The sequence below is a fragment of the Paractinoplanes polyasparticus genome, assembly GCF_019710575.1.
In the GTDB taxonomy this organism is placed as follows: domain Bacteria; phylum Actinomycetota; class Actinomycetes; order Mycobacteriales; family Micromonosporaceae; genus Actinoplanes; species Actinoplanes polyasparticus.
Map to the genome: position 1 here is coordinate 1 of NZ_JAHWFK010000067.1, position 54859 is coordinate 54859.

The following is a 54859-nucleotide window of genomic DNA, read 5'->3' on the forward strand; positions in this document are numbered from 1 at the left end:
CCAGCTGAGGATTAGCCGGAATGAGCTGGTTGAACGGGCTCGTCGAAGAGTAGAGACGACCACCAATACGCGGATCCAATTTGGCGTCCGTGCGTTTCGGGGAGTCAGTCGGCGCCTGGCACGTGACGACCGTCAGTGCGGCGAACGAGGCAATGAGCAGCGCGGCGAAGATCCGGCCCGGTGCGGATCGCATGAATGTGGACTGCATCAGGTTGCCCGGCCACCGGCCGACCGAGGACCGGGGCCGTGAGGTCGCGGCTGTCCGTCCGTTTCCTGGTGGATCTGTTCGACTGTCTCGACTGGCTCGCGGTCGTGTGGTGACAGCCGCCCGCCGGGCGGCTTTCAACGGCTCCGGCTCCTCGATATTCAAGGTGAATCCCTACAGGCGACGGGGGCGTAGCGCGCCCGGAGAGAGTGTCTTCTGATCTGGAAACAGAGAGTTTCGAAAGTCCTGATCACCCTTTGCCGGAACGGAGCCTAGTTCATCATGATTCGGTTGTCCTACTCGCCTCTGCCCTTCCCCACGAAGGATTCGGGTGCGTCCGAACTTTCGCTCGATCGCGGGAAACGAAGACTGTCGCCGTGGACGTCCCGGGTGCGGCCGCTCGAGGTTGGCATAGTGGGCAGCCGCCGGAAATGCATATCACCGGCGTGCCTTCCCATTACTTCTCGAATGAAGGATCGCTGTGAAGAATTTACTGAAGCTCGCCGTCCTGGCGGGCGCTGTGACGTCGGCAATCGGTTTCGCTGCGGGCCCCGCCGCCGCGGCGCCGGTGCCTGACGGTCCCGATAAAAATGTGACGAACGTCCGGCACACGAGTCACGACACCAACCGGAACACCACTAACAACCGGAACAGGAGTCATGACACCAACCGCAACGTCACGTACGACCAGCACACCAGCCACGACACCAATCGGAGCGTGAGAAACGACCTCGGCCCGAGCCAGACCATCACGTACGACCGGCACACCAGCCACGACACACACTTCACCACGAACTACAACACCACAAACGACTACGGCACCCACGTGCTCCCCGACATCAACCTGGGCAACCTGCCAGTCGTGGGCTCCCTGCTGAACTGAGACCGCCCTGCTGGACGTCAGGCGGCTCCGCCCGGCCGCAGTCACGTGGCCGCGCCGCGCCGGCGCACACGGCAACCGCCGAGGTCCTTCCGCTCCCGATCGGTAGCGACCTCGACACCAGATGATCGTCCTGGCCCGCTCGGGTGAATTCCCGGGCGGCGCCCGGCGCGGCCAAGCGCTGAAAGCAAAGGCGACTGCACCCGGGGAAATGATGAAGCGGCGAGGTTCACGTCTTCCGTGAACGCCCGCCGCCATCGAAGGGTGGAGCTGAGGGGACTCGAACCCCTGACCCCCACACTGCCAGCGTGATGGAAGCTGTCTGGGTAGTCCGTCGTGTTGGCTGCCGTGCAGGTCGGGGGCACTCCCGGCGCTGGGTCCGTCGGTGTCGTCCGTGCCGTTCTGGGTGTTCGGTGAGACGTACGTGAGATCAGGCGGGGCGGCCGGCGGCGTCGAGGAACCGATCTACCGCGGGCTGGCCGGCGTGCGGCAACAGGAGGCCGCGGAGCCGACGGACGCGCTGTGCCGAACGGTCCGATCCGGCGCCGGCCGAGATCTCGGCGGTCTGCAACGCGGCCGCGGCGGCCTGGTCGACCTCGTGTCCCTGCAGCAGCGCCTCGGCGAGCCACGACAGGTAGAGCGCCCGCTCGCGCGGGCTGTCGCTGGCGTACGCCCGGATCGCGTGGTCGAGGGCGGGGACCGCGCGCAGCGGCAGTTCCAGCTGCGTCCAGACGCGGCCGCGCATGACCTCGATCTCCTCGGGGTTCAGCCAGTAGACCCAGGCTGGCTCGGCGTCCGGCCGGCTGTCGATGAAGGCGTCGTCGACCGCGTCGAGGGTGCGTGCCGCAGCGTCGGCCGACCCGGCTCGGGCCTGTGCCCACGCCAGCCGCTCGAGGAACAGCGCTCGGGCGCCGGCGGTGGCCGCACCGTTGGCTCCGCTGACCGCGGTACGGGCGAGCAGCTCGGCCTCACGCGGGTCACCAACGTTGGCGATCTGGTAGGCCAGGCTCGACAGGTTGCTGGCGGCGCCGGACGGGTCACCGGCGGCATGCGCGGCCCGGGCCCCGGCGAGGTAGAGCCGCTGGGCCTCGGCGTGCCGGCCGGCGTCGGACGCTGTCCACCCTGCGATCTGGCAGAGCTCGGCGACGCCGCCCAGCAGGCGGCGGCCGACGTCCTCGGTGTAGGCGGCCTCGCGCAGCAGCCGGGCGGTGGCAGCCAGCTCGGCGCCGACGGTGGCCGCGGTGTCGAGGCCGCCGACGTGGTCGTCGATGAGCCGGATCTGGTGGACGCGATCAGCCAGCTGGTCGACCAGGTCGTGACCGATGCGCCGGCCGGCGGCCAGCTGGAAATCCTGGGGCGGCGCGGTGACCAGCCAGGCGTGCGCGAGAGACACCGCGTTGTCCGCCGTGGCCGCGTTGCCGGTGAGCCGGGCCGCCAGATCCTCGGCATCACCGCGTCGCCAGCCGCTCTCGGGGAGCGTGGCGATCGTCGGCGGGCTGCCCTCGGCACTGGCTAGGGCACCGAGCTGCACCAGGCAGCCATCAGCGCCCAGCGCGTTGTCGAGGGCCTGGACGACGTCGGGCGCGGGGATCCGGCGGCCTTGCTCGTAGTCCCAAACGGTCTTGCGGCTGTAGTTGATCAACCTGCCCAGCTCGGCCAGCGAGAGCCCCCGCTCGCCACGTAGCCGCTGGATGGCGGCCGACAGCTGTTCCCTGGCCACGCTCGCCTCCCTTGCAGACAGTGGGCGCGCAGTGCAGGCGGTCGATGTCTGGTGCGCCTACAGGCGCTGGGCGAAGGCTCGGATCAAGGACGTCGACACCCTCCGAGGAGGGGCCATGAAGACCTCAGTCCGAATCCACGCCGGCCGCTCGGCAGATGCGCCGGACCGTTTCGCGCGTGTAGCCGGTCGTCTTCACGATCTCGCTCTGCCGCATGCCGGAGCGGGCCGCCTTGACGATCTCGTCGGCGAGCACGTCGCGGGCAGCGTCCATCGCTGTCTTGGCGGCGGTGTACGCCTCGGCGGCCTTCTCCAGCTCAGTCACCCGCGCAGTGTCGCACAAAGCGGTTGGCCTAATCCAGATGCCTACCCGGTTGACATCGCCTCACCGGTAGGCCACAGTGGTTGGCATAAGGCGCTGTTACACCAGCGACCGATGAACAAGAGGCGGGCCCGGCAGGAGTTGCACCTCCTGTTGCTCCGGGCCCTTGATCGCCCCAGGAGGCGACCCATGAGCATCATGCCCAATCAGCAGCGCACAGGCGACAACCTGCTCGACACGACACACTGCCCGGAGTGGTGCCTGGTGCACTGCCCCGGTGACGACGACGCCATCCTGCACCTGAGCGACGACTTCCTCGTCGAGGTGGACGGGCACGGCGAGCGCTCCGAGGTGCACCTGTCGATCGAGCAGCTGTCCCGCCCCGAGACCGGCCTGGAGAAGCCGGCCATCCGCATCCAGGGCGCGGCCGACGCCCCGATGGCGCCGGGTTCGGCGCTTGAGCTGGCCGCGCAGATCACGTACCTCGCGCACCGGGCGATGTTCCGGTGACCGCGCCGACGATCGACCGGGTCGCCTTCGACTGCCCGGCGTGGTGCACGGCCAACCACGAGAACCCGATGATGCAGCGCGAGGAGCTCGAGGACGGCATCCGCGAGCACGGCTTCTGCGTCGGCCAGGTGGCCGAGGCCAGCGTGTGGGTCAACCGCTCCGACGTCCTGACCGGCGTCCGGCCCGGCCGCGTGACGGTCTGGGCCGAGAGCGAGGGCCCGCTGAACACCGAGGAGTCCATCAAGTACGCCCAGCTGATCGCCGCCGCGACGGCCATTGCCGAGGAGGCTCAGCCGTGAAGGCCAACGAGGTCATCAGCCGCAACCCGTGCGTCGTCGAGGTCGACGCGGAGACGCTGCGGGTCGGCAAGCAGATCAACACCACCGACGGCTGGCAGACGATCCGCGGTCTGGTCATCTTCCGTGAGTGCGACCAGGTCAGCGTTTTCACCGACGAGCGCGACCCTGACGACGTCGAGGAGGCCTGGCGCTTCCGCTTCGGCGACCGCGTCCAGACCCGGCTGACGCCCACCGCTGAGGAGGAGTACCAGCAGCGGCGCCTGGCCCGCTTCGAGGCCAGCCGTCATCGCCGGTTGGCCATGGCCGCGGCAGAGTGCCCGGCCTGGTGCGTCGAGCACTACGACTGCGCTGACGACGACGTGAAGCGCAACCACACCAGTGAGCCCGTCACCGTCATCGGTGCCGACGCGACCACGGACGCGCCGGTCGAGTTCGAGTTCTGGATCGAGCGGCGTGACAGCCGATACACCGGTGGTGCCGAGACGGTCGGGGTGTTGCACACCCGCATCGTCAAGGAGGACATCGAGCTGACGCCGGACGCCATGCTCCTGCTGTCGGCTCGGCTGTCGAGCCTTGCCCACCGCGCCCAGCTGGCCGGGGGTGCCAAGCGATGACCGTCTCGACGGTAGTGACCGTGCCGATGACCGCGGGCGGCCTGGGCGAGCACATGGAGGCGACCGTCCAGGTCGAGCCGGAAGGCGTGTGGCTGTCGCTGGGGCGCCCGGGCGGCAACGAGGCCGGCGCTCCGATGACGCCGGCCGAGGCGCTGCAGCTGTCCCGCGAGTTGGCCGAAGCGGCGCACCAGGCGGGTGCCTCGTGACCGAGCCGAGCGACCGCAGCAGCCTATCGGGCGAGTACGCCGCGCTCCTTCGCACCGGCGGTGAAGAGGTAGTGCAGGTGTCGCGCATCTACCTCACAGCGCTGACGCTGATCCGCCAGTTGGTGCGTCTGGACCTGCTCCGCCCAGAGGAACGCGTCGTCGAGATCGCGCTGGTTCTGGCCGGCCTGGAACGCGTCCTGGAAGAGCAGGAACGGCGCACCGGCTGACGCACCCGATGGCCCTTCTGGACCCCTTCTCAGAGTGCGACGCAGGTGCGCCGATGTTGCGCCACGTTGACGGTTCAGAAGGGCCCTCTAGCTGCTGAGACACGCGCGTCGGGTGCGCCACGTTTACGCCACTCGGTGCGTCACACGACCGCTTCTGAAGTGTTAACCAAGATCCGAAAGGTGACGCACATGGACGTCACTCTGTCCGACAACTTGTCCGTCAACGGAAGGCCCCCTTCCATCGACGGCGGTACCCCTTCTGAACCGTCAACGGACGACAACTTCGAGCCGGGCGAGACGCACTACGTCGTGGCACGACCGGCGCACCTGGTGCCGCAGGGCTGGTCCCTGCGGATGCGCGAGAAGTTCGGAGACTGACATGGGCGCCACAGCACGCATCCTGACCCTGTCCCCGGTCGTCGATGACCGCGAGTACCTGGCGTGCCGCGAGGGCTGCATGGGCCACGAGGACACCCCGACCGGCCGGCGCCACGTCGGTATGCGGGCGTCGCTGTCCGCCAAGACGCAGACCGGCATGCTGGCCGACGTCGACCTGCGCGCCGAGGTGCACGACGACGGCTACGGCAGCGAGCGCGAGGTGTTCGTGCTCACGGTGGCAGGCGGCCAGGCGGTCGAGCTCGAGCAGAGCACGATGCACTGGCTGCTCCGCCAGTGGGACACCGCCTTCTGGTCCATGCCGCCGCGGCAGAGCCTGACGTACGGCCGGGCCGAGGCGGACTTCGGCCCGCCGCCGGAGGGCTGGAAGCCCCGGTCGTCGACGACGAGTACGCCTTCCTCATGGCCGGCGGCCGACAGAACCGGGGAGGCCGGGCGTAGGCGTAGGGACCGACGAAGGTAGACCAGCGGCGTTCAGGGCCTTGTGGCACGGGTCCTGAGCGCCGCTTCCCTACGCCCTACAAAGCGCTGCGACCAGCCCTTCCGCGTAGGGAAGCGGCGTAGGGAGATCCCTACGTGTAGGCGTCACCGGGTGTAGCAGTTGGAGCTGTTGGCGGTGCCCCGCGAGGGGGCTGGTGGGTCTTAAGGGATTCCGACCTCCAACAGCTCCAACGCCTCCATTTGGAGCTGTTGGAGGGTCACGCGGTGTAGCAGTTGGAGCTGTCGCGGCACCGATTCGTGTCGCGGATCCGCGACATGGCCCGCGACACGGAACCACCTGGGAGAACGCCACGATGTCGCGTGTGGCGGCTGGCCTTGATGAGGCCCTGAACAGGCGTGTCCCCGGGGTCAGGGACATCGGCGCCGGCCGCGACATGGGTTGGGAGCGGGGACCCTCGTTGGGAGCGGATCCGCTCCACGTGCCGCTCCCAGGTTGACCTGCGGCAGAACTGGTTGGGAGCGGGGAGCGGGTGGGCAGAAACGGCAGTCCTCCCGCGAAATGGCAGGCGTGTCGTCAACCGCAGGCGCCGGCTGGACGGCGGGGTTCCGTACCTGGGCCGCGAGCGCGTCCCGCATGGGTTGCAAGAGCGGCCACAGATAATCCTTCTGCGCCTGGCTGAGGGGCGGCGCTTCGTCGACGATGTGCTGGATGTGAGCGCGGACTTCGGGCGAAAGCTTGCCGTTGATCATGGTCGGCTCAACGATCGCCCCCTTGGCGCGGCCAGTGATCTTTGGCGCGGTTCCGCGCCAAAGGGGTGCGCCATGTCCCCAACACCGGTGACATTGCTGCTCAGCGCGTCATCAAGGCCGTCGGAGACATCGGCATGGCGCATGGCGCGGCTTGGTGCGGCCGCCCTTGTTTGGTGCGGCTCCGCACCACGGCCCGCACCAAGAAGCCACCTGCGCCAACGGTCGATTTGGTGCGTGGTGCGGGGTCGCGGCAGAGGTCGCGGACGGCCTCCTGGTCGCGGATCCGCGACCACCCCGCGACCGCACCAAGACCAGGGGAAACCACGATCAGGTCGCGGGTCGCGGCGGTATAGCGTAGCGGCGCCTGAGACCCCAAAACGGCCCCAGGAGGGTGTCTTGGCCCGCTGAGCTGGGGAAGTTGGGTAGCAAAGCCACGTAGCAAGCTTGCTACTCGTAGCGCGGCCCGTGCTACAAGATTTAGTTGGTTTCGTTGCGCGGCCGACGGCCCTCAAACCGGCCCTGAAGGCGGTTTCGGCCCTCGGCCGTGATCACGCGCAACACGAAACATCGGCCTCCGACCAGGGCGGATCCTGTTGCGCCTCGTGTTGCGCCGGCGCAACCAGTTGCGGCGGCCGCGCAACCACGAAACAGGGCTAACGGCTTACGGCAGATCGCCGTAAGGCTTACGGCTGCGTTAGCCCTGCCGCTAGCCGATTGAGCTGCCCGAACGGCCCAGGCTAACGGGGTAACGGCACGCAGCGCCGATGACCCGTAAGTGCCCCAGGAGCCGGTTTTCGAGGTACGCGAGCCGTAAGCGTTACCCGTTACTTCGGCACCGATTCGGGGACTGACCAGCAGGTCGTCGGGTAACGCGGCTGGTAACACGATCGTTACCGGTAACGGCGGCCGCGTTACCCGAGTGGGCCGGCGCCAGCAGTGGCCGGAGCCTCTCGCGCTGATAGTCGGTGAGCGGAGGCGCGGCGTCGGCGATGCGCTGGGCGTACGCGTCGAGATCCGTCTCGCGGTCAGTGTTGATCATGCCTATCTGAACGATCAACCTCGGTAGCGGTAGCGGCGCGCACGTGTCCCCAGCCCCGCCCAGGGGCCGTTTCACGGTTTCAAGGGCCGAACCGCGATCTTGCGCTACTTTCGGCGTTTCCTCAGCTCAACCCAGTAACAGGGAAGTAGCAACAAGATCGTCCAGCCGCTACCCCTGCTACCTCAAGCCGCGTTTCCTGCGGCGCGACGACGTCGGTGCCGTCGGTGATTCGGGCCTGCACGGAGTCGTCATCTTCCGGGAGGGCGAGCCGGACGCCAGTGGCGGTGTCGGTCCCAACGTTGCGAAGCCGGTAGCTCGATCCGATGAACTCAGCGATCCAGGCAACCGGAGGGGGCGGCTGAGGGACAGTCCGCTCCGTGGCGATCGTTTGGCGCCGCGAATAGAGCACAGCGACTGTCGGGACGATGACGGCCAGTCCGGCCATCGCTAGGGCGGCCAGCGCAATGTGGTCCGTTGTGGTCACGGTCGGCACCGTAGACGCAGCCACCCAACGGGTGACGCCAGGCAGTCGTCACCCGAACCTCGGCTTGCGCCGTCGGCTGGGCACGACATCACAAGCCATCAGTTGTGCCCGTCACCCGACTCCGGTAATCCGCGAGAGGTCAGAAACCGGACACTCGGCGGCACGGGTGCCCCAATTTCGCTGTGAGCGCCAAGCGGGACAACCTGAGGGACAACCTGAGGGACAGTTTTGGTGTTATAAATCTGGTACCCCTCTAGATACACCCACCAGGAGCGCCCGCATGAGCCCCGTTACCGCTGCTCAGGACCGCGAGTACCTCGCCAGCCACCCGTGGATTACCTTCATGGTCAACCTACAGAAGTTGACCCACAAGACCTGGCTGTTACTGGGTGAAGCTGAATCTAAGAGTCACCACGTGGCTGGTGTTCCGCTGCGCCCCGAAGTCGCGCGCCGACTCCACGCCATCTATCTGAGCAAGGGGATCCACGGGACAACGAGCATCGAGGGCAACACGCTCTCTGAGGAGGAGGTGCTACAACGCGTCGCCGGCGAACTCGAGCTGCCCCCCTCCCGGGCCTACCTCGGCATTGAAGTAGACAACATCATTGCCGCGTGCAACCGAATCGTTGAAGACCTCGCCCACCACCGACCGATGGAACTCACGCCCGAACGCATCGCAAGCTTCAACAAGCAAGTCCTTGCGAACCTGGACCTCGAGGACGGTGTTGTACCCGGCCAGGTCCGCACCCACAGCGTTGTGGTCCTCAACTATCGGGGAGCACCGGCCGGGGACTGCGACTACCTCCTCCAGCGGATGTGCGACTGGCTGAACGAACTCGACACCGTCGCCGTCGACGACGAAGAGATGACCTTCACTGTCGCGGTCTTAAAAGCGATCCTGGCGCACCTCTACATCGCGTGGATCCACCCCTTTGGCGATGGCAATGGCCGCACCGCGCGCCTGATTGAGTTCCAACTTCTCATCCAAGCTGGAGTGCCTCTGCCCGCCGCCCACCTGCTCTCCGACTTCTACAACAAGACTCGCGAGGCGTATTACCGCGCTCTCTCCAGAACAAGCCGGCCGCCCTACCCTGTCGAAGGTTTCATCCACTACGCCATGCAAGGTTTCGTCGACGAATTGCGTGAGCAGCTACAGGTCATCCGTGAGGAACAAATGCGTGTGACCTGGGAGAACTTCGTTCACCAGTCCTTCCCCAAGGACTCACCAGCCCGCCATCGCCAACGATGCGTAGTCCTGGATCTAGGCACTCGACGAGACCCAGTTGCGCCAACCAGGCTTCCTGAAGTCTCGCCCCGCCTTGCGCGCCTTTACGCAGACAAGGGCACCAAAACACTTACTCGCGACATCAACGAGCTGGTCAAGATGCAACTGGTTCGCCGAGTTCCCGGCGGGATCGTTGCCAACTTCGACCTCATTCGCGCGTTCTTACCGATGAGGGCAGAGTGACTCGCCGGACCGACATGGCTGCGCTTTGACGATCAAGTACACGAGAACGGCCCTCTCAGCTGGACGGAGAGGGCCGTTCTCGTGTCGCCTAAGGGGCGGGGGTAGCTCCGCGCTCAGCCACCCCTTGCGTACAAGCTGACCGCTCGGCCCGCCGCATAGTTCCCGGCGCCGACGGTCCGGGCCATCTCTCTGCTGATGCCGGTGACAAGAGCCTCGATGTCGGCCGGGTGCAGGCGCACCGGTCCGGAGTTGACCCCGCCCGAGCCCACGCCGGGAGTGACCGTCTCAGGCCCCTTCTCGCCGAAGCTGTAGCTGCTGCCCGAGCGCAGACCGACGCCGGCAACCGGTTCGCCGATCACGCCTCCGTTGGCCATGGCGATGTGGTCGTGCGCGTTGCCGCCGGCGAAGCTGTGCTGTCGCCAAACCCGGCCGGTGTAGGTGTGCCGCTTGCCGTTGTGGATGTTGTACTGCTGGTAGGGGCTGATCAGCTCTTTGGTCCGCGCCTTGTACCGCTCGTTCCACAGCCGGGCCAGCTCCTCCGACGGCTCGAAGTCAACCGCCCGGCGACGGGAGTGGTACGAGACATTGCCGGAGAGCGTGCGGGCGCCGGGCCGGTCTTTCGACAGCACCCGGATGCCGGGCACCAGGGCGCGCGCCGCACGAACGATGGCGTCACTGACGCTGTTGCCGTCGGCCGAGAAGCTGGTCTGGACCTTGCTGGCGACCTCGGCCTTGGACGGGATGCGGGTGCCAGCCAACGTCGCCTCGAACGGCCACCGGCGCGAGGTGTCCACCGGCGCGACCAGGCCACCGCCGGCGTAACCGGGGAGTTGACCGGTGGCGTTCATCTGCTCGAGGACACCGGGGTGCTTGCGGCGGATCTCGCTCGTCGCCTCGCTGCGAAGCACGAACTCCTTGCGGTGCACGACGCCCGCGGGCTCGTACTTGCCGCCCTCGCCGGTGTAGCCGCCCTTGTCGTACCACTTGCCGTCGGGGCCTTTCACCGGACCTTGGAAGCCGGGCGGCAGGCCCTTCTCCTTGGCGATCTCCCGAGACACCTGGCCGACGGTCTTACCGGTGGCCAGCGACCGCTGGTAGAGGTAGAGGCCGCCGAGCAGGTCCGCGACTCGGTTGACGCCGGCCACGACCAGGTCGGTCTGCTTCTTCTTCGGGATCTGCCCGTAGGTGTCGATCAGCCGCTGCGTCTGGACCCGGTTCAAGCCGAGCCGGCGGGCCTCTTCCCTGATGGCCGCGATGCGGCCTTGGTGCTTCCTGGTCGCTTCGGCGATCGACTTGCCCGTGTTGATCTCAGCGAAGTACAGGTCGCGGGTGGACCCAAGCACGGCCTGCAGCGCGTCGCGGTTCGAGCGGCCTTTGCCGGTGTGAATGTCGAGCTGGCGGCCGTTCTGCCTGACGCTGCCCGACAGACCGTCCCAGCTGGCTTGGAACACCTCATTGGCTTCGGACGCGGAGATCTGGGCGCCGTACAGGTTGTCGGTGGCCTTCCGGAGCCCGTCGACCAGCATCGACGCCCGGCCGGCGCCGGTGCCCATCTCGTCGAGGGTCCGCTTGTATTTGTCCTGCGCCGCGGACGCCAGCTCCTGGGCCTCCTTGACCCGGCCCTCGGTGGCGACCAGGTTGCCGTTGGCGAAGCTCAGCCCCATCGTCGAGGCGCGCGTCTTGTCGAGCTCGGCCCGGTAGCGGCCGGACGCGTCGATCGCGGAGATCTGGGTCTCGGCCATGCCGGCCTGCTTGAGCCGGGCGAAGTCCGCGGCGTCGGCCGTGCCGAGGGTGGCCTTGCGGTAGGCCTCAGCCTCCGCGCTGCCGGCCTTGAAGCCGTCCGCGGTCAGGTCGAGCTGGATGCCCCACTCCGCCAGCTTGGTGCCCTGGTTGTTGATGTTCTCGATCCAGGAGCGGCCCCTGTCGATCACCGTATCGAGCTGGCCGGTGTAGCCCTTCAGGGCGGCGCCGGCGTGAATGATGCCGCCGGTGACGGTGATGAAATTAGCGATCCCGACCGTCAGGTCGTCGATCGCGGAGGCACCCTCGTCGGCGTCTTCAGCGAGGGTCTCGAAGACGCCGCCGGTCGCGGTGCCGATCCGGTCGAAGGCGTTGCCGAAGGCGTAGACCACCGGCTCGGCCTGCGAGACGGCCTCGGCGAAGCCGGACACGAACCCGCGAGCGCCTCGCAGCACGCCGCCGACGAAGTCCTCGGTGTACCGCGACGCGGAGAAGATCTTGTCGAGGTCGGGGCCGAGCGAGAGGTAGCCCGCGCGGATCTGCTCGATGCCGCCGAGCGCCACGGGGACGAACGCTGCGGACCGCTGCCCCAGGTCGCCGAGGATGCCCTCGCCGAGCTCCTGCGCGGCACCCTTCACCGCGGGGTCTCGGGCGGCCAGGATCAGACCGCCGGCGATACCACCGATACCGGCCGCGCCGACCACGGCGCCGGCAATGGCAGAGGCGACCAGGGGGGCAGCCGCGAGCGCGAGAGTCCCACCCACCGCGGCGCCAGCCGGGCTGATCGGGGCCGAGGCGAGCAGCGGGCCGAGGCGGGCGGCGAACCGCGCGACAAAGCCTGTGGCGGCTTCAGCACCACCACCCACGCCGACATCGCCAAGCTGCCGCTTGAAGCGGTTGAGCTCGCCCAGCGCCCTCTGCGTCTGAACCTTGATCTCGACGGTCTCAGCGCTGGCGCCCAGCTGCTTCAGGCGCGCCTCGGTCGCCTCGATCGCAGCCAGGGCCTGCCGCGGGTTGGCCTTGACGTCGACCGGGTCGAGGTCGAGCCGCTTGAGCGCCCGGTTGAGCTGACCACCGAACTGCTTGCCGGCCTTGCCGCCCGGGTCCTGCCTCTTGACCTCCGCGACGACCTTGGCGTCGAAGCCGTCGAGGCTGGGCTCAACCGCGATATAGCCGCGACGGAGGACGCTGCCGCCACTCGTCATGATCTGATCCCTTCAACCTGGGTGATGCCGGGGTGCAGCAGCGCGACGGCGCAGGCCGTGTCATCGGCGCGAAAGGGTTCGCCTCTTCGACCTTCGCTCCCGGTCCGAGCGCCATGGCTCGCCCAGCCGGGTGACGTTGACGCCTGTGCACTGCTTCCGGTCTCGGAACCCCCACGGGCTGAGACCGGTAGCGCGAGAACCGGGTCAGGCAGCGTCGGTGGGGAGTCCACCCATGCGCCGGACGCGGGCGTCCACGCGTTCCTGAAGCGGTTTCTCACCGAACCGCTTCCGGGCCTCAGCGAGCGCAGCCTCCCGCCCTGTGGGTGGCTCTGGTGTCGAAGTGTCATGGCCGCAGGTGGGGCACTTAGGCACGGGATGCTCCGATCTCGGTGGGGTGCACGATCTGATTCGGCCGGCCAGCCAGACGCTCCTCTTCGGTATGCATCTGCTCGACGACGGTGCGCGCGGTCTGTTCGAGGGTCGGCACCCACGGGCGGGCGTCACTGGTCGCCAGCCAGCGCAGGTTCGTCGCGGTCGCGGTGATCTCCAACGGCTTGTGGTCGTTGTGCTCCCACGGCGGCGCGTCCCAGCGGTGGCCCCGCATCGAGTGCCGCCAGTCCGGCCACACGTCGTCGACGTTGGAGACCACGCCGCCGATCTGGAGCAGCCGGAGCAGCGGCATGCGCAGGTGCACACCAGGCACTTCGACTTCCTGGTTTCCGCTGCCGACAACCGTCGTGGACAGGGCCAGTTGGGCTGCGCGGATCTGTTTGTACGTAGGCACCGCATCGGCAGCGTCCAGGGCGCCGGCGCGCACGGTGGCGAGCAGGGTCGCGAGCCGGTCGTTGAGGTCGGTCAGGCCGGTATTACCGCGGTCACGGTGGCGGCCGCCGTCGAGTCCGCGCAGTCGCAGCGCAACAGCCGCCCATACGGCGGGGGCGTTCTCGTCGGTCAGCCCGCGGGGCAGGGTCTGCCTCTGTGCCAGGGCCATCGCCATGGAGTCAGCCAGCGCGGAATCGGTCAGCCGGCGTAGTGCCTGGCTGAGGGTGTCGGTGGGCATGGCGGGTCTCCTCGGGGTCAGGCGGCGAGGCCGGCCAGTTTGCGGATGCGGTCGCGCTGTTCACGGTCGTGGTCCTCGGCGTGCACCTTCAGTGCTGCACGGCGCCGGTCCACCTCGGCGCGGACGCTGGCCTGCGTGTTCCGGGCGTTCTCCCGCTCAGCCTCAGCCGTGGCCAGCTCGGCGACGGCTAGCCGCAGCGCCTCGGCGGCTGCGTCGCGCGTTTTGACGGCGGCCTCGGCCTTGCGATCGGCGCGGGCCTTGACGGCGCCGGAACTGGTGAGCTGGTGCTCGGCTGCGGCCAGCTGAAGTTCCATCAGCCGGGTGCGGGCCTGCGCGAGCTGACCGGGGAGCGTCACCTCGGCGTCGATGCGGAGCTCCATGACGGCCTGGAGATCCTGGGCGTCGACCGCGGCCTCCAGCCGGCTCCGGGCGTTCCCAGAAGCGGCCTCCAGTTCGGCGACGGCCCGCTCCGCGGCCAGGAGGTCTTCCTGCTGGTCGAAGGGGTTCAGAAGGCCGAACAGGGCGTTCTTCAGCTGCTGGAGGTTCGTCGCGGTGATTGCTTCGGCGTACTGCCGGTCGGCTCTGCCCGTGGTCAGCGCCTGCCAGAAGCGACTGACAACTGCCGTGACCGAATCGATCACTACTGCGATTGCTTCGTCCGTGGCGGTCCCCCGGACCGCGGCGACGAGGGCGTCCGCCGGGCCGACCAGGTCGACCGGACTCCCGGTCGCCGTGTACTGGCGCAGGGCAGCAAGCAGGGCATCCGCGCAGGTCTCAGCGGTGGCGGTAGGTGGCGGTGCCTCAGTCATCAGATCCCTCCGTTGCTACGGGCGGCGCGGTACAACTCGGCCGCCTCGGGTTCGACCAGCCATACGCCGCCGGCGGTCTGCCGGCCGTCGAGGCGGCCCTCGGTTATGGCGAGCCGGACTGCTCGCGGAGTGATCCCAAGTAGTCCGGCAACCTCGGTGGCGGTCAGCGAGGACGATGCCTGACCAGCCGATTCGGTGTCCCGCTCGCTTCCTAGATCGGAAGCCAGACCGCGGTGCCGTTTCCACGCCTCGGCGGCCAGCAGGATGGCCTCGAGTACCGCGTCGACCTCGGGGTCCATGCCGCGCAGGGCGTGTCGGACGTTGCGCAGGCCCTTCTGGGCGAGGACCGCGGCGACGCGGGCCGGCACGACCACGGCCGGGCCGTCGAGGCCGTACACGTAGCTGGAAGACGGCCTGGGTGGAACCGTCACTCAGACACCGCCCTCATGTACGGGTTCAAGAAACGCCGGGTGACGGAAGGTGATCTTCGAACCCTGGGAAACCCGTACGCAGGAAAGTTGCCCTCCCCGGCGGTACTGCTCGTCAGGGGCCCCTTGGGGGTTACTCCCCCACCCCTGGTGACGATCAGTAAGCATCGAGCCCAGCTTGGTTGCATCCGTAGGAAGACCTGACTCGATCAGTCACGCACAGCCAACTGGATCAGGTTGTCCGGCAGCCGGAAGATGGTGGCGACAGTCGTAGCGTTGATCAGGTTCTTGGCGTCGAGGGCGTCGTCGGCCCAGGTCCAGAGCATGACCAGAGTGCGGATGCCACTCTCGGCCCAGTGCTCGATGACGAGGGCGAACGGCCCCTCACCGGAGACCTCGGCTGCCTCGTCCCAGACGCAGCCGGCCAGCGCGGCATAGGTCTGGTGCCGTGCCGGGCAGTGGGCCTCATGGCGAGGCAGGGCCAGCGCCGCGAGCATGGCCGGGGTCAACACGGACGGCCCAAGGTCGCGGGCAGGCAGTCGTCGCAGGCGCCGTACTGAACGGTGAGCGGTCCGATCTGGAGCATGCCCGGCGTGATGCCGTCGTCGGCGGTGCGGGCGCACACGCGGCCGCAGGCGTCGCAGGTGTGGGCGGCCTCGCTGTCCGGCGCCAGGCTGAACAGGTGCAAGCAGAAGCCGCAGACGGTCAGGTCCGGCCGCCACAGGGCTGCGAAGATCGGTTGCGGGTGGCCCGGGTGCAGGTTGTGCCTGCAAGTTTCACCACCGCCGGAGATCCAGGACACGAACGCCTGGATGATGCCCAGACGCAGCCAGCCGGGCAGCTCGCCGGGCGTGACCAGGCGCGAGGCCTCGTCACTGATGAGCTGGCCGGCCTGCTGCAGGAGGTCGGTGGCCTCGCTGATGGCGGCGTCGGCCTGGTCGCGGAAGCCGACCGGCGCAGTCTCGCGGGCACGCTCACAGACGGCGGCGAAGCGGGGGTCGAGCATCGCGCGCTCGAGGAGTAAGGCGGCCTGCTGGTTCGAGGTGGTCATGCGCTCGCTCCCTCGTGCTGCCGTAGTTCGAGCTCGCCTGCGCAGCTGCCGCACACGCCGAACAGGAGCAGCATCGGGCCGATCGGCAGGGCGCCGCCGACCAGGCCGCCCCGTGCGTAGACGGAGCAGCGGTCGCACGTGTTGTCGTCGACCGGGCCGAACCGCGGGCGATCGGCGAAACAGTCGCGGCAGCTGACCAGCAGCGGCCGGCCCGCCTGGCCCATCTGGGTGTACATCGGGCCGAAGCCGCGGCCCGGGCCGACATGTGGGCAGAGCCGTGCTCGACCGCTGACCAGCTGACCGAGCACCGTGACGCCGAGCGAGACGAACCACGGGTCTCGGGCGGCGACCTGGTGGCCGTGGGTGTGGGCAGCCAGGCGGCGCACGGTGTGCTGCTGGTCGGCGACGGCGACGCGCAGTTGCACGGCCTCGTCGAAGGTCAGGGCGGCGGTCATGGTGTGGCAGTCCTTCCGGTCTGGCAGGGCTGGCAGGTGGGCCCGTGGCCACCGCGGCCGCGGGCGTGGTGGCGGGTGCCGCATCGGTCGCACGGCACCCAGGTGGCATCGGCGAAGGTCTGCGAGCACCGGGGGCAGTAGTTCGGGCCGGGCGCCGGTGGCATCGGCAGCGCGGGAGCCTCAGGTCGCGGTGATTGCTGAGCGCGCTGCGGGGTTAGCGGGGTTTGCGGGGTCTGATCCGGCGGGCCCCACACGGGGTTTTCACTAACGGGTGACTCAACTTCTCGCGCGTAGGTCAGGGAATCAGACCCCGCAAACCCCGCTAACCCCGCAGCGGACTCGATTCGCCAGAGCCGGACCTTGTCGCGATTCGACCCCGCGGCCCGCACAGCCAAGCTCCCCGCCCATCGCCCGTCGCGGTTCATGAGCCAGCGCCCCAGCGTCTTCGCGATGCCACCGATACCCTGCGGTGAGCGCGCCGCCTTGTCCGCGAGCTCGGTTGGTAGGGCGTCGAGCGGGATGGGCTTATGTGCGATGCCGGCCCCCGCGTAGACGTTGTGGCCTGGGTCGACGTCGGCCAGGACCTCTTTCACCGTCCACACCTGATTCCCACGAACCTTGTGCACGGCGGTGAGGAAGTGCTCCCAGTCGTCGTCGTCGCTACCGACGACGATCTGAGTGGAGTCGTGGTCGAAGCCACCCTCGATGCCGGCCGTGGTGATGATGCCTTCGACGGTCTGTGTCCAGCGGGCGTATCCGTCGCTGCTGCGCTCCGACCCTCGCCGCATCCCCGCGACTACCCAGGCCTGCACGATGGTCAGCAGGGCGTGCAGCAGGTCTGCACGGTGCGCGGTGGCCCAGACCTCGGGGTCGCCGATCGCGAAGCCGGTGCGCAACTCAGGACGTGGCACGCCGGGGTCGATGGTGACCGTGATGGTCCGCCGTGGGATGTCTCCGCCGAGCGAGAGGTTGTTGCCGGTGACGACCCACAGCCGGTCGTTGGGCACGCCGATCCACTCGTTGCCGCCGAGCAGTCGGTCGCCCCACGAGTCGTTGGTGAGCAGGCCGGCGAACTTCGACGACCGCAGCACGCCGGAGACGTTGTCGATGACGACGACCGGGCCGGTGGTCATCTCGAGGATGGCGGTGATCTGCTTACCGAGCTCGGCCTCGTCGTCGGGGAACTCGGCCCGGAACACGCCGCCGTGAACGATCCGCGCGACGTTGGCGAGCTTGGTCTTCCCGGAGCCGCGCTGGTGGGCGCCGATCGCGATCAGCTTGTACGGCGGCGGCACGATGGCGCGTAGCAGCGGTGTGATGAGCGCGCCGATGTAGTTCGCCCGGCTGGATGCGCTGGTGAACGGGAAGCCGGACAGCAGCAGGTCGATCCGGGCGACCGCCGCCTGGATCTGCTCCGGTGTCGGGTGTTCGGGCACGGCGGGGATGGTCAGTTTGGGGTCAGGCAGGTAGAGCAGCCGGGTCACCGGGTCGTAGCCGGGGGTGCGGATCAGGCTGCCGTCGGGCCGGAAGGCCGGGGTGTGGATGACGCCGCGCAGGCGACGCAGCTGGGGCAGCTCGTCGAGTACGGCGCTGACGCGCTTGGCCGATGCGGCTGGGAACATGGCCGGTATGTAGAACTTGACCTTGTCCTTGCCGCTGCCGCTCGATGCTTCCTTGACGCAGTCGAAGGCGATCTGGACGCGTGCGGCGACATACTCCGAGTGCGCGCGCTGGACCTGCGCCGGGCCGTCGTCACCGTCTTCAACGGCGCCGCGCAGCGGTACGTACCCCTCCTCGCCCTCGCGCGGGGTGTGGACCAGGTCGGCCCCGCGCAGGAACATGCCGGCGAGCAGGCCCCGGCCGAGGTTGACACGCAACCACTCGAACATGACCGCGGGGTTGCCGACGTCGAGTGACGGTCGCGGTGCGATGACCGCAGGGGGCTGACCGGTGGCCGGCTCGACGGGCTCGGTGAACCAGGCCGGCGGCGGTGTCGCCAGCGGCCAGGCCGACCCAGGCGGCGGCGTGCCGTACCCGCGAGCGGCCAGGTCGCGAGCGGCGGCACTGTGGTCGCCGCCGTGGTTCAGCAGGGCCCATGCCCCGAACTTGGAGTAGGTCTCGCCTGTATCGAGCACGGACTGAAACTCCGTGCTGCTCGTGAGGACCTTCAACCGGTCGGTGCCGCCGTGGTTGGTTGTGGCGCTGTGGCCGTCCCGCATGTCCTTGCCGGGGCGGGTCCAGTAGGTGACGCCGTCCTCCTGGTGGCGCTCTTGCCAACCTTCGGGTTCGAGGATCTCGGCCCAGCTGGTGTGGGCGGCGAAGTCGTCCCCCGGGCTCAGTTGGCCACCGATGGTCGCTGCACGCGGTTGCGGCGCTGTGACCGCGGTCTGCTTGGCCGGCGGCGGCAGCTGGTCGAGGACGCGCACGAGGTCGTGCAACTGCCTCTGCTCGGCCGTGGTGACGGTAGGCACAACGCCGGGCGCACCGATGGCCAGCCGCCAGGGCTGCCCAGTCGGGTGGGTGGGCCCGCCGGACGGCGCGACGACGACGTAGCCACCCTCGCCCCGGGTCTCCGCGAGCACTCGGATGACGGTGCGGCCCTTGGCCACCAGGTCTGGCTCGTTGCCGGTCAGCTCGTCGGTCCGGGCGGGGCGGCTGGCCAGCTTGGTGTTGCCGGGCACCGGGCCGCCGGTGATGCGGTAGAGGATGTGCACGCCGCCGGACGGGGTCATCTCCACGTAGGCGCCCGGGTCGACGGTGATGCGTCGCCACAGTTCGTCGAGGCCTCGCTCGGCGGCGGCTGCGGCGACCTTCTGCAGTGCGCCTTCCTGCATGGCCCGGCCCTCGGCCTCGAGCATTTCGAGGCCACCGGAGACGGCACCACAGACCAGGCCGATGCCGTGGTGTTGTCCGCTGGCCAGGGCCTCGCGGGGGAATTGCTCGCGCTGGTAGCGCTTCCAGTCGCCGAGGGGCCGTTTGGTCCCGTCGCCGGCGGCTGGGAGAACACAGAAGCCGGCGTCGTGCCACGCCAGGGCGGCGTCGCGGACGACGTCGACGTGGGTCGGTGTGATGGTCAAGGGTTGCTCCTCCATGCCCTGCCTGCCCCCAAGCAGGTGCGTGCGGCCCTCGCGGTTGGGCCGGGTGAATGAGTCAGAGGTGTCGAGCACGACTCACCACGGGCAGCGGCAGGAGGTGACGGCGGTAGGCACTGCGGCCCCGGCGGCGTTACCCTGACCCTGCTGGTACGTGGCGGTAGCGAGGCGGTCTCTGTGGCGGGGGCCGCTTTCGTGCGTCTGGAGCACCTCAGGCCACCTGCGGCCGATCGCTCGTGGCCTCGTCGATGACGGCGAGGATCGAGCTGGTGGTGACGCGGATCCGGCGGCCGACGCTGAGCGCCTTGGCCGGGAACTCCTTCGCCTTGATCAGGTCGTATGCGTGCGCCCGGCTGATGCCGAGCGCCGCCGCAGCGTCTTCGACGCTGACGGTGGCCGGCCAGCGGCGCACCTCTTCGAGAGTCGGTCCGATCGGCGTGGTCATGGCGGTCATCGCCCCTCCGTACCTTCCAGGGATCGCGTTATACCTCTGTTAGGGAAACAGCGGCAGCTTGAGGGGACCATACAGACCTCGTGGACACCTGGCAAGTTCGGGGATAGGGTTTCCCTCTCAGAGGAACGTTGGGGGCATTAATGGCGGCGAGCGCGCCGGGTGAAGTGCTGGGTCGGCAGGTCAGGCGGTGGCGTGAAGAGCGGAAGCTTTCAGCCCAGGCGCTGGCGAACCGCTTGCACGAGATGGGTTCGAAGCTTGATCGTCGGTCGATCTTCAAGATCGAGACCGAGAACCGCAGCGTGAGCGTCGACGAGTGGCTGCAGCTGGCTCACGCGCTGGCCGTCCCGCCGCCACTGCTACTGGTCGACCTCGATTCCGGTGATGACGTCGCGATCGCGCCGAACATCGCTCTGCACCCGTGGATCGTCTGGCGTTGGATCGGTGGCGAGCATGCTTCGCCCGTGCCGTCGGAGCGTGGTGGCGCCCTGGTCTCCCGGGTCGAGGAGTTCGGCCGGGCCCGGCTGGCTGTGCAGCTCTACCAGCAGGAGGAGGCGTCTTCGAACGCGGTGAGTCGCGCGGCCGCGGACATCCGCGCGGCCGAGTACACCGGTGACGAGGAGCGGCTGCGGGTCGCCAAGTCCGACCGCGTCGACAACCTCCGGATCCTCGCGCAGGCCCTCGACGCGATGCTCGAGAACGGCATGACACCGCCGGGTAAGCCGCCCGCTGTGATCGAGGCGATCAGGTCCCTCGATCTCTCGAAGTACCCGGATCGGCTCGTCGTCTGGACGGGGCCGGCCGACGAGGAGACCGAGGCCCCGTCCGACGTCATGCGACCGGTCACGCCGGAGGACGCCGCGGAGTTCAACGCTGCGGCTGCCCGCCGACGCAAGCGCACAGGCGGCAACCCGAGCTGACGCGGTAGACGCACAAGGCGTCCGTGGATCTCTTCTCACCACATTGAGGCTGTGATGCGGTGGCCTTCACCAGCGGTGATGTGCCACCGTCTCACGCAAATCTCACAGCTCTGGGAGAGGAAGACCGATGCCACGAGGCTCCGATCCGATCAAGAGAGTGGTGCTGCCGTCCGGCGCGGTGCGCTACCGGTTCACCGTCGACGTCGGCCAGAAGGTGAAGACCGAGAACGGCCGTCCCGTGCTCAAGGACGGCAAGCCGGTCATGGTGCGCGACCAGCGGACGCACTCGTTCGAAAGGCGCAAGGACGCCGTCGAGAAGCGCTCGGCGCTGCTGGCCGACCGGGCCCGCGGCACCTTGGTGGCCGCGTCCAAGGTCACCGTGTCGCAGCACCTCGAGGACTGGCTGGCCGGCAAGCGCGATCTCAAGAAACGCACCTTCGGCAACTACCGCGATGCGCTCAAGCCGGTGCACGAGGAATTGGGCCAGATCGAGTTGCAGAAGCTCAGCAAGGCCAGCGTCGACCAGCTGGTGACTCGGATGCTGGCCAGCGGCCGGCGAGTCAACCGCAAGGGAACACCGCTCGCGCCGTCGACGGTGATCCTGATGCTGACCGTGCTCAGCATGGCGCTCGACGACGCGATGGCGCAGGGCTTGGTACTGCGCAACGTCGCTCGGCTGGTCGAGCGGCCTAAGGCGACGCAGCACGAGATGAAGACCTGGACGGCCGAGCAGGCGGCGACCTTCCTCGGCGCCATCGCGAGCGAGCGCCTGGCGGTCGGCTGGGGCATGGCGATGTACGGCATGCGCCGCGGCGAGGTGCTCGGCCTGCGATGGTGCGACGTCGACCTGGTCGGCAAGTCGCTGGCCATCCGCAAGACGCGCAGTCCGCTCGACGGCGTCGTGATCGAGGACGATCCGAAGACCGAGCGCAGCAAGCGGACGTTGCCGCTCGACGACGATCTCGTGGGGGCGCTGACTGCGCTGCAGCTGCGCCAGCGTGAGGAAGCTGAGGAGGCCGGCGACGCCTACGGCGCCTGCCCGGACTGCGGAGAGCTGCACGTGGTCGTCGACGAGCTCGGCGTGCCGGTCCATCCCGAGTCGTTCAGCGACCAGTTCACGGTGAGGGTGAAGCGAGCCGGCCTCCCCGCCATCCGGCTGCACGACACCCGGCACACCTGCGGGACGCTGATGCACCTGCGCGGCGTGCCCACCGCGGTGATCTCCGCGTGGCTCGGCCACTCCTCGGCCAGCTTCACGATGAAGGTCTACGTTCACAGCCAGGACGAGGCGCTGCGCGCGGCCGGCGCGACCTTGACCGGAGCGTTCCGGCCGGCGCCTGCGGGCGTTGACGTCGGCTAGAACCACTGCCAGATCCATGGATCCGGCACGAAGTTGAGGAAGAAGAAGACGAGCCAGATCAGCCCGGCGAGCATGACGAAGGCAGCGAGGCGAAAGTTCTTGCGGTCACCCCGAGCTCGCCGCGCAAGCTGGGCGGTGGCCTCGTTGTAGAGAGCCACGCAGCCGAGGAGGGTCCCGATACTGGCTATCCGGGTTTCCCAGTCGCTGAGGGACTTGTCGTACGTGACCGCACTAAGGGTCACTGCCAGGCTCAGCAGCACCCCGAAAAGACCGAGCGTGTAGAGGGTTGCGGTCTTGGCCTGCGCACGGTCGTCAGGGTCTTCGGTAAGACCCTTGGACTCCACGGCGAAGGCAATCAGGAGAGCAGAGTTGACCTGGGCGAAAATCTCTGCGGCATCGGGGGACATAAATGGAAGCTAGACGACCGGACGGTCCAGCCACCCGGTCATGAATGCGACAGCGGGGCGGGGTCGCTGAGGTCGCCGACGAACCTGCCGCGTCAGACGGAATGCCATGTGAGATCTCGTGAGATATCCGGACCCCAGAAAGCGGAAAAGCGGCCCGATCAGATCACTGATCAAGCCGCTTACCTGGGGTGGAGCTGAGGGGACTCGAACCCCTGACCCCCACACTGCCAGTGTGGTGCGCTACCAGCTGCGCCACAGCCCCTTGCCGTCCCCGGTTCGCCCGGGCACGGAAGAAATACTACACACCTGCCGGCGGGCGTTGCCGGGACCCCCTCGGTTCGGGGGCGGGAAGTCGGCCGTCGCGGTGGCTCAGTTCAGGGCCGGGTCCGGGGGGAAGTGGGCCACCGCGGCCAGGATGTCGCCCTGGCGGCGCAGGACCATGGCCCACAGGTCGTCGGGGCGGGTCATGAAGGGGTCGCCGGGCAGGGCGTCCAGCAGGAACCAGGAGCCGCCGGCGATCTCTTCCTCCAGTTGGCCCGCGGACCAGCCCGAATAGCCCGCGAAGACGCGGATGCCGGCCAGGTTCTCGCGCAGGCGCTCGGGGTCGGCGGAGAGGTCGACCGTGCCCAGCGCGCCGGAGACCTGGTGGAAGCCGGAGATCCGCTTCTTCACGTCGGGGCGGGTGCGGGCGAGGCAGATCGCCGACTCGGGCTGCACGGGGCCGCCCTCGAAGAGCACCGCGGGGTCGCCTGCCAGCTCGCCCCAGCCGCCGAGCACGTCGGCGACGGGCACCTCGGTCGCGCGGTTGAGCACCACGCCCAGGGCGCCGCCGGTCTCGTGGGCGACGAGCAGCACGACCGTACGGTCGAAGTTCGGGTCCTTGAGGGTCGGCGTCGCCACCAGCAGCCGGCCGGTCATGGACTCCATCGACCGGCCTCCGATCCGCTGGCCCTCGCTATACATAAGCCGTCCCTACCAACGCCATGCAACGCACATTAGCCCGAGATTCCGGCCGCCGATAAGGTCTGGACATGAACCCAGCGGCGGAGATCGGCGTCATCGGTGGATCGGGGCTCTACAAGCTCCTGGACGGTGCGGTCGAGCACGAGGTGTCCACGCCCTACGGTGCGCCGTCCGACCCCATCACGGTCGCCCAGGTGGGTGACCGCCGCGTGGCTTTCCTGCCCCGGCACGGCCGCGATCACCGCTACCCGCCGCACAAGATCCCCTACCGGGCCAACCTCTGGGCGCTGCGCGCTCTGGGCGTACGGCAGATCGTGGCCCCCTGTGCCGTCGGCGGCCTGCGTCCCGAGCTCGGCCCGGGCACGTTCGTGGTGCCCGACCAGCTGATCGACCGCACGAGCGGGCGCGCGCAGACGTACTACGACACCGGCGCCGTGCACGTGAACTTCGCCGACCCGTACTGCCCGGTCGGGCGCCAAGCGGTGCTGGGCGCGGCCGAGCCGGTCGCGCCGGTCGACGGCGGCACCATGGTCGTCGTCGAGGGGCCGCGTTTCTCGACACGCGCCGAGTCGCGCTGGTTCACGGCGATCGGGGGCGCTGTCATCAACATGACCGGCCACCCCGAGGCCGTGCTGGCCCGTGAGCTCGGGCTCTGCTACACGTCGATCGCCCTGGTCACCGATCTGGACGCGGGGGTCGAGGGCGAGCACGGCGTCACCCAGGAGGAGGTGTTCCGGGTGTTCGCCGACAACACCGAACGCCTGCGGGGTGTACTGCTCGAGGCCGTGACCCGGCTGCCGGCCGAGCGCACCTGCCCGTGCGCGGCGGCGCTGGACGGCTTGAAGCTGCCGATCGAGCTCCCGTAAAGATCGAGCTGCCGTAAAGATCGAGCTGCCGTAAACCCGTCGAGAAGAGCGGCCGACCTCGATACTGTCCGGCCATGGACGATCCGGACGGCTACTTCTCCGAGCGTGTCGCCCGGACGTATGACGACGCGACCGGCGACGAGTTCGACCCGGCGGTGATCGCCGAGACCGCCGAGGTGCTGGCCGGCCTGGCCGGTCCGGGTGGGCGAGCGCTCGAGTTCGCGATCGGCACCGGCCGTGTCGCGGTGCCGCTGGCCGGGCGGGGTGTTGCGGTGCACGGCATCGACATGTCGGCGGCCATGGTCGCCCGGCTGCGGGCCAAGAACCCGTTGATCGGCGTGTCGATGGGCGACTTCTCCTCCGTACGGGCCGGGGCTTCGGACTTCGACCTGGTCTACCTGGTCTTCAACACGGTGATGAACCTGACCACGCAGGACGCGCAGGTGCAGTGTTTCCGCAACGCCGCCGCGCACCTGCGCCCGGGCGGCCGCTTCCTGGTCGAGGTGATGGTGCCCGAGCTGCGGAAGCTTCCGGCCGGGCAGACGGTCGTGCCGTTCACGGTGACGCCGTCGCGGTGGGGGTTCGACAGTTACGACGTGGCGACCCAGGCGATGGCGTCGAACTATGTGACGCTGCACGACGACGGGCGTGGCGAGTTCTGGTCGGTGCCGTTCCGCTATGTGTGGCCGGCCGAGATGGATCTGATGGCGCGCATCGCCGGGCTCCAGCCGGAACACCGGTGGGATTCGTGGGCCGGGACGCCGTTCACGAACGACAGCACCAAGATCATTTCTACCTGGGTCAAGCGGTGAGCTCGTCGAGGTAGTCGTCGAGGCAGGCGGTCATCTCGTCCGGGGTGAGATGACCGGCCAGCACGTGGACGGTCACGCCGTCGACCAGCGCGTGCAGGCGGCGCGCGGTGGTCCCGGCGTGGGCGGGGGTCAGGTGGGCGGCGAGGCTCAGGCACAGCTCGTACATGCGGGTGAAGTGGAGCCTCTGCACCCGGGCCAGCGCCGGGTCGCCGAGCCCGAGCGCGAGGAACGAGAACGCGATCGTCGACTCGGCCCGGCGCCGCTCGTCGACGGGCATGGTCTCGAGCAGGATCGCCCGGACCCCCGCCCGTACGCCGTCCGGCACCGGCATGGCCCTGATGCGCTCGGTGACCTGGTCGATGACCTGTTCGCAGGCGAAGGCCAGCAGCTCGCCGCGAGTGGCGAAATAGTGCCGTAACGCGCCCGACGACCAGCCCGACTCGGCGGCCACCGACCGGATCGAGACGTCGGCCACCCCGTCGCGGGCGATGACCCGCCCAACCGCGGCGGCGAGTTCCCGGCGTCGCGCGTCGTGATCCACAATTTTCGGCACACGCCATTGTCGCACGAGTGTGTTACAAAGGTTATGACACGCCCGTGCGAAATAGGGGTACACATGATCGTCGCGATCGTCGCCTGCGAGATCGGCTTCTGGGTGCTGCTCGTGGCCGGGCTGGCCGCGCGCTACCTGCTCAAGGCGCGCGCGCTCAGCACCGCGCTGCTGCTGTCGGTGCCGCTGGTCGACGTGGCCCTGCTCGTCTTCTCCGTCGTCGACCTGCGATCGGGGGGCGAGGCTGCGCTCGGGCACGCGCTGGCGGCGGTCTATCTGGGCGTGTCGGTGGCCTTCGGGCACCGGATGCTGACCTGGGCCGATCAGCGGTTCGCCCACCGGTTCGCCGGCGGGCCGCCACCCGTTGCGCTGCCCGCGAAGGGCACCCGGGAACGCGCCTCCCATGAGCGCCTCATGTGGCTCCGGCACGTCATCGCGTACGGAATCGCGGGTTTGATCCTGTTGCTTTTCGCGGCGCTCGTGGGTGACGCCGACCGCACCGCGTCACTGTGGGGCCCCTACCGCCTGTGGACCATCGTGCTCGTGATCGACGGCCTGGTGTCGTTCAGCTACACCGCCCGGCGGTCCATCTCGTCGGCGAAGGAACGCTGAGCCGAACGCATGATCGCCAGTTCCGCCGGGTCGTCGAAGGCGCTCAGCTCGGGCTCGGCGAGATGCGTCTGCACCCACCAGATATTGCCGACCGGGTCGCGCAGGCGGCCGCCGCGGTCACCGACTATGCGCGATGTGAAGACCTCGGTGACCACCGTGGCGCCGGCCTCGACGGCCCGGGCGAACACAGCGTCCACGTCATCGACATAAACGCTCAGTAGCGCGGGCATATGCGGCCACCGCGGGTCGGCGTCGAACGCCATCACGGTCGAGTCACCGACCCGCACCTCCGAGTGGCCGATAGTGCCGTCCGGGTTGAAGACCTTCTGCGCCGGCTCGGTTGCGAACGCCGCCTCGACAAAGGCGAGGAAGCGCTCGGCCCCTTTCGCGGCGACATAGGGAGTCACCGTGTGCTTACCGTTCGGAATGTTCATGCGACCATCGTCGCCGAAATAGCGGTCAATTTCCGACCGGGCAGAGCAGGCTGTTGCCTTCGCGGGCGCGGTAGGCCAGGGTGTTCCGAGCAGCTGAGGAAAGGGACGCTCGTGAATGGGCTCTGGAGCCGCGTGGGTGTGCGCGTCGCATCGGTCGGCGTGCTGGTGGCGGGACTGATCGCGGGGGTTCATCTCGGTCAGGACAACCAGGCCGAACCCACGGGGGTCGCGCTGGCCGGCGCCGAACAGGCCGCCCTGGACGTCCAGTTGCTCAAGCAGCATGAGGCCCGGCACGCCGCCGCGCGAGCCTGGAAGCGCGAGGCCGAGGGCGCCGCCGCGGCCAAGGCGGCAACGGCCGCGAAGGCCGCCGCCGGCCGGGCGCACAAGCTCGAGACGAAGGTGGCCGCCGACAAGAAGGCGGCCCGGGAGCGCAAGAAGCAGGAAGCCTCCGGCCCCGTCCCGTTCAACGGCCCGATCCCCACCTCGTGCAACGAATACTCCGGAAGCCGCAAGATCGGCTGCGCCCTCATGCTGGACAAGGGCTTCCCGATCGCCGAGTTCCCGTGCCTCGACAAACTGTGGAAACACGAGAGCGGCTGGAACTACAAGGCGGAAAACAGAAGTTCCGGCGCGTACGGCATTCCGCAGGCCCTGCCCGGCCGGAAAATGGCTTCGGCCGGCGCCGACTGGAAGACCAACCCGGCCACCCAGATCAAATGGGGCCTCGGCTACGTGAAGGGCCGCTACGACACCCCGTGCGGTGCGTGGAACTTCTTCCAGAACAACGGCCACTACTGAAAGACGCGGCTCAGCATTCCGGCGGTGCTGTCGGCAGTTGTTCGGCGGATCTGAGCACCACGGTGCTCAGATCCGGTACCGGGTTCCGGGCGGTTTCTGATTGTGCGGGATCACCGCTCGACCAATCCCCGCAGCAACGTCAGAGGCTTCACACCTGGTGGAGCCCTCGGCGCCCTGAGCGGGCTCGCACGGCGAGCGTCAGGCCGGCGATGGCGACCAGCGCGGCGAGCGTTTCGGCGACGGCGGAAAAGGCCTTGCCGGGGGCGCTCCACGTGTTCTCGTAGAGGTTGGGCAGCGGGCCCAGTTGACCCACATTCACGTACGTGTAGAGCGTCACCGCCACGGCTGCGCTGCCCGCCACCAGCAGCGACACGATCCAGGTGAGGACGCGCGGCCAGATCAGCAGCGCCAGCGCGACCACGATCGCGACGACTCCCTGGATGCGGAACAGTGTGCCCTCGCTCATCACGGACGAGCGGAACTGGTCGTACTGGGCGGCGTCGTGCAGATGCACGTAGGCGTCGACCCCGAGCAGCGCCGCCGTCACCACAGTCAGCACTCGTTGCGCCGGCGAGATGTCGCGCCAGGCTGCGTGCGTACGCACCGGCATCACTTGATCGGTCATGGTCCTGCTCCTCTTCGAAGGACTTCCTCGCTGCCCACGGTCGTCCGTTCGGGCCGGGCCGGCATTGCCGCCAACTGCAAACCCGGATACCGGCCAACCGGTATCGGCGCGCTCTCGATGGGCCGCAGTGACGGAGATGACCGGCATGAGGGGCTGCGGGGGTGGCTGCCCCGGGTAACGCTGAGGGCATGCGGGATGAGCAGCGGAACAGGATCGCGTCCGGAGCCGGTTTTCTGGCCGCGCTGGATCAGAGCGGTGGGAGCACGCCGAAGGCGCTCGCTCTGTACGGGGTGCCGGAATCGGCGTACTCGGGTGAGGGTCAGATGTTCGACCTCATGCACGCCTTCCGGAGCCGGATCATGATGTCGCCCGCCTTCACCGGGGAACGGGTGCTCGGAGCGATTCTGTTCGAGCAGACGATGGACCGCGACGTCGACGGCGTCAGCACTCCCGACTACCTCTGGCAGCGCAAGCGGATCGTGCCGTTCGTCAAGGTGGACGAGGGCCTGGCCGACGAGCGGGACGGCGTGCGGCTGATGAAGCCGTTCACGAGGCTCGGCGGGTTGCTCGAGCGGGCGGTCGAACGGCGGGTCTTCGGTACGAAAATGCGGTCGTTCGTCAGCCGGGCCGACACCGGCGGCATCACCGCGGTCGTCGATCAGCAGTTCGCGTACGCGCGGGAGATCCTCGGGGCGGGCCTGGTGCCGATCCTCGAGCCCGAGGTCGACATCCACAGTGCCGAGAAGCGGCGGGCGGAGGAGTTGCTGAAGGCGGCCGTCCTCGAGCGCCTGGCCGACGTCGACGGGCCGGTGATGCTCAAACTGTCGATCCCGAGCGTCGACAATTTCTACGCCGACCTCATCGGGCACCCGAAGGTGCTGCGTGTCGTCGCGCTCTCGGGCGGATACACCCAGGCCGAGGCGGACGAGCGACTGGCGCGCAACCGCGGGCTGATCGCCAGCTTCTCCCGCGCGCTGGTGCAGGACCTGCGGTATCAGCAGAGTGATGACGAATTCAACCGGACGCTGGATGTTGCCGTCGCCGCCATCGGCCGGGCCTCGGTCGGCACGTGAAGATCAAGTAGGTTCTGGTCGTGATCATCATCCTGGACCTGGAGTTCACGGCGTGGGAGGGCTCGCAGGAGCACGGCTGGTCGCGGCCCGGCGAATTCCGTGAGGTCGTGCAGATCGGCGCGCTGCGCGTCGACTCGGCAAGCCTGCTGGTCACGGGCGAGTTCAACCAACTCGTACGGCCGCAGCGCAACCCCTCGCTCTCGGACTACTTCCAGGATCTGACCGGCATCAGCCAGACCGCCGTCGACGAGCAGGGCCGGCCGTTCGCCGACGCGCTCGACGCGTTCCTCGACTTCTGCGACGGCCACTACGTTCTCTCGTACGGCAACGACATGGTGATCCTCGGCGAGAACCTCATCCTCCAGGTGCCGGAGGGCCGCACCCCGAAGCGCGAACTGCCGCCGTTCGTCAACATCCGCACCTACTTCAACGCGGTGCTGCCCGCCACCGCCGGACTGTCGTCGGGCCGGCTCGCCTTCGCGCTGGGCCTGGCCGCCCGCATCGACCGTGAGCACGACGCCCTCGCCGACTGCTACTCGATCCTTGAGACCCTGCGCCACCTGCGCGAACTGGGCCATCCGCTGATCGCGGTCGGACGGCCGCCCGGCTGATCGCGGTCCTTCTCGCAGTGCGGCAGGTCCTGAAAGGACGGTTCTCAGCGGCCGGCGGAGAGCAGGAGCCAGTTGACCCGGCGCATCATCTCGTGGGAGGTGAAGGGCTTGGGCAGGTAGTCGTCGGCGCCGGCGGCCAGGCCCAGTTCCCTGTCCTGGTCGGCGCAGTTGGCGCTGATCATCAGGACCGGGATCTCGGCGGTGCAGGCGGTCGCGTGCAGGCGGTTGCAGACCGTCAGGCCGTCGATCTGGGGCATGGTGACGTCGAGAATGATGACGCGGGGGCGGCGTTCGATGGCCAGGCTCAGCGCCGACTGTCCGTTGTCGGCGGTCAGGGTGCGGTAGCCGGCCACCTGCAGGCGGAACTCGATCACGTCGCGGACCTCGTCGTCATCGTCCGCGATGAGGATGCTGGGGGACAGCGGCGCGGTGATCGGCGCCGGGGACATCGCTCGGGTGAAAGCGTCGGCTTCCTGGGGCGGTGCGTAGAGCGTGGTCATTTCTGTCTACCTCCTGATTCGAGAAACGGCTACGGGGTGCCGGGCGGTTCAGCGGACAGCTGGGAGCTCGCGGCTGCGGAGTAGTTCGGTCAGCGTGTGGTCAGGAGTTCGCGCATCTCGGCCACCAGGCGGCGGGGGGCCAGTGGTTTCGTCAGGTAGCGGTCGGCGCCCCGCGTCGAGGCCGGCCTCGACGGCGTAGGCGTGGATGTTCGCCGACATCACGACGATCGCCATGGTGCGGCCGGCGGGGTCGAGCCGGGCGCGGCGGCACAGCTCCAGGCCGTTGAGCGCCGGCATCTGGACGTCGGTGATCAAGCCGGCCGGCTTGGCGACGGTGAGGATGCGGGCCGCGGTGTGCCCGTCCTTGGCGGCCACGGCACGGAAACCGGCGGACTCGAGCGTCACGGTGAGCAGGTCGCGGATGTCGCTGTCGTCGTCGGCCACGAGGATCAGGTCGGTGGTCATGCGGTGTCCCTTCCGGTCGGACACCTCGTCCATCGGCTGGGGTGGGGCGGGCGAGAGGAAGGTCACGGTTGCAGACCGGGTGCGATTCCTGAGCCGGGGCGGGGCGGTGCCGGTGGCGCGGGCGCGGCGGTGCCGCTGGGCGTCAGGCGATCGGTTCGCTGGTGGTGAAATTTCCTGTTCGGGGACGGGTGCGGAGGGCCAGGATCGCGGCATGGTGAGCTTTGCGTTGCAGGCCGTTCCCAAAAGTGCGGGCGGGTGGCTCGACCTTGCCCGGGGTGCTGAAGAGGCGGGCTTCGAGTCCTTGTACGTGCCGGACCATCCGGGATCGTGCGCGGCGCCGTTCGTGGCGCTGGCGGCTGCGGCTGCTGTGACTTCGCGGATTCGGCTGGGGTCGTACGTGTCGAATGCCGGTGTTCGAGAGCCGTTGTTGCTCGCGTCGGATGTGGCGACTCTCGACGTCGTGTCCGGTGGTCGTGCCGTGTTCGGGCTCGGAGCGGGGCACACTCCGGCGGAATGGGAGGCAGTCGGGCGCGTGCGGCCGGACGTGCGGGGACGGATCGACCACTGCATCGCGGTCGCCGAGGCCGCCACGCGGATGCTGACCGAGGACGGCATGGCTGAGCCGCGGCCCGTACAGCAGAAGGTTCCGCTGTTGATCGGGGGTGGCAACAGCCGGCTTCTGCGGTGGGCGGCCGGGCACGCCGACCTCATCGGGCTGTCGGGGCTGGGGCGCACGCTTGCCGACGGGCACCGGCACGAGACACGGTGGCGCAGCGACCAGGTCGACGCTCAGATCGAACTGTGCGGCGGCAAGCCGGCCGAGGCGCTGGTGCAGCGGTTCGAGGTCACTGACGACGGTGGCGCCGGCTACTCGGCGTACGCGAAAGAGGTTGAAGCCGACGAGGCCGACCTCATCGCCTGCCCGTTCGTGTTGATCGGCACGCTGGATGAGATAGCCGCCAAGCTGCGGCAGCTCGAGAGCCGGTGGGGGATCAGCCGCTTCGCCGTGCGCCCGCCGGCCATTGAGGGCGTCACCGCGCTACTGGCCGCCGCCCGCTGAGCCGGGATCGGCAGAGGACCCGCGACCGTCGAAGGGGCGGCGGCTGGGGAAAGGCCGGCGGGTCACTGGTCGAGGAAGAGCTCACCCTCGACCTGGGAGCGGTAGTCGACGTAGATCTGGCGGTAGCGGTTGAGCGCACCCTTGCGGTCGCCCTCGACGAGCAGGCGCAGGATCGCGTCGTGGCCCTCGATCCAGGTGTTCCACAGGTCGCTCTCGGCCGTCATCGCCAGTATGCGCATGGTGCGCGCGACGACCAGGTCCACCATGGATTGCAGTTCGCGGTTGCCACTGGCCAGGATGATGATCGAGCTGAAGTCGGCGCCGGCCGCCCCGGCTGCCAGCACGTTGCCGGCGGCCAGGGCGTCGACGAACTCGGCCTGGCGCTGGCGCAGCAGCTCGATGTGCGTCTCGGTGAGGTTGTCGACGCCCCATTCGAAGCCGGCGCAGGCCAGCACGCTCATCACATCGATCAGCTCCAGTGCGTTCTTCTGGGTGACCTTGGTGACGTGCCGGGTCCGGTTGGGCGCGATGTCGATCAGGCCCTCGACGCTGAGCTGAGCGATGGCTTCGCGTACCGGCGTGATGCTGACGCCTAGGCGGGCGGCGAGCTCGGCATCCTTGATGAGCGTGCCGGGGGAGAGTTCACCGGTGACGATCTCGTTACGCAACTGGTGGACGACCGCTGCGGTACGGGTCGGTGGGACCGCGTATGACATACGGGCAGAGTACTCAGGGTGACAATGGAGTGCGGCGTCCGGCTGCCCGGTTCACCCGGTAGTCGTTGTCGTCAAGCCGTCGCGCACATGTCGGTGCGGTCGAGTTTGGTGCTGTCCGCGAGGTTGTTCTTGGTGCAGAAGGCGGTCAGCGTCAGATTCACGACCACAAGTTTGTTCTTGTCCGGGGCCGAGACGGTGACCGAGTTGAGCAGCACGGCCCGGTTCTGCGTCTGCTGGAGGCGCACTATGAATTTGCTGATGTTGGGGATTGTGCCCTTGGTGTTCATCGAAATGGGTAGCTCAACTGCGGTGAGCACCGTGTCCGAGGCCACCGGGGCGCCCACGCTGAGGTCGGTGACCTCGACGGAGGTGGCCGCGCCGGAATCCTGGATCGAACGCAGGAAGACCGGCATGCCGTACGTCTCGGGCAGATTCGTCACTAGCGTGTCGAGCTCGGCCTGATAGGTGGCCTTCTTCTCGCTCTGCTGCTTGAGCTTGGCCACCTCCTTACGCAGCGAGACCAGCTGGATGGTGGTGTCGTCGGCCTGGTCCTGTACCTCATCGGCCTCGGCGAACTTGGGTGAGACGGCGAGCAGCCAGGACGCGGCGATGAGGATGACGATGGCCACGATCCCGCCGATGAGCCAGATCCGGTCGGCGCGCCGGGCGTCCATCAGTTGCCTCCGGTCTTGCAGGCGGTGGTGAACCGTCCGCACAGCGCAGCCGAAGTGAGCTTGAAGGTGAGGGTGTACGCGACCCGCTTGTTCTCCAAGGTCGTGGTGGTCAGATAGGGGTCGGTGAAGCCGGGGTGGGTGGCCAGCTCGTCGAGGAACGCGGCGACGTGCTTCCGGTCGCTCGCGGTGCCGGCGATGGAGAGTGCCGCCACAACACCGACGGGCGTGGCGGCGGTCGCGGCGGCGGGGGCCTCGGACAGGCTGCCGGAGATCGTGCCGATCTGAACGTCCGCCTCGGCGGCGTCGGCGCGCAGGTCGTCCATGTTCGTGGCCCACGGCAGGTCGGTGCCCAGCAGCGTCTTGAGGTCCTGTTCGACCGCCTTGACGTCGTTGATGGTGCCGGTCACTCCGGAGTACTTCTTCTTGTCGTTCTGTACCCGCTGCACCTGGACGGTGGCCATGGTCAGGTTGTCCTGGGCCGTGGTGACCTGCTGCACGGCGTACAGGTACCAGCCGGCCATCACGGCGATGACCGCGAGCACGGCGCCGATCAACAGGAACCGGGTGCGGCGGGCGCTGCGCCCGGCCCGGATCTCCTCGGGCAGCAGGTTGGCCCGGATCGTCAGGATCCGGGAGGCCTGCGCGGGAGAGACGGCCGGGTCGACCGGCATCAGGGCGGTTTGAGTGGTGGTCATCAGGCTGCCGCTCCCAGGGTCAGGCCGATCGACACCGCGGCCGAGGGCACGAAGCTTTCGAAGCCGCGCTCGCGGCCCTTGCGCGTGTCCCGCAGGCGGCTGGCGCTGTCGGCGTACATGACGGTGATCCGTAGTTGGTTCTGGAGGTGCTCGGCGAGGCCGGGCATGAGCGCGCTGCCGCCGCACAGGGCGAGCCGGGTGACCTGCAGGTGCCGCTCGCTCGAGGCGAGATAGGTGAACGAGCTGCGCAGCTCGCTGACCAGCGGGCGGACCGCCTCCTCGGCGGCCTCCACGCCGTCCGGCCGGCCGTCGCCGTGCAGGCCGAACCGGCACTTGAGCTCCTCGGCCTCGGGCGGGGGGATGCCGAGCCGGGTGGCGATGCTGTCGGTGATCTCCTGGCCGCCCCGCGGGACGGTCCGCACGATCAGCGGCTTCCCGTCGGCGTGCACGACCAGGCTGGTCACGTCGAGCCCGATGTCGACGATCGCCTCGATCTGGGTGTCCAGCCGCGAGGCAGCCCGCAGCAGCGCGAACGACGCCAGGTCGACCCCCTTGACGTGCAGGCCGGCCTTCTCGACGGCGCCGACCACGCTCATCACGGCCTCCTTGGGCATGGCGATGAGCAGCCCGCGGACGGTCGGGTTGTCGCCCGGTTCCTCGAGCGGATAGAAGTCGAGCAGCGAGCGCTCGACAGCCAGCGGCAGCGCGTCCTTGACCTGGAACGGCAGGGCCTGGCGCATCTCCTTGGCGGGCAGGTTCGACACGGCCATCTCACGCACCACGAGCTGCGGGTTCGTCACCCCGAGGTTGACGTTCCTGGTGCCGAACTTGCAGGCCGCCCAGAGCTGCTTCAGAGCCGAGGTGACCATGACCGGGTCCTGAACCACGCCGCCGGTGACCGCGCCGGGCGGCAACGGCACCTGGCCGAAGTTGGACAACGTGTAGTCGTCCTTGCCCCGGCGGACCTCGACGGCCCGGATGGAGGACGTGCCGATGTCGAGCCCGATCGGGATGACGCCAGCCATCGGTCTCCTTCGTTCGTGCGTACGGGGAATCAGGCGGCCGGAATGATCAGGGAGGAGTACCACTGCGCGATCGGCGCGCCGGCGAACACCGCGAGGAAGGCGCCGGCGAGCATGTACGGGCCGAAGGGAATACGGCTCTTGCGGTTGGCCCGGCGCAGCAGCATCAGCACGGCGGCGACCAGGCCGCCCAGCAGGAACGCCGCGAACGCGCCGATTGCCACCGAGCTCCAGCCGAGCCAGCCCAGATAGAAGCCGAGCAGCGGGGCCAGCTTGAGGTCGCCGCCGCCCATCCCGCGTGGCATGGCGGCCAGGATGAAGTAGGCGACGTAGAGCACGGCTGCCGCCAGCAGGGCCCGGCCGGCGGTCGACCAGCTGCGATCGGCGACCACGGCCGGAGCGATCAGGACCAGAGCCACCGCGTACGACGGCAGGACGATCTTGTCGGGGAGGCGCATCACGTCGAGGTCGATCACCGCCAGCGCCACCGAGATCGCCGCCAGGTAGAGGTAGGCGGGCAGCTCCCAGGAAAGCCCGAACCGGGCCGCCACCGCGACGAACAGCACCGCGGTGCCGGCCTCGACGAGCGGGTAGCGCGGGCTGATCGGCGTCTCGCAGGCAGCGCACCGGCCGCGCAGCAGCAGCCAGCCGAGCACTGGGACGTTGTGCTTGTTGCGGACCTCGGTGCCGCACGCCGGGCAGTGCGAGCGCGGGTGGACCAGCGACTCGTTGCGCGGCACGCGGTAGATCACCACGTTGAGGAAAGAGCCCACCGCCAGGCCGAGCAGGGCGGCGATGGTGAGCAGCATCGGCTGCGGCATCTCGACCTCCTCGGCGTCTCGGATGGGCAACCCGGGCGGCGCCGACAGCACCGCCCGGGTCTGGATCAGGACTGGCTCACTTGACGCAGTCGGTGATGTCGCCGGCGTCGACCGACTTCACGGAACCGCCCACCGCGCTGTTGTAGACGTAGACCTTGTCGGTGCCGCCCTCATTCTTGGCGCAGACGAGGTACGACAGCTTGTCGGCGGCGAGCACGTAGGTCATCGACGACTTGTCGGACAGGGTCACCCAGCCGGCCTGGCCGGCGGACGTGTCGGCCGTGCTTCCGTCCTTGAGGCTGAAGCTGGCCTTCTTCTGCGTGATCGCCGTGGTCGGGGCCGGGTAGGCGTTGCCGTTGTCGGTGTAGTACTGCTCGATCGCACTCACCGCGCCGCGGACGTCGGACTGGGCCGACTTGTCCGCTGCTCCCTTGCGGTAGTTGAGGTAGACCGGCACAGCGATTGCGACCAGCACGCCGATGATGACCACCACGACAAGAAGCTCGATGAGGGTGAAGCCTTCGTCGTCCTTCTTGTTGCGGAGCCGCGTGATGATGTCGTGCATTGGGGGTGCCTCCATGGCGTGTGGGGTGGGGCGGGTGGTGGTGGCGGGCGGGGGGCCCGTTCGGCCGGCGGGAGTCCGGCCTGGTCGTGCCAGTCAGTTGCTCTGAATGTTTTGATAAATGGTGAACATCGGTAGGTAGAGACAGATCACCATTCCGCCCACGACGGCGCCCATGACGAGCACCATGATCGGTTCGATCGAGGCGGTCAGGGACTCGGCAGCGCTGTCGACTTCCCTGTCATAAAAATCGGCAACCTTGTCCAGCATCTGACTGATTTGGCCGCTTTCTTCGCCGACTTCGATCATCTGGGTGACCATGGTCGGGAAGATCGGGTGATTGCGCAGGGCCGAGGACATCGGCTGGCCGTCGCGGACGGCGGCCTGTACGTCCTTCAGGGCCACATTGATGATCTCGTTGCCCGTGGTCTCGCCGACCACGGTGAGCGCCTGCATCACCGGCACGCCGACGTTGAGCAGCAGGCCCAGGTTGCGGGAGAAGCGGCTCATCGCGAGCTTGCGGAACAGGGAGCCGAACACCGGCATCTTGATTTTGATGCGATCGACCTTGAGGCGGAACTCGTCGCTGGCGCGCATCTGCCGCTTGTAGAAGATCGATCCGGAGACGCCCAGGGTGATGATCAGGGGGCCGATCCACCACATGTTGTGGCTCGCGTCGACCAGGAACTGGGTGATCGCCGGCAGCTCGCCGCCGAGGTTGGCGAACATCGCCTCGAAGATCGGCACGATGAAGATGAGCACCGCGGCGATCAGGACGAAGGTGAACGACAGCACGATCGCCGGATAGGTCATGGCGCTCTTGATCTTGCCGCGGAGCGCGGTGTCCTTCTCCAGGCTGTCCGCGATCTGCTCGAGAGCGCGGTCGATCATACCGCCGGTCTCGCCGGCCCGGACCATGGCGATCATGAGGCGCGGGAAGATCCGGTCGTGCTTGGCCATGGACGCCGACAGCGAGGTACCGGCGGCCACATCCGTACGCAGCTCGCCCAGCGCCTTCTTCAGTGGCGGCGAACTGCTCTGCTCCTCCAGGATCGCCAGCGACCGCAGCAGCGACATGCCGGAGGCGGTCATCGTGGCGAACTGGCGGGAGAAGACGGCGAGATCCTTGAGCTTCACCCGGTTGCCCAGGCCCGGGATCTTGATCTCCATGTCGAGACCCTTGCCGGTCTCGGTCAGCTCCAGCGGCGTCTCGCCCCGCTGTTTGAGCAGATTGGTGGCCGCGGCCTCGTTCGGCGCCTCGACGGTGCCCTTGGCCCGGTGGCCGGCTCCGTCGATGCTGCTGTACCGATAGACCTTGGTGGCCGGCATGGGGTCAGCTCCGTCCCACGAGTCGCATGAGTTCCTCCTTGGAGTGGCAGAGCTCGAGGGCGGCCGGCAACGTCACGACCTGCTCGCGCACCTTCTCGGCCAGGTGCTGGTCGAACGCGAGCATGCCGTCGCTCGCACCGGCCTGCATGAACGAGGGGATCTGGTGCGACTTGCCCTCGCGGATCAGGCTGCGGATGGCCGGGGTCGCGGTCAGAATCTCGGCGATCACGACGCGGCCCTTGTTGTCCGCCCGCGGGGCCAGCGCCTGCGTGATCACGCCCTGGAGCGAGGCGGCCAGCTGGGCGCGGATCTGCAGCTGCTGGTGCGGCGGGAAGATGTCGATGACGCGGTCGATGGTCTGGGTGGCGCTCTGCGTGTGCAGGGTCGCCAGCACCAGGTGGCCGGTCTCGGCTGCGGTGAGCGCCGTGGCTGTCGTCTCGAGGTCGCGCAGCTCGCCGACGAGGATGATGTCGGGGTCCTGCCGCAGCGCGTGCTTGAGCGCCGAGGCGAAGGTCTCGGTGTCCGCGCCGACCTCGCGCTGGTTGACCACGCTGCGCTTGTGCGGGTGCAGGAACTCGATCGGGTCCTCGATCGTCACGATGTGGTCGGCGCGGCTGCGGTTGGCCAGGTCGAGGATCGAGGCCAGCGTCGTGGTCTTGCCGGAACCGGTCGGGCCGGTCACCAGCACCAGGCCGCGCGGCAGGTGGGCGAAGCGGGACACCGAGTCGGGCATGCCCAGCTCGTCCAGCGGCTTGATCTCGTGCGGGATGGCCCGGAAGACCGCGCCGCACGAGTTGCGCTGCACGTACAGGTTGCCGCGGAAGCGGGAGACGCCGACGATGCTGTGCGCGAAGTCGAGCTCCTGCACCCGCTGGAAGGTCGCCCACTGGTCGGCCGAGATCGCGGCCCGGCACAGCAGCGCGGTGTCCGACGAGTTCAGGTTGCCGTAGCCCTCGAGCGGTCTTAGCGAGCCGTTGACCCGCATCATCGGCGGCGTGCCGACGGTCAGGTGCAGGTCGGAGCCGCGCGACTCGACCAGCGTGACGAGCATCTGGTTGAGCACGGCCAGGTCGCCCGGCGCGGGCGCCCCCGGCTGGGGCGCCGCCTGCTGGGGCACCATCGTGTCGGTCTGGTACATCTCCACCGGCTCTCTCGTCGGTACGGACGCCTCTTGTATTCGGCACTTCGGTGGGCCGGTTTAGGGTCGGTTCTGGCGTTTTCGGGTGTTACCCGGGCGTACGGGATAAAGTTTTTGGTCCTCAAATGGCGACGCGCGAGACCTCACGTACGGAGGTCAGCCCGCCCGACGCCTTGGCCAGGCCATCGGCCCGCAGCTCGTACATCCCCTGGTAGAGCGCCACCTCGAGGATCTCGTTGGACGAGGCCCGGCGGATGGTCAGCGCCTCGATCTCGGGGCTGATCGGCATCACCTCGTGCAGCGCGATCCGTCCCCGATAGCCGGTGTTCGCGCAGTTGCGGCAGCCCACCGGGCGGTAGAGCGCCTCGGGCACGACCAGGTCGTCGAAGGGCCAGCGCGCGCCGACGAGTTCCTCCTCGGTCGGCTTGTAGGCCTCCTTGCACCAGTCGCACAGCCGCCGGGCCAGCCGCTGGGCCAGCACGCAGTCGAGCGACGACCCGACCAGGAACGGCTCGATCCCCATCTCGGTGAGACGGGTGACCGCGCCCGGCGCGTCGTTGGTGTGCAGCGTCGACAGCACGAGGTGACCGGTGAGCGACGCCTCCACCGCGATCTGTGCCGTGTGGCTGTCCCGGATCTCACCGATCAGCACGACGTCCGGGTCGGAGCGCAGGATGGCCGGCAGCACCGCGGCGAACGTCAGGCCGGCCTTCGTGTTGACCTGCACCTGGTTGACGCCGCGGAGGCGGTACTCGACCGGGTCCTCGACGGTGATCACGTTGACTTCCGGCTTGCTGATCCGGCCCAGCGTGGCGTACAGGGTGGTCGACTTGCCGGAACCGGTCGGGCCGGTCACCAGCACCATGCCGTGCGGCTTGGTGAACGACGCGGCGAACCGGTCCAGGTTGTGCTGGGTGAACCCCAGCTTGTTCATGTCGAGGTCGATGCCGCCGGTGTCGAGCACGCGGAGCACGATCTTCTCGCCCCACACCGTGGGCAGCGTGGCGGTACGCAGGTCGACCGTGCGGTCGCGGATGAGGGCGGTGATGCGGCCGTTCTGCGGCACCCGCTTCTCGGTGATGTCGACGCCCGACATGATCTTGATGCGCGAGGTCAGCGCGGCCGTGACGCCCTTCGGCACGAGGTCGACCTCGTGCAGCACGCCGTCGATGCGGTAGCGGACCCGCATGTCGTCCTCGGTCGGCTCGAGGTGCAGGTCGGAGGCGCGGTTCATGACGGCCTGCTCGATCAGGCTGTTGACGTAGCGCACGATCGGGGCGTCGTCCGCGCTGGTGGCCTGCGCGGACATCCCGGTCTGGGACTCGGCGGCGTCGTCGGCCAGGTCGCCGAGGTCGCTCGACTCGCGCTGGAGCCGCTCGATGATCCGCCGGACCTCGCTGCGGGCCACCACGACGGGGCGGATGATCATGCCGGTGGCGGCGCGGACGTCGTCCAGCGCGACCACGTCGCCGGGGTCGGTGACGCCGACGACCAGCTCGCCGTCGGCCATCGAGAGGCCGAGCACGCGGTGGCGCAGCACGACCGGCAGGGGGATCTTCTTGAGCGCGGCCGGGTCGGGCTGGAAGCTGACCAGGTCGACCGTGTTGATGCCGAAGGCTTGGGCGGCCGCCGCGGTCAGCTGCTCCTCGGTGACGACCTGGTCGTTGATGAGGACCGCGCGCACGGACCGGCCACTGCGCTGCGCTTCCTCCGCTGCCTTGTCGACGGCCAGCGGATCGATCCCGATCTGCTTGAGCGCGTCCAGCAGCGGGCGGAAGGTCTGGTCCATGACATCCTTAGTTCGGCGATGAATGCTCGCCTTACTGATCGGACATCACGGCTGATACCTAAGATCCGGAAAGTTATGATACGGATCGCACCGGTTGCCGAAAGGTTCGCCGGTACGCGGTGGGCGCCACGCCGATTGCCGCCTGCAGGTGCTGCCGCAGGGCGGTCGCGCTGCCCAGCCCCGAGCGCCGCGCCACCGAGTCGACCCCCAGATCGGTCGACTCGAGCAGCACTTGAGCGTGCGCGATTCGTTGTCGCAGCAACCACTGCCGGGGACTCGTGCCGGTCTCCTCACGGAACCGCCGGGTGAAGGTGCGCACGCTCATCCGGGCGTGCTCGGCCATCGCCTCCAGGGTCACCGGCTCGGCCAGCCGGTCGAGCGTCCAGGCCCGGGTCGGCGCGGTGCCCGTGCCGTCCGAGTGGGGGACCGGCCGCTCGATGAACTGCGCCTGCCCGCCGTCACGCCAGGGCGGCAGCACGCAGCGGCGGGCCGCGCGGTTGGCGACCTCGGCGCCGTGGTCGTTGCGCACGATGTGCAGGCAGAGATCGGCCCCGGCGCCCACGCCGGCCGAGGTGAGGACGTCGCCGTCGTCGACGAACAGCACGTCGAGGTTCCACCGCACCCGGGGATAGAGGCCGCCGATCCGCTTGCCCCAGAGCCAGTGGGTCGCCGCCGGGCGCCCGTCGAGCAGGCCGGCGGCCGCGAGCACGGAGGCGCCGGTGCAGATCGAGACGATTCTCGCTCCCCTCGCGGCGGCTTTCCGAAGACCTTCGCGTACGTCGTCCCGCAGCGTCCCGTCGGTGACCGTGCTGCCCGCGTCGACACCGGGCACGACGACAGTGTCGGCCGTCTCGAGGATGCTCAGGTCGTGGTCGGGAACGATGGTGAAGCCGGCCGTGGTGCGCACCGGGCCGGTGCCGCAGACCAGGATCTCGTACAGCCGGTGGTTGTCCGCGTCGCGGGCCGCGCCGAACACCTGCGTGGCCGTGCCGAGGTCGAACGTGACCACACCGTCCAGGGGAAGGACGGCAATGCGATGGCTCATGGCCCAATTCTTGCGCATGATGGCCTTCCGGCCACTCGTGGTGCCGGCCGGAAGTTCGCAGAATCTGTACCGTGAGCAAACTGCGCATCCATCCGGCCTGGCTGGTGGCCGTCGTCGCCTTCGTCGCCCTGGTCGGCGCGGCCGGGTTCCGGGCCACCCCGTCCGTCATGATCCGGCCGCTGCACGACGAGTTCGGCTGGTCGCTCGGCACGATCTCGGCCGCGGTCTCGGTCAACCTGCTGCTCTACGGCCTCACCGCGCCGTTCGCGGCCGCCCTGATGGAACGGTTCGGCATCCGCCGCGTGATCATGGCCGCGCTCCTGCTCGTCGCGGCCGGCTCCGGCCTGACCGTCTTCATGCGGTCGAGCTGGCAGCTGATTCTGCTCTGGGGCGTACTGGTCGGCCTGGGCACCGGCTCGATGGCGCTCGGCTTCGTCGCCACCATCACCGGCCGCTGGTTCGTCAAGCACCGCGGCCTGGTCACCGGTGTGCTCACCGCCGGCGGCGCGGCCGGCAACCTGGTCTTCCTGCCGGTGCTGGCCCTGCTCACCCAGCACTCCGGCTGGCGCCTGGCCGCGCTCACCGTCACCGGCGCCGCCCTGCTGGTCGTGCCGCTGGTCTGGTGGCGGCTGCGCGACCACCCGGCCGAACTGGGCCTGGGCGCCTACGGCGGTGTCTACGAGGAGCCGAAGCCGATCGCCCCGGCCGGCGCCGCCCGCACCGCGCTGCGCGCCCTCGGCCAGGCCGCCAGGACCCGGCCCTTCTGGCTGCTCGCGGGCGGTTTCGCGATCTGCGGGGCGACCACCAACGGACTGGTCGGCACCCACTTCATCCCGGCCGCGCACGACCACGGCATGACCGAGACGACGGCCGCTTCGCTGCTGGCTTTGGTGGGCTTGTTCGACATCGTGGGCACCATCGCCTCGGGCTGGCTGACCGACCGGGTCGACAGCCGCATCCTGCTCGGCGCCTACTACTTCCTGCGCGGACTGTCGCTGCTGGTGCTGCCGTCACTCTTCGCGGCCACGGCGCGCCCGAGCATGCTGGTGTTCATCCTGTTCTACGGCCTCGACTGGGTGGCCACGGTGCCGCCCACGGTCACCCTGTGCCGCGAATACTTCGGCGAGAGCGGCGCGATCGTGTTCGGCTGGGTCTTCGCCTCGCACCAGTTCGGCGCCGCAGCCGCCGCCACGGCCGCCGGCCTCGTGCGGGACCAGCTCGGCGCGTACACCTGGGCCTGGTACGGCGCGGGGGCGCTGGCCATCTTCGCCAGCGTGCTGAGCCTGATGCTCTTCGCGGGCAAGCGCCTCAAGCCGATCGCCCCGGGCATCGGCCTGGCCGTGCAGCCGGCCAAAGCGTAAGGGGGCCGGATCAGCGATGGTGATGCCGACCGGGCGGGCCAGGTTGTCCAGGGCAAGGTGCTGGACAGTGGGGCTTAAATCTGTGGATCGCTGAGTCGTGCCAGGCGCAGCGCTCTCGCCTCGGCGGTCTTCGCGACCAGGACTCCGAACTGGAGTTCGGCGAGACTCGCGACACTAGTGGCCAGTCCGCCCGGGATAGGGGTTACGTCGGTAGCGACGAGGATGCTGGTGTCCAGGATGCGTCGGCTCAGCGTTCAGCCCACGGAATTGGTGAGGGTGTCGTCGGGGAGATCCCGGTCGTCGGCCCATCGAGGGTCGGTGGGTTGATCGAAGACTCCGGCCACGTCGTGCCATTTGCGCCAGGCGCGAGGACTTGCCGGGCTGAGTAGGGCGGCCGGCCGCCCGCCGACGGTGATGGTCACTCGTTCACCCGCTTGCGCCCGGCGTACCAGGTCGCCGGCATTCTGCCGCATCTCCCGCAGTCCGACTTCATGCACAGATTGACCGTAGTGTATGTGCTATCAGCGGTCAGCGGATCTGGAGGCCGGCGGACTGGCGGGTCAGCAGGCCGGTCAGTTCGGCGGCCGGCATGGGGCGGGCGAAGTGGTAGCCCTGGGCCTCGGCGCAGGCCAGTTCGCGCAGCAGGGTGGCCTGCATCTCGTCCTCGACGCCCTCGGCCACGGGGGCCAGGTTGAACGTGCGGGCGATGTGCAGCACGGCCTCGGCGACCGAGCCGGTGGCCGTGCTCTCGCGCATGGCGGCCACGAAGGACTTGTCGATCTTCACCACGTCGACCGGCAGGGCGCCCAGGTGGCTCAGCGACGAGAAGCCGGTGCCGAAGTCGTCCAGGGCGATGCGTACGCCCAAGGTTTTCAGCGAGCTCAGCACGCGGGCCGACTCGGTCAGGTCGGTCAGCGCCATCGACTCGGTCAGCTCCAGCACCAGCGAGTTCGGGGGCAGGCCGGTGTCAGCCAGCACGGCGCCGACCTCGTCGGTCAGTTCGGGGCTGGACAGCTGCGTCGCCGACAGGTTGACGTTGACCTTGAAGCCGGGGTTGTCCTGCTGCCACACCACGGCCTGGGCGCACGCCTCGCGCAGCACCCACAGGCCCAGCCCGGGCATGAGGCCCAGCGTCTCGGCCAGCTCGATGAAGTCGCCCGGCCCGAGCAGCCCGCGCACCGGGTGCCGCCAGCGCACCAGCGCCTCGACGCCCACCGCCAGCTCGCCGTTGAGGTCGACGATCGGCAGGTAGTGCACCTCGAACTGCATCTCGACCAGGGCGCGGCGCAGGTCGGACTCGTCGCGCCGGCGCTGGGCGGCCTCGGCGAAGCGCACCGGGTCGAAGCGGCGCACGACGCCCTTGCCGTCGTCCTTGGCGTGGTAGAGCGCCTCGTCGGCCTCACGCAGCAGCGTGTCGACGTCGAGCCGGTTGCCCTGCGTGATGGAGATGCCGGCGCTGGCCCGCACGGAGAGAACCAGGTCGTCGACGGTGAGCGGCTTCTGCAGGTCGTGCAGGATGCGGTCGGCGACCGTGTCGGCGGTCTGCTCGTCGAGCAGCCGGGGGAGCAGCACGACGAACTCGGCGCCGCCGAGGCGGGACACCGTGTCGTTGGCGCGCACGTTGGCGTTCAGCCGGTCGGCGGTGGCCTTGAGCAGCTCGTCGCCGGCGGCGTGCCCGTACGTGTCGTTGATGCCCTTGAAGCCGTCGAGGTCGAACAGGATGACCGCGGTCTTGGTGTCGTCCGCGTCCTCGAGGGCTTCCGTCGCGTGGTCCATGAACATGGCGCGGTTGCCGAGCCCGGTCAGCGGGTCGCGGAAGGCCTGACTGGCCAGGATCGCGCGCTGCCGGGTGAGGTCGCGCATCAGTCCCTCGTTGGTGTGCGAGCCGAGGAACTGCCGGATCAGGATGACGGCCGCGACGATGAGGATCAGCCAGATCGTCGTCGTCGTGGTGTCGCCGAGGGAGGTGTGCGCCGCGGCCGCGATGATGGCCGCGGCCACCGGGGCGTACTGCACCAGCGGCCAGCGCCGGCTGAGCCGGGCCAGCACGAGACCGCCGGCCGTGGCGACGCCGAGGGCCAGGCTCCAGCGCGGCGCGCCGCCCTCCCGGCCGACCAATGGTGTCCAGGCCAGCGCCAGGAGCGACGCGAAGATCATCGTGATGTCGACGCCGCGCCGTACGCGGTTCAGGACCTTGCTGACACGCCCCATGAAGCACCTCCGACGCGCCTCATCGGTCGCGCCCGGGGGCACTTGAGCAGATTATGGGGACGGGGTGTGCGCCAGGCCGGGCACCGATCGTGATCTCATAGGACGCCAACAGCACAAAAGTCGGCAACGGAGGACAAAGCTGTGCCGGGTGGAAATCTCGAGGACCGGCTCGCGGCGCTCAGCGCGACCGCGACGGACGAGGACGGCGAGGTCACGGTGACCGAGGGCGGCGCGGAGACCGAGGACGGCAAGGCCGTTCCGGACAGCTACACGGAACACTTCAAGGGTGGTCCGGAGGCGCCGCCGGCTCCGGTCATGCCGGCCGCGCCCCCGTTTCCCTCATTCGAGAACACACCGACGTTGCCGCAGCAGTCGCCCGGCAACGGCTACGAGAGCGGACGGGACAGTCGTGCCCGCTGACAAGCCTTCGCTGCCCCGTCGCGGTCCGGCGCCGGCCGTCGACCGCATGTCGAACGCCGAGCTCGCCCGGATGGTCGAGTCGGAACACCCGTACCGGGGCAAGGCGCTCTTCGAGCTCTCCGACCGGATCCCGCACGACGACGACGCGGCGACCAAGGTGGCGATGCTCAGCCGGCTGACCTCGTTGCGGCGCGCCCGCCTGTTCGACCGGGTCTCGCTGGCCTGGTCGGGGATCATCGCGCTGCTCGCGGCCGAGACGGAGCACTCCCGCGCGGTCGCCTACGAGGCCTTCGGGGCGCTCGACGCCGAGGAGCAGCGGGACATGCTCGACTATCTCGAGGTGTCCGCGATCGAGCAGGCCCACCCGCGCATCGCGTGAGCGGGCCCGCGATCAGGGGTCACGCTTCGACGCGGACGTCCTTCCAGAAGGCGACGCGGTCGCGTACGGCCTTGGCGTCCGGCTTGGGTTCGGGATAGAACCAGACGGCGTCGGGCGTCGTGTGCCCGTTCGCGGTCAACGTGTAGTACGAGGCCCGGCCCTTCCAGGGGCAGATGGTGTGGGTGTCGCTGGGGGCCAGCACGTCCTCGCGCAGCGACTCGCGCGGGAAGTACTGAATTCCCTCGACAACCACGGTGTCGTCGCTCTCGGCGATCACTTCGTCGTTCCAGATGGCCTTCGGCATAGTCCGAACGTAGCGCGCGGGAAGCGGGGTGTCCGATATGCGAGTTTTAATCGCCATGGGGAGTGAAAGTTGTGACTCGTCCGCACATTGTCGCGCCGGTGTAAGAAGATCTAGAGTCGATCGCGATCCTCCTACCCCCTCGGAGAGCGGCCGGTGAACGGTCTGAGCACGATGCCTACCACGGCCGAGCAGGCACGCCACGCGCTGCTGCTGCTCGGCCGGCCCGCCTCGCCCCGGCTGCTGGTCGACGTGCACAGCGCGCTGTTCGACGGTGACCTGTCGGTGCCGGCGCTCGCGGCTCTGCGACGCGACCCGGCCTCGGGGCTGTGCGCGGCGCTCACCCTCGATCTGACCCCCGCGCGCGGGCTGGTTGCGCTGGCCGACTGGCCGGTCGAGCAGCGCATCGTCACCGCGGCCGCGCAACGGGCCGACGGGCTGACCGCGGTGATCCGGGTCGCCGAGTTCGTGGCGATCCGGCCCGGCGCCGGACGGGCCGCGCACCGGCTGCTGCGGGCGCTGGCCGAGGACGTACCGCATGGACCGGAAGCTCTTGACCTGGTGGCCGCGGCCCGGGTGGCTCTGGACGCGCCTGAGCTCGTCGCCGCGATCGAGGCCGACGAGCCGCGGCGTGCCGCTGCGGTCGAACGGGCTCGCGGTCTTTCCCAGGAGCAGCAGCTGTACGGGCTTCCGACGGTGCCGCACCAGCGGGGCGGCGAGTGAGCCGGGTCGAGAAGTTGCGCGGCTCCGCTCCGGGCAAGAGGCACAACGCGCGTACGGTCGCCGCACTCACCGGCAACCCGGGCTGCACGCGACGGGCCGTTCTGGACGCGGCCGGCGTCGACAAGGTGCGGCTGGCCGAACGGATCGGCTTTCCGGGCGCGTTCGGGCAGTCCCGGTTCGCGCTTGCCCGCGGCAACGCGTTCGAGGCGATGCTCAAGGCGGACGACTGCGCGCTGCTGCGCTCCACGCTCGGCGCGTACGTCGGTGGTTACGAGGATCTCGGGGCGGACGAGGACGACACGCTGTCAGCGCGCCATTCCCGCACCCGGGCACTGCTGCGCAGCGGCGCCGAAGGGCTGCTCGACCACCCGCTGCTGACGCTCGACGTCGCCGGGCAGACCGTCTTCCTCGAACCCGACCTGATCGCCTACCAGAACGGCTCGCAGTTGCAGGTCGTCGAGATCAAGTCGTTCGCGATCATCGACGGGCAGGCCGACGGCACGGCCGTGTCATCGGCTGCGGTGCAGGCGGCCGTCTACGTGCTCGCGCTGCGGCGGCTGCTGGGCGACGACCGGGTCAGCCACGAGGTGGTTCTGGTCTGCCCCGAGAACTTCTCGATGCAGCCGGTGGCCGTCGTCCTCGACGTACGAAAGCAGTTGTCGACGCTGCGGCGGCAACTCTCCCGGCTGGCCTCGGTGTCGTCGCTGATCGAGTCGCTGCCGGCCTCGCTCTCCTTCGACCTCGCGCAGCCCGTCGCCGACCTGGTGTCGTCGCTCGACGCCCTCACCGCGCGCTATGCGCCGGAGTGCCTGTCCTCGTGCGAGATGTCGGTCTTCTGCCGCGACGAGGCCGCCGGACGGACCGCCGTGCTGGGGCGCCCGGTGCGCGAGGCCCTGGGCGGGATCGAAACCGTCGACGAGGTGCTCGCGCTGGCCTCGGGCACGCGCGAACCGGAGCCCGACCAGGTCGAGGCGGCGGCCCTGCTGCGGGCGGCTCAGCGGCTGCGTGACGAGGCCCTGTGAGCACGCTCGTCGCGCTCGCCCGGGCCCAGGCGCTCGCGGCCGGCCGGGCCCAGCCGATCACGACCGTGCGCCACCTGCACGTCCACGACCGTCCGCTCGTGCTCATCCCGCTGGCGATGGCCGGCGAGGCGAACGCGCCGCTGGCCGCGTTGCTCGGATCCGCGGAGGATCAGCCCCGCCTGCTCGTGGTGAGCCAGCCACGCAACCGTGACGAGCGATTCGCGTTCTTCGCGGCCCTCGCCGGGGTGGTCGTGCCCTATCTCGACTCGTTCGCCGGCGCCACCGAGGCCGTGCCGGTCGACCGCGGACGCGACGTGCGGCACCGGTTCGTCGACGCGCCACAGATCTGGGTGCCCAACCCCGGCGGCGCCGACTTCCTGCGGCTGCTCGGCCGGTCGACCCGCTTCCGCCGTACCGACGGCGATTTCCCCGTACCGCCAGCGGTGCCCCGCCTCGGGCAGTGGCTCACCTTCCTGGCCTCGTCGGCCGAGGTGCCCGGCTCGTCGCTGCTGGTCAACGCCGTGCAGGCGCTCACGCAGCACTGGGCCACCGGGCAGAGTTCCGCCGAGGACGCCCACTTCGGGTCGCTCTTCGCGTGGATCACCGACGGCGCCGCGGCCGCCCGTGAGGCCGAGAACGGGCCGGTGGCCGGGCCCGCCACCGACCCCACGTTCGACAACGAGATCCTGGCCCCGCTGATCACCGCGGCCGACCCCGCCCTCACCGGCGTCCTGCGCGAGCTGCTCGTGCCGACGTGGGAACGGATGTGGAAGTCGATCGCGTTGCTCCGCACCCTGCCGGCCGGCGCCCGGGTGGCGTCGCGCTGGGACAGCGACCGGGACGCGTACTCGGCCTACGTCGAGCACCTGATCGAGGACGGCTCGCCCCAACCCCGCCGGGACGGGGCGGTGGCTGCGGCTGCCCGGCTCCAGCGGCTCGAGAACGCGGCGGCGCGCTACGCGGTGCAGCGGGCCTTCGACGACCCGCTGGTGATGGCCGAGCACCGGCTGACCGGACAGGCCTTCGGCGCGCTGGTGACACTGGCCAAGGCGGATCGGATCGACGACAGCGGCAAGCGGCCCGTGCTGCGTCCCAGGATCATGGTGGCCACGACCGAGACCGTACGCGTCGAGCCCGGCGCCACCCTCACCTCGCCCTCCCGCCCGGCCCAGAAAGCGAAGGTCGTCTCCATCACGCCCACCGCGACCAGCACGGATGTGGTGCTGGAGCTCTCCGGTGGAATGGGCCGCAAACTCGTGGCCGAGCCCGGCAGCGTCCCCGCGGTGGGCGAGCAGCTGCTGCTGACGACGCTCAGCGAGGCCTACCGCCCGGGCGCCGCGTTCCCCGACCCGGACGAGACACCGTGGACTCACGGCGGCCCGCCGACCCATCATGAGGTCACGCCCGTCGAATGACGCCGGAGGTGCCCGTCGTGGTCAGGACCTACTATCGCGGCCCGGCCGGCATGGTCACCGAGACCCATTTCGTACGGGTGGGTGACGGTCGCATGTTTCCGCTGAGCGAACTGCGCCAGGTCGGCACGACGCAGCGCCGCGGCGCCTACTACGTCCCTGTCTTGGTCGGAACCGTCTGCGCCGTGCTGGCCGGAGCGCTGGTCGGGCTGATCGTCCTGCGCCCGTGGGCCTGGGCCGCCGGCGGAACGGTCGTCCTGGCGGCGGTGATCGCGGGCCGGTTCCTGCTGGCCCGCAACCGGCTCACGTACACGTTGCAGGCGGTCTATCGCGGCGCGGAGGCCGAGCTCTACTCCACCACCGACGCGACCGGGTTCGCCCAGGTCTGCCGGGCCCTGCGGCGCGCGCTCGAGAACCGTTGATCTGAGGGTCAGCGAAGGCCGACGATCAGGAAGGCTATGTCGTCGGCGCGGCGCGGTACCGCGTCGATCAGCAGGTCGCACAGCTCTTCCGGCGGCAGAGCGGCGTTGCCGCGCAGCACGGCCAGGACGTGGTCGATGCCGTCGTCGATCAGGTGGGCGGGGTGCTCGACCAGGCCGTCGGTGTAGAGCAGCAGCGTGCTGCCGGCCGGGACGCGGCGGTGGTGGGTGGTGCGCTGGGCCCGGGGAAGCAGTCCGAGCAGCGGTTCCGGGTCTTCCCACCAGATCTCGACCTCGCCTCCCGGGCGCAGCAGCACCGGCGGCGGGTGGCCCGCGTTGGCGAAAGACACCAGGTAGTCGTCCTGGTCGCGGATCAGCCGGGCCAGGACGGCGGTCGCCGCGCCGGGCACACGCAGGCCGTGCAGCGCGCGGTCGAGCTGGGAGAGCAGCGGGCCCGGCGCGTCGTCCCGCCCGTACGCGTCGCCGCGTATCAGGTTGCGCATCTGGCCCATGGTGGCGGCGGCCTCGATGTCGTGGCCGGAGACGTCGCCGACGGCCAGCATCAGGCTGCCGTCGGGCTGGGTGAAGGCGTCGTACCAGTCGCCGCCGACCGACGCGCCGTCCTGCGCCGGCAGGTAGCGGCCGTGCAGGTCGATGCCGTCCACTTCGGGCAACTCGGGCAGCATGCTGTGCTGCAGGACCTCGGCGACGTGGCGCTGGCGGCCGAAGACCCGGGTGTTGTCGACGGCCATGCCGGCGCGGCGGCCCACCTCGGCCGCGGTGCTCTGCTCGGCGTCGGTGAACGGCGCCCGCCCGGGCCCGTTGACCAGCAGCACCGCGCCCAGCATCCGGAAGGTGACGGGCGACGTGATCGGCACGATCATGAACGAGTCGAAACCCAGCCGGTCGGCCAGGCCGGCCAGTTGAGCGGCGGCGAACCGTTCCCGCAGCAGCTCGGCGCCGCTCTCGTTGTGGCGGACCGGGCGGCCCGTGCCCTGCGCCGAGCGGATCAGCGAGCGGACGTCCAGCCTCTGTTCGTGAGCCAGCTCGGCCAGCCGCTTCGTCGTCCCGGCGTGCGCCGGGTCGTGGTGGGCCGCGGACACGTGCCGGATCGCCCCCGACTGGTCGGCGAGCGTGATGAAACACCAGTCGGCGAGGCGGCCGGCGACCATGCCACCCAGCCGGTGCAGCGCCTCGTCGATGTCCATCGTGGCCGCCAGCGCGCCGGTCAGCTCGCCCAGCAGCGCGAGCTGGCCGTGCGCCGACTCGGCGGCACGGCGTTCCTCGTCGGCGACCTCGCGGGCGATGCGCAGCCGCAGCTCCGAGCTGCACACCTCGCCGAGATCGGTCAGCAGGGCGATCTCGCTCCTGGTCCAGACGCGGTGCTCGCGGTCCATGACGGCGAGCGTGCCGAGCACAAGCCCGTCGGAGTCGGTCAGCGGCACCCCGGCGAACGCGACCACGCCGAGGTCGTGGATCGCCAGGTTGTCGCGCAGCCGGGGATCGTCGCGCACATCGGGCACCACGATGGCCGCGCCCGACTCGACGACGTGCCGGCTGAACGAGTGGCTGAGCGGCATCAGGCGCTCACCGGCGATCGGCTCGGGCAGCCCGACCTGGCCCGGCAGGTGCTGCTGATCGCGGGACAGCACGGTGACCACGGCCACCGGCGCATCCACCAGCCGCTCGACGAGCACCGCTATGCGGTCGAACGCCGGATCACCGCCCGGCCCCAGCCTCAGCCGCGCGACCGACCGCAGGCGCGCGGCATCGGCGAGAACGCCCTCGGGCGTCTCCGAAGCCAAGTCACCCCGCAGCAAAACACGCTCCCCGGCCGGTCAGAGGTTGCCAGGCTACCGGGCTTCAGCAGCAGCATCGACCTTTGAACGCCGCGTGACGCATCCCCCGGGCAAACCGTCTTCACGCCGCGCCGCTGTCGCGGGGACCGCGCTTGGTGCCGGGCCGGCCGTGCTTCAGCCGCTGGGGGCGGGGTCGTCGGCTGTGGTCAGGTTGGCGTCGGCGGCCATGTGGGCCCAGCGCTTGGCCCACGACTCGCGGGCGGCCTCGAAAGTGGCGTCGTCGGCGCCGAACAGCGAGACCGTCACCTCGAAGCGGGACGCGGACGGATGGTCGAGCGGGATCCGGCCGGCCGCCACGACCAGGTGGCCGTCGGCGTCGACCGTCCAGGCCACGCGCGGACCGAACCGCTCCCACTCGCCGGGCACCAGCGACAGCGCCTGGCGGCCGGTGGTCTCGCCGGTGAGATACAGGGTGCGCCGCCGGCCCTGCGGCCGCTGGTCGAGCAGGAAGCGCAGTTGGATCAGGAACGACCGCCAGCCCTCCTCGATGGCGTCGTAGACCTCGGGGCCGCCGGGGCCCGTGCCCTCGCGGGCCACCCGCACCCGGGCGTCGTCGTCGTCGCCCACGACCTCGAGATAGGACCCGTCGGCCCAGCCCATCTGCTCGGGCGCCCACAAGGTTGCCTCATCGACGAAGATCTGCTTGATCTCGGCCGCCAGCCCGTCGTAGTCCCACCCGAACCACTGGTGCAGAACGTCGATCTGGGTCACGGATTCCCACGTCTCGTCGCGCCCGGCCCGGACCGGGACCTCCAGGTCGTAGGGCTTCAGTCTGCGCGCCTGGGTCATGCCTGCCCTCCGTCCGCGGGGGTGGGCGCGGCGGGGAAAGCCGCGGCGGGACGCTGCCCGGTGCGGCCGATCATGACGGGCCGTCGCCGGTGGGTCGAGTGCTGTCGCAGTGGGTCATGACCCCATTTTTGGGGCAAGAGTGGTTTCACGCCACGTCGCGGTTCAGTTCCGGATCGAACGGGGCACGTCGGCCGGCGGTCAGGCCCGAGCGCAGCGTGCCCCGGATCTCGGCCCGGCCCAGCCCGGCGAAGCGTGCCGCATCCTCGAGTTCCCGCGTCGTCTCGGCCTCGTCGAGCAGGCCGGCCCCGATGAAGCGGCCCAATGCGTACGCCGCCCGGTTGAGAGTGTCGTTGCGGGTGCCCACCGGCGCCCGGGCCACCCGGTCGGCCTCGGCGGCCAGAGCCGCCTGCGCGTAACGCGACGGGTGCGCGACCGGGCGGTGGCTCGGCGCCGGAACAGGGCCCGCGATCAGGGCGCGCAGGGCCGCGGGCCCCTCGGGGAGCGCCCGGTCGGGGCGGAGCACCCAGCGGTAGTCGGCCCCGGAGGCATGGCGCGAGGGCGGAGCCACCACGTAGCCCCCGCTGCCCCGCCAATCGAGGCCGGGCAGCAGGCGTACACGGTTGCCGTAGCCCAGGGGACGGAACCAGAAATGCCACCCGCCACCGCCCGTGCGGACGCGGGGCCCGGCGGGCAGCTCGCCGCCGAGCAGGTGGCAGAGACCGTGCCAGCCCTCGGCCGAGTCGACGTCGGCGACATCCATGGCGACGCCCGTGCGCAGGCCGATGTTGGCCGCCGGCCAGCGCGCCCACCACAGCTCGATCAGACGCGGGTCGGTGCTCGCCTCGGTGAGGCCGCGCCGCAGGTGGGGATGTTTGCCGGGACGCTCGCACGAAACTCCTCTGTCGCAGGAACAGCCACCGCGCGGGTCAGGCGCGTGCACCGGCAGGACCGGAATCCCGTGCCGGGCGTAGGCCAACGCGGCTGACAGCGACATTAGAACAAGCGTACGACAGTTCAGTCGATGCCGGGCTGGTCCGGCCGGAGAGTCCGCAGCACGTGCGCGATGTGGTGGGAGGTGCTCCACGACATCCAGCCGGCCGGGCTGCCGGCGCCCGGCGCCATCCGGGCCCGGCGGGCGATCTCGGCATCGCCCCACGAGAAGCGGGCTCCGGCGGCCGGCCAGTGCGGTGAGGCGACCAGCGTGCGGCACAGGTCGTGGCACCGGTCGTCGCCCCGTCCGCCCCGCCGCGACCAGCGGTAGATCCACCAGTTGTGCTCGGCCGTGTAGCGCAGCGTCGGCAGCTGACGATGGCGCTGGACGCCGCGGCGCCGCACCGGGGACGTCACGCCGTAATCGGCGTACCCGATCCCCGGCCGGCCGATCCCGCTCCAGACCCGGGCGTCATGCCGGTCGATCGTGACCGGCCGATCGGTGGGCAGCTCGTCGAGGTTGGCCGGCATCGCGCCCGAGGCCACGCTGATCGATCGCCAGGAGCGGCTGCCCGCCCACCGCAGGATCCGGTGCAGCTGTCTCTCGAACCGGGCGGCGTGCGCCCCGCAGGCCGTCTCGGCCAGGTCGATCATCAGGTCGATCTCGTCCGCGGCCAGGCCCGCGCCGCGCAGCATCCGCTCGACGAGGACGTCGGCCTGAGCCGGGTTGGCCGCGTCGGTATGGGGCTGGAACCGCAGCACGGCGTGGCGCCCGTGCATGCGGGCGGCGAGGCCGTGGGCGGCCAGGCGGCGCCGGCTCTCGGCCGCGCGGAGCACGGGCAGCATGGTGATACCCAGCTCGGCCAGCTGCTCGGCGAGGTCGAGCGACGGGGCCACGAGCGGGTCGGGCGACTCGACGATCTCGGAGAAGTCGACGGCGAGCGTTGCCGTGCGCGGTGGCAGCTCACGGATCAGCGGCAGGATCTCGGCGCCCGGGTCGACCTCGAGGATCGGCCGGACCCGGGCGGCCTCGCTCGCCGTCAGATGGGTGAGCGCCGCGAGCTCGCCCCGGCGCGGGCGCAGGATCGGCCGATAGACGCCGTCCTGTTCGGAGCCCGTCGTCGCGAAGACCGCCATTCACTCAAAGTAGCGGTTTGTGTCGCCTGAGCGACACTCCCTTGTGCAGATGAGACAGGACGGCCTGATTCGCCTCCCAGCCGTCGGGGAACTTCACGGGCACGTTGAGGTGCACCGGCTCGGTCGACGGGTGCGCGTCGAGCAGCTCGGCGATGCCCTCGCGGGCCACCACGACGCACGCGTGCCGGTGGCGGGAGGTC

The 54859-nt window shown here is 69.5% G+C and carries 63 protein-coding genes and 1 tRNA gene (1 of these 64 cut by a window edge); 25 read left to right on the forward strand and 39 right to left on the reverse strand.

Annotated features, from left to right (window positions below):
* A partial coding sequence (locus KXC43_RS46780) for a hypothetical protein (protein WP_221382763.1) occupies positions 1-193 on the reverse strand: 193 nt, incomplete at its 3' end.
* 604 nt (positions 194-797) lie between these two features.
* Between KXC43_RS46780 and KXC43_RS46785 the strand changes: the two genes are divergently transcribed.
* Positions 798-1088, forward strand: coding sequence for a hypothetical protein (locus tag KXC43_RS46785; RefSeq protein WP_221382764.1), 291 nt, complete (start codon positions 798-800; stop codon positions 1086-1088).
* A gap of 427 nt (positions 1089-1515) precedes the next feature.
* On the opposite strand, the gene KXC43_RS46790 is transcribed toward KXC43_RS46785, so the two are convergent.
* Positions 1516-2805: a helix-turn-helix domain-containing protein gene (locus KXC43_RS46790; RefSeq protein ID WP_221382765.1), complete on the reverse strand. Its 1290-nt coding sequence runs from the start codon at positions 2803-2805 to the stop codon at positions 1516-1518.
* 124 nt (positions 2806-2929) lie between these two features.
* Entirely contained in the window at positions 2930-3127 is a 198-nt protein-coding gene (locus tag KXC43_RS46795) for a hypothetical protein (protein ID WP_221382826.1), read from the reverse strand.
* A gap of 186 nt (positions 3128-3313) precedes the next feature.
* On the opposite strand from KXC43_RS46795, the gene KXC43_RS46800 reads away from it, so the two are divergent.
* The 7 genes from KXC43_RS46800 (at position 3314) to KXC43_RS46830 (ending at position 5839) form a co-directional block, all read left to right on the forward strand.
* On the forward strand, positions 3314-3634 hold the full coding sequence (locus KXC43_RS46800; protein ID WP_221382766.1) for a DUF6907 domain-containing protein: 321 nt from the start codon (positions 3314-3316) through the stop codon (positions 3632-3634).
* Positions 3631-3933, forward strand: coding sequence for a hypothetical protein (locus tag KXC43_RS46805; RefSeq protein WP_221382767.1), 303 nt, complete (start codon positions 3631-3633; stop codon positions 3931-3933). Before KXC43_RS46800 ends, KXC43_RS46805 begins: the two co-directional genes overlap by 4 nt.
* Positions 3930-4547 (forward strand): DUF6907 domain-containing protein, encoded by a 618-nt coding sequence (locus tag KXC43_RS46810; protein ID WP_221382768.1) that lies wholly within the window; start codon positions 3930-3932, stop codon positions 4545-4547. The genes KXC43_RS46805 and KXC43_RS46810 overlap by 4 nt, the downstream gene beginning before the upstream one ends.
* Positions 4544-4753 carry a hypothetical protein gene (locus KXC43_RS46815; protein WP_221382769.1) on the forward strand — a complete coding sequence of 70 codons (210 nt, stop codon included), beginning with the start codon at positions 4544-4546 and terminating at the stop codon, positions 4751-4753. Before KXC43_RS46810 ends, KXC43_RS46815 begins: the two co-directional genes overlap by 4 nt.
* Positions 4750-4980 carry a hypothetical protein gene (locus tag KXC43_RS46820; protein WP_221382770.1) on the forward strand — a complete coding sequence of 77 codons (231 nt, stop codon included), beginning with the start codon at positions 4750-4752 and terminating at the stop codon, positions 4978-4980. Before KXC43_RS46815 ends, KXC43_RS46820 begins: the two co-directional genes overlap by 4 nt.
* A 189-nt stretch (positions 4981-5169) precedes the next feature.
* On the forward strand, positions 5170-5358 hold the full coding sequence (locus KXC43_RS46825) for a hypothetical protein (protein WP_221382771.1): 189 nt from the start codon (positions 5170-5172) through the stop codon (positions 5356-5358).
* Between the two features lies 1 nt (position 5359).
* The gene (locus KXC43_RS46830) at positions 5360-5839 is read left to right on the forward strand and encodes a hypothetical protein (RefSeq protein ID WP_221382772.1); all 480 of its coding nucleotides are present in this window, start codon (positions 5360-5362) and stop codon (positions 5837-5839) included.
* 1888 nt (positions 5840-7727) lie between these two features.
* On the opposite strand, the gene KXC43_RS46835 is transcribed toward KXC43_RS46830, so the two are convergent.
* Complete coding sequence (locus KXC43_RS46835) at positions 7728-8090, reverse strand: hypothetical protein (protein ID WP_221382773.1); 363 nt, start codon at positions 8088-8090, stop codon at positions 7728-7730.
* 280 nt (positions 8091-8370) lie between these two features.
* On the opposite strand from KXC43_RS46835, the gene KXC43_RS46840 reads away from it, so the two are divergent.
* Positions 8371-9558, forward strand: a complete 1188-nt coding sequence (locus KXC43_RS46840) for a Fic family protein (protein ID WP_221382774.1) — start codon at positions 8371-8373, stop codon at positions 9556-9558.
* A 113-nt stretch (positions 9559-9671) separates the two neighbouring features.
* On the opposite strand, the gene KXC43_RS46845 is transcribed toward KXC43_RS46840, so the two are convergent.
* The 9 genes from KXC43_RS46845 to KXC43_RS46885 form a co-directional block, all read right to left on the reverse strand.
* Positions 9672-12503 (reverse strand): hypothetical protein, encoded by a 2832-nt coding sequence (locus KXC43_RS46845; RefSeq protein ID WP_221382775.1) that lies wholly within the window; start codon positions 12501-12503, stop codon positions 9672-9674.
* A gap of 364 nt (positions 12504-12867) precedes the next feature.
* Complete coding sequence (locus KXC43_RS46850; RefSeq protein WP_221382776.1) at positions 12868-13563, reverse strand: hypothetical protein; 696 nt, start codon at positions 13561-13563, stop codon at positions 12868-12870.
* A 17-nt stretch (positions 13564-13580) separates the two neighbouring features.
* Positions 13581-14372: a hypothetical protein gene (locus KXC43_RS46855; RefSeq protein ID WP_221382777.1), complete on the reverse strand. Its 792-nt coding sequence runs from the start codon at positions 14370-14372 to the stop codon at positions 13581-13583.
* Positions 14372-14803: a hypothetical protein gene (locus KXC43_RS46860; RefSeq protein ID WP_221382778.1), complete on the reverse strand. Its 432-nt coding sequence runs from the start codon at positions 14801-14803 to the stop codon at positions 14372-14374. Before KXC43_RS46860 ends, KXC43_RS46855 begins: the two co-directional genes overlap by 1 nt.
* Before the next feature lie 206 nt (positions 14804-15009).
* Positions 15010-15312 carry a hypothetical protein gene (locus KXC43_RS46865; protein ID WP_221382779.1) on the reverse strand — a complete coding sequence of 101 codons (303 nt, stop codon included), beginning with the start codon at positions 15310-15312 and terminating at the stop codon, positions 15010-15012.
* The gene (locus KXC43_RS46870) at positions 15306-15851 is read right to left on the reverse strand and encodes a hypothetical protein (RefSeq protein ID WP_221382780.1); all 546 of its coding nucleotides are present in this window, start codon (positions 15849-15851) and stop codon (positions 15306-15308) included. The genes KXC43_RS46865 and KXC43_RS46870 overlap by 7 nt, the downstream gene beginning before the upstream one ends.
* Positions 15848-16306: a hypothetical protein gene (locus KXC43_RS46875; protein ID WP_221382781.1), complete on the reverse strand. Its 459-nt coding sequence runs from the start codon at positions 16304-16306 to the stop codon at positions 15848-15850. The genes KXC43_RS46870 and KXC43_RS46875 overlap by 4 nt, the downstream gene beginning before the upstream one ends.
* Complete coding sequence (locus tag KXC43_RS46880) at positions 16303-19383, reverse strand: bifunctional DNA primase/polymerase (protein WP_221382782.1); 3081 nt, start codon at positions 19381-19383, stop codon at positions 16303-16305. Before KXC43_RS46880 ends, KXC43_RS46875 begins: the two co-directional genes overlap by 4 nt.
* A gap of 226 nt (positions 19384-19609) precedes the next feature.
* Entirely contained in the window at positions 19610-19852 is a 243-nt protein-coding gene (locus KXC43_RS46885) for a helix-turn-helix domain-containing protein (RefSeq protein ID WP_221382783.1), read from the reverse strand.
* A 140-nt stretch (positions 19853-19992) separates the two neighbouring features.
* On the opposite strand from KXC43_RS46885, the gene KXC43_RS46890 reads away from it, so the two are divergent.
* Positions 19993-20769, forward strand: coding sequence for a helix-turn-helix domain-containing protein (locus KXC43_RS46890; protein ID WP_221382784.1), 777 nt, complete (start codon positions 19993-19995; stop codon positions 20767-20769).
* 127 nt (positions 20770-20896) lie between these two features.
* The gene (locus KXC43_RS46895) at positions 20897-22129 is read left to right on the forward strand and encodes a site-specific integrase (protein ID WP_221382785.1); all 1233 of its coding nucleotides are present in this window, start codon (positions 20897-20899) and stop codon (positions 22127-22129) included.
* On the opposite strand, the gene KXC43_RS46900 is transcribed toward KXC43_RS46895, so the two are convergent.
* The 3 genes from KXC43_RS46900 to KXC43_RS46910 form a co-directional block, all read right to left on the reverse strand.
* Positions 22126-22536, reverse strand: a complete 411-nt coding sequence (locus KXC43_RS46900; RefSeq protein WP_221382786.1) for a hypothetical protein — start codon at positions 22534-22536, stop codon at positions 22126-22128. The genes KXC43_RS46895 and KXC43_RS46900 overlap by 4 nt on opposite strands.
* A gap of 189 nt (positions 22537-22725) precedes the next feature.
* Positions 22726-22798: transfer RNA gene (locus KXC43_RS46905), tRNA-Ala, on the reverse strand.
* A gap of 107 nt (positions 22799-22905) precedes the next feature.
* Positions 22906-23499 carry a YqgE/AlgH family protein gene (locus tag KXC43_RS46910; RefSeq protein WP_221382787.1) on the reverse strand — a complete coding sequence of 198 codons (594 nt, stop codon included), beginning with the start codon at positions 23497-23499 and terminating at the stop codon, positions 22906-22908.
* Positions 23500-23567: 68 nt separating this feature from the next.
* On the opposite strand from KXC43_RS46910, the gene KXC43_RS46915 reads away from it, so the two are divergent.
* Both KXC43_RS46915 and KXC43_RS46920 read left to right on the forward strand, forming a co-directional pair.
* Positions 23568-24365: an S-methyl-5'-thioadenosine phosphorylase gene (locus KXC43_RS46915; RefSeq protein ID WP_221382788.1), complete on the forward strand. Its 798-nt coding sequence runs from the start codon at positions 23568-23570 to the stop codon at positions 24363-24365.
* A gap of 74 nt (positions 24366-24439) precedes the next feature.
* Entirely contained in the window at positions 24440-25177 is a 738-nt protein-coding gene (locus tag KXC43_RS46920) for a class I SAM-dependent DNA methyltransferase (RefSeq protein ID WP_221382789.1), read from the forward strand.
* Here KXC43_RS46920 and KXC43_RS53115 read toward each other — a convergent pair.
* Positions 25167-25730, reverse strand: coding sequence for a TetR/AcrR family transcriptional regulator (locus KXC43_RS53115; RefSeq protein WP_221382790.1), 564 nt, complete (start codon positions 25728-25730; stop codon positions 25167-25169). The genes KXC43_RS46920 and KXC43_RS53115 overlap by 11 nt on opposite strands.
* A gap of 63 nt (positions 25731-25793) precedes the next feature.
* Between KXC43_RS53115 and KXC43_RS46930 the strand changes: the two genes are divergently transcribed.
* Entirely contained in the window at positions 25794-26339 is a 546-nt protein-coding gene (locus tag KXC43_RS46930) for a hypothetical protein (RefSeq protein ID WP_221382791.1), read from the forward strand.
* Here the strand turns inward: KXC43_RS46930 and KXC43_RS46935 are convergent.
* Entirely contained in the window at positions 26297-26773 is a 477-nt protein-coding gene (locus KXC43_RS46935) for a VOC family protein (RefSeq protein ID WP_221382792.1), read from the reverse strand. The two genes, KXC43_RS46930 and KXC43_RS46935, sit on opposite strands and share 43 nt — an antisense overlap.
* Positions 26774-26884: 111 nt before the next feature.
* On the opposite strand from KXC43_RS46935, the gene KXC43_RS46940 reads away from it, so the two are divergent.
* Positions 26885-27571, forward strand: a complete 687-nt coding sequence (locus KXC43_RS46940) for an aggregation-promoting factor C-terminal-like domain-containing protein (RefSeq protein WP_221382793.1) — start codon at positions 26885-26887, stop codon at positions 27569-27571.
* Between the two features lie 148 nt (positions 27572-27719).
* Here KXC43_RS46940 and KXC43_RS46945 read toward each other — a convergent pair whose 3' ends face one another.
* Positions 27720-28196: a hypothetical protein gene (locus KXC43_RS46945; RefSeq protein WP_221382794.1), complete on the reverse strand. Its 477-nt coding sequence runs from the start codon at positions 28194-28196 to the stop codon at positions 27720-27722.
* A gap of 188 nt (positions 28197-28384) precedes the next feature.
* On the opposite strand from KXC43_RS46945, the gene KXC43_RS46950 reads away from it, so the two are divergent.
* A complete protein-coding gene (locus KXC43_RS46950; RefSeq protein WP_221382795.1) occupies positions 28385-29269 on the forward strand; it encodes a fructose bisphosphate aldolase in 885 nt (294 codons plus the stop codon).
* Between the two features lie 20 nt (positions 29270-29289).
* Positions 29290-29880, forward strand: a complete 591-nt coding sequence (locus KXC43_RS46955) for a 3'-5' exonuclease (RefSeq protein ID WP_221382796.1) — start codon at positions 29290-29292, stop codon at positions 29878-29880.
* A gap of 44 nt (positions 29881-29924) precedes the next feature.
* Here the strand turns inward: KXC43_RS46955 and KXC43_RS46960 are convergent, their stop codons facing one another.
* A complete protein-coding gene (locus tag KXC43_RS46960; protein WP_221382797.1) occupies positions 29925-30380 on the reverse strand; it encodes a response regulator in 456 nt (151 codons plus the stop codon).
* A gap of 48 nt (positions 30381-30428) precedes the next feature.
* Complete coding sequence (locus KXC43_RS46965) at positions 30429-30845, reverse strand: response regulator (RefSeq protein WP_255646030.1); 417 nt, start codon at positions 30843-30845, stop codon at positions 30429-30431.
* Positions 30846-30951: 106 nt separating this feature from the next.
* Here KXC43_RS46965 and KXC43_RS46970 point away from each other — a divergent pair, with 106 nt between their 5' ends.
* Positions 30952-31905, forward strand: coding sequence for an LLM class flavin-dependent oxidoreductase (locus KXC43_RS46970; protein WP_308129579.1), 954 nt, complete (start codon positions 30952-30954; stop codon positions 31903-31905).
* Positions 31906-31967: 62 nt separating this feature from the next.
* On the opposite strand, the gene KXC43_RS46975 is transcribed toward KXC43_RS46970, so the two are convergent.
* From KXC43_RS46975 to KXC43_RS47020, 10 genes are all read right to left on the reverse strand, one after another.
* Complete coding sequence (locus KXC43_RS46975) at positions 31968-32621, reverse strand: GntR family transcriptional regulator (RefSeq protein WP_221382798.1); 654 nt, start codon at positions 32619-32621, stop codon at positions 31968-31970.
* Between the two features lie 71 nt (positions 32622-32692).
* Positions 32693-33295 (reverse strand): type 4a pilus biogenesis protein PilO, encoded by a 603-nt coding sequence (pilO, locus tag KXC43_RS46980; RefSeq protein ID WP_221382799.1) that lies wholly within the window; start codon positions 33293-33295, stop codon positions 32693-32695.
* Positions 33295-33990, reverse strand: coding sequence for a PilN domain-containing protein (locus KXC43_RS46985; protein WP_221382800.1), 696 nt, complete (start codon positions 33988-33990; stop codon positions 33295-33297). The genes pilO and KXC43_RS46985 overlap by 1 nt, the downstream gene beginning before the upstream one ends.
* Positions 33990-35015, reverse strand: coding sequence for a type IV pilus assembly protein PilM (gene pilM, locus KXC43_RS46990; RefSeq protein WP_221382801.1), 1026 nt, complete (start codon positions 35013-35015; stop codon positions 33990-33992). Before pilM ends, KXC43_RS46985 begins: the two co-directional genes overlap by 1 nt.
* 29 nt (positions 35016-35044) lie before the next feature.
* Entirely contained in the window at positions 35045-35833 is a 789-nt protein-coding gene (locus KXC43_RS46995; RefSeq protein ID WP_221382802.1) for a prepilin peptidase, read from the reverse strand.
* Between the two features lie 76 nt (positions 35834-35909).
* The gene (locus KXC43_RS47000; RefSeq protein WP_221382803.1) at positions 35910-36398 is read right to left on the reverse strand and encodes a type II secretion system protein; all 489 of its coding nucleotides are present in this window, start codon (positions 36396-36398) and stop codon (positions 35910-35912) included.
* 93 nt (positions 36399-36491) lie between these two features.
* Positions 36492-37724, reverse strand: a complete 1233-nt coding sequence (locus KXC43_RS47005; protein WP_221382804.1) for a type II secretion system F family protein — start codon at positions 37722-37724, stop codon at positions 36492-36494.
* A 4-nt stretch (positions 37725-37728) separates the two neighbouring features.
* Entirely contained in the window at positions 37729-38862 is a 1134-nt protein-coding gene (locus tag KXC43_RS47010) for a type IV pilus twitching motility protein PilT (RefSeq protein WP_255646037.1), read from the reverse strand.
* Between the two features lie 121 nt (positions 38863-38983).
* A complete protein-coding gene (locus KXC43_RS47015) occupies positions 38984-40651 on the reverse strand; it encodes a GspE/PulE family protein (protein WP_221382805.1) in 1668 nt (555 codons plus the stop codon).
* A 73-nt stretch (positions 40652-40724) separates the two neighbouring features.
* Complete coding sequence (locus tag KXC43_RS47020) at positions 40725-41714, reverse strand: GlxA family transcriptional regulator (RefSeq protein WP_221382806.1); 990 nt, start codon at positions 41712-41714, stop codon at positions 40725-40727.
* Positions 41715-41767: 53 nt separating this feature from the next.
* On the opposite strand from KXC43_RS47020, the gene KXC43_RS47025 reads away from it, so the two are divergent.
* Positions 41768-43057 (forward strand): MFS transporter, encoded by a 1290-nt coding sequence (locus KXC43_RS47025; protein WP_221382807.1) that lies wholly within the window; start codon positions 41768-41770, stop codon positions 43055-43057.
* A 254-nt stretch (positions 43058-43311) separates the two neighbouring features.
* On the opposite strand, the gene KXC43_RS47030 is transcribed toward KXC43_RS47025, so the two are convergent.
* Positions 43312-43554: a type II toxin-antitoxin system Phd/YefM family antitoxin gene (locus KXC43_RS47030; protein ID WP_308129580.1), complete on the reverse strand. Its 243-nt coding sequence runs from the start codon at positions 43552-43554 to the stop codon at positions 43312-43314.
* A 31-nt stretch (positions 43555-43585) separates the two neighbouring features.
* Positions 43586-45268, reverse strand: a complete 1683-nt coding sequence (locus tag KXC43_RS52495) for a putative bifunctional diguanylate cyclase/phosphodiesterase (protein WP_221382808.1) — start codon at positions 45266-45268, stop codon at positions 43586-43588.
* A 141-nt stretch (positions 45269-45409) separates the two neighbouring features.
* On the opposite strand from KXC43_RS52495, the gene KXC43_RS47040 reads away from it, so the two are divergent.
* Both KXC43_RS47040 and KXC43_RS47045 read left to right on the forward strand, forming a co-directional pair.
* Positions 45410-45688, forward strand: a complete 279-nt coding sequence (locus tag KXC43_RS47040; RefSeq protein WP_221382809.1) for a hypothetical protein — start codon at positions 45410-45412, stop codon at positions 45686-45688.
* Positions 45678-46067: a hypothetical protein gene (locus tag KXC43_RS47045; RefSeq protein ID WP_251800600.1), complete on the forward strand. Its 390-nt coding sequence runs from the start codon at positions 45678-45680 to the stop codon at positions 46065-46067. The genes KXC43_RS47040 and KXC43_RS47045 overlap by 11 nt, the downstream gene beginning before the upstream one ends.
* A 19-nt stretch (positions 46068-46086) precedes the next feature.
* On the opposite strand, the gene KXC43_RS47050 is transcribed toward KXC43_RS47045, so the two are convergent.
* The gene (locus tag KXC43_RS47050) at positions 46087-46371 is read right to left on the reverse strand and encodes a DUF427 domain-containing protein (protein ID WP_221382810.1); all 285 of its coding nucleotides are present in this window, start codon (positions 46369-46371) and stop codon (positions 46087-46089) included.
* Positions 46372-46524: 153 nt separating this feature from the next.
* Between KXC43_RS47050 and KXC43_RS47055 the strand changes: the two genes are divergently transcribed.
* The 4 genes from KXC43_RS47055 to KXC43_RS47070 are packed head-to-tail and all read left to right on the forward strand — an operon-like array spanning position 46525 to position 49947.
* The gene (locus tag KXC43_RS47055) at positions 46525-47091 is read left to right on the forward strand and encodes a hypothetical protein (protein ID WP_221382811.1); all 567 of its coding nucleotides are present in this window, start codon (positions 46525-46527) and stop codon (positions 47089-47091) included.
* Positions 47088-48113 (forward strand): hypothetical protein, encoded by a 1026-nt coding sequence (locus KXC43_RS47060; protein WP_221382812.1) that lies wholly within the window; start codon positions 47088-47090, stop codon positions 48111-48113. Before KXC43_RS47055 ends, KXC43_RS47060 begins: the two co-directional genes overlap by 4 nt.
* Entirely contained in the window at positions 48110-49528 is a 1419-nt protein-coding gene (locus KXC43_RS47065) for a hypothetical protein (RefSeq protein ID WP_221382813.1), read from the forward strand. Before KXC43_RS47060 ends, KXC43_RS47065 begins: the two co-directional genes overlap by 4 nt.
* Before the next feature lie 17 nt (positions 49529-49545).
* On the forward strand, positions 49546-49947 hold the full coding sequence (locus tag KXC43_RS47070; protein ID WP_221382814.1) for a DUF6232 family protein: 402 nt from the start codon (positions 49546-49548) through the stop codon (positions 49945-49947).
* A gap of 8 nt (positions 49948-49955) precedes the next feature.
* Here KXC43_RS47070 and KXC43_RS47075 read toward each other — a convergent pair whose 3' ends face one another.
* The 5 genes from KXC43_RS47075 to KXC43_RS47095 form a co-directional block, all read right to left on the reverse strand.
* Positions 49956-51764, reverse strand: coding sequence for a GAF domain-containing SpoIIE family protein phosphatase (locus tag KXC43_RS47075; protein ID WP_255646032.1), 1809 nt, complete (start codon positions 51762-51764; stop codon positions 49956-49958).
* A gap of 153 nt (positions 51765-51917) precedes the next feature.
* Entirely contained in the window at positions 51918-52592 is a 675-nt protein-coding gene (locus KXC43_RS47080) for an activator of HSP90 ATPase (protein ID WP_221382815.1), read from the reverse strand.
* A gap of 145 nt (positions 52593-52737) precedes the next feature.
* Positions 52738-53586 carry a bifunctional DNA primase/polymerase gene (locus tag KXC43_RS47085; RefSeq protein ID WP_221382816.1) on the reverse strand — a complete coding sequence of 283 codons (849 nt, stop codon included), beginning with the start codon at positions 53584-53586 and terminating at the stop codon, positions 52738-52740.
* A 20-nt stretch (positions 53587-53606) separates the two neighbouring features.
* The gene (locus tag KXC43_RS47090; RefSeq protein ID WP_221382817.1) at positions 53607-54659 is read right to left on the reverse strand and encodes a beta family protein; all 1053 of its coding nucleotides are present in this window, start codon (positions 54657-54659) and stop codon (positions 53607-53609) included.
* 4 nt (positions 54660-54663) lie between these two features.
* Positions 54664-54859 carry the 3' portion of an AAA family ATPase gene (locus tag KXC43_RS47095; RefSeq protein ID WP_308129581.1) on the reverse strand. 1139 nt of this gene lie beyond the right edge of the window, so the window shows 196 of its 1335 coding nt (coding positions 1140-1335); its start codon lies off the right edge, out of view; its stop codon occupies positions 54664-54666.

Excerpts from the sequence above, each read along its gene's own strand:
- KXC43_RS46800 (WP_221382766.1), top strand. The coding sequence starts at position 3,314 with ATGAGCATCATGCCCAATCAGCAGCGCACAGGCGACAACCTGCTCGAC.
- KXC43_RS46815 (WP_221382769.1), top strand. The coding sequence starts at position 4,544 with ATGACCGTCTCGACGGTAGTGACCGTGCCGATGACCGCGGGCGGCCTG.
- KXC43_RS46825 (WP_221382771.1), top strand. The coding sequence starts at position 5,170 with ATGGACGTCACTCTGTCCGACAACTTGTCCGTCAACGGAAGGCCCCCT.
- KXC43_RS46830 (WP_221382772.1), top strand. The coding sequence starts at position 5,360 with ATGGGCGCCACAGCACGCATCCTGACCCTGTCCCCGGTCGTCGATGAC.
- KXC43_RS46840 (WP_221382774.1), top strand. The coding sequence starts at position 8,371 with ATGAGCCCCGTTACCGCTGCTCAGGACCGCGAGTACCTCGCCAGCCAC.
- KXC43_RS46845 (WP_221382775.1), bottom strand. The coding sequence starts at position 12,503 with ATGACGAGTGGCGGCAGCGTCCTCCGTCGCGGCTATATCGCGGTTGAG.
- KXC43_RS46850 (WP_221382776.1), bottom strand. The coding sequence starts at position 13,563 with ATGCCCACCGACACCCTCAGCCAGGCACTACGCCGGCTGACCGATTCC.
- KXC43_RS46855 (WP_221382777.1), bottom strand. The coding sequence starts at position 14,372 with ATGACTGAGGCACCGCCACCTACCGCCACCGCTGAGACCTGCGCGGAT.
- KXC43_RS46870 (WP_221382780.1), bottom strand. The coding sequence starts at position 15,851 with ATGACCACCTCGAACCAGCAGGCCGCCTTACTCCTCGAGCGCGCGATG.
- KXC43_RS46875 (WP_221382781.1), bottom strand. The coding sequence starts at position 16,306 with ATGACCGCCGCCCTGACCTTCGACGAGGCCGTGCAACTGCGCGTCGCC.
- KXC43_RS46885 (WP_221382783.1), bottom strand. The coding sequence starts at position 19,852 with ATGACCGCCATGACCACGCCGATCGGACCGACTCTCGAAGAGGTGCGC.
- KXC43_RS46890 (WP_221382784.1), top strand. The coding sequence starts at position 19,993 with ATGGCGGCGAGCGCGCCGGGTGAAGTGCTGGGTCGGCAGGTCAGGCGG.
- KXC43_RS46895 (WP_221382785.1), top strand. The coding sequence starts at position 20,897 with ATGCCACGAGGCTCCGATCCGATCAAGAGAGTGGTGCTGCCGTCCGGC.
- KXC43_RS46900 (WP_221382786.1), bottom strand. The coding sequence starts at position 22,536 with ATGTCCCCCGATGCCGCAGAGATTTTCGCCCAGGTCAACTCTGCTCTC.
- KXC43_RS46910 (WP_221382787.1), bottom strand. The coding sequence starts at position 23,499 with ATGTATAGCGAGGGCCAGCGGATCGGAGGCCGGTCGATGGAGTCCATG.
- KXC43_RS46915 (WP_221382788.1), top strand. The coding sequence starts at position 23,568 with ATGAACCCAGCGGCGGAGATCGGCGTCATCGGTGGATCGGGGCTCTAC.
- KXC43_RS46920 (WP_221382789.1), top strand. The coding sequence starts at position 24,440 with ATGGACGATCCGGACGGCTACTTCTCCGAGCGTGTCGCCCGGACGTAT.
- KXC43_RS46930 (WP_221382791.1), top strand. The coding sequence starts at position 25,794 with ATGATCGTCGCGATCGTCGCCTGCGAGATCGGCTTCTGGGTGCTGCTC.
- KXC43_RS46935 (WP_221382792.1), bottom strand. The coding sequence starts at position 26,773 with ATGAACATTCCGAACGGTAAGCACACGGTGACTCCCTATGTCGCCGCG.
- KXC43_RS46945 (WP_221382794.1), bottom strand. The coding sequence starts at position 28,196 with ATGACCGATCAAGTGATGCCGGTGCGTACGCACGCAGCCTGGCGCGAC.
- KXC43_RS46950 (WP_221382795.1), top strand. The coding sequence starts at position 28,385 with ATGCGGGATGAGCAGCGGAACAGGATCGCGTCCGGAGCCGGTTTTCTG.
- KXC43_RS46960 (WP_221382797.1), bottom strand. The coding sequence starts at position 30,380 with ATGACCACGCTCTACGCACCGCCCCAGGAAGCCGACGCTTTCACCCGA.
- KXC43_RS46965 (WP_255646030.1), bottom strand. The coding sequence starts at position 30,845 with ATGACCACCGACCTGATCCTCGTGGCCGACGACGACAGCGACATCCGC.
- KXC43_RS46975 (WP_221382798.1), bottom strand. The coding sequence starts at position 32,621 with ATGTCATACGCGGTCCCACCGACCCGTACCGCAGCGGTCGTCCACCAG.
- pilO (WP_221382799.1), bottom strand. The coding sequence starts at position 33,295 with ATGGACGCCCGGCGCGCCGACCGGATCTGGCTCATCGGCGGGATCGTG.
- KXC43_RS46985 (WP_221382800.1), bottom strand. The coding sequence starts at position 33,990 with ATGACCACCACTCAAACCGCCCTGATGCCGGTCGACCCGGCCGTCTCT.
- pilM (WP_221382801.1), bottom strand. The coding sequence starts at position 35,015 with ATGGCTGGCGTCATCCCGATCGGGCTCGACATCGGCACGTCCTCCATC.
- KXC43_RS46995 (WP_221382802.1), bottom strand. The coding sequence starts at position 35,833 with ATGCCGCAGCCGATGCTGCTCACCATCGCCGCCCTGCTCGGCCTGGCG.
- KXC43_RS47000 (WP_221382803.1), bottom strand. The coding sequence starts at position 36,398 with ATGCACGACATCATCACGCGGCTCCGCAACAAGAAGGACGACGAAGGC.
- KXC43_RS47005 (WP_221382804.1), bottom strand. The coding sequence starts at position 37,724 with ATGCCGGCCACCAAGGTCTATCGGTACAGCAGCATCGACGGAGCCGGC.
- KXC43_RS47010 (WP_255646037.1), bottom strand. The coding sequence starts at position 38,862 with ATGTACCAGACCGACACGATGGTGCCCCAGCAGGCGGCGCCCCAGCCG.
- KXC43_RS47015 (WP_221382805.1), bottom strand. The coding sequence starts at position 40,651 with ATGGACCAGACCTTCCGCCCGCTGCTGGACGCGCTCAAGCAGATCGGG.
- KXC43_RS47020 (WP_221382806.1), bottom strand. The coding sequence starts at position 41,714 with ATGCGCAAGAATTGGGCCATGAGCCATCGCATTGCCGTCCTTCCCCTG.
- KXC43_RS52495 (WP_221382808.1), bottom strand. The coding sequence starts at position 45,268 with ATGGGGCGTGTCAGCAAGGTCCTGAACCGCGTACGGCGCGGCGTCGAC.
- KXC43_RS47050 (WP_221382810.1), bottom strand. The coding sequence starts at position 46,371 with ATGCCGAAGGCCATCTGGAACGACGAAGTGATCGCCGAGAGCGACGAC.
- KXC43_RS47080 (WP_221382815.1), bottom strand. The coding sequence starts at position 52,592 with ATGACCCAGGCGCGCAGACTGAAGCCCTACGACCTGGAGGTCCCGGTC.
- KXC43_RS47085 (WP_221382816.1), bottom strand. The coding sequence starts at position 53,586 with ATGTCGCTGTCAGCCGCGTTGGCCTACGCCCGGCACGGGATTCCGGTC.
- KXC43_RS47090 (WP_221382817.1), bottom strand. The coding sequence starts at position 54,659 with ATGGCGGTCTTCGCGACGACGGGCTCCGAACAGGACGGCGTCTATCGG.